General features: G+C 45.0%; 56 protein-coding genes and 1 tRNA gene. 8 read left to right on the forward strand and 49 right to left on the reverse strand.

Annotation, left to right across the window (positions count from 1 at the left end; translation table 11 throughout):
* A partial coding sequence (locus ACTNBR_RS08210; RefSeq protein ID WP_441042694.1) for a hypothetical protein occupies nucleotides 1-223 on the forward strand: 223 nt, incomplete at its 5' end.
* 6 nt (nucleotides 224-229) lie between these two features.
* Here the strand turns inward: ACTNBR_RS08210 and ACTNBR_RS08215 are convergent.
* The 9 genes from ACTNBR_RS08215 to ACTNBR_RS08255 form a co-directional block, all read right to left on the reverse strand.
* Nucleotides 230-1207, reverse strand: coding sequence for an ABC transporter ATP-binding protein (locus ACTNBR_RS08215; RefSeq protein ID WP_441017674.1), 978 nt, complete (start codon nucleotides 1205-1207; stop codon nucleotides 230-232).
* Entirely contained in the window at nucleotides 1208-2242 is a 1035-nt protein-coding gene (locus tag ACTNBR_RS08220; protein WP_441017672.1) for an ABC transporter ATP-binding protein, read from the reverse strand.
* A 12-nt stretch (nucleotides 2243-2254) separates the two neighbouring features.
* Nucleotides 2255-3202: an ABC transporter permease gene (locus ACTNBR_RS08225; protein WP_441017670.1), complete on the reverse strand. Its 948-nt coding sequence runs from the start codon at nucleotides 3200-3202 to the stop codon at nucleotides 2255-2257.
* Between the two features lie 13 nt (nucleotides 3203-3215).
* On the reverse strand, nucleotides 3216-4151 hold the full coding sequence (locus ACTNBR_RS08230; RefSeq protein WP_441017668.1) for an ABC transporter permease: 936 nt from the start codon (nucleotides 4149-4151) through the stop codon (nucleotides 3216-3218).
* 27 nt (nucleotides 4152-4178) lie between these two features.
* Nucleotides 4179-4853, reverse strand: coding sequence for a GntR family transcriptional regulator (locus ACTNBR_RS08235; RefSeq protein ID WP_441017678.1), 675 nt, complete (start codon nucleotides 4851-4853; stop codon nucleotides 4179-4181).
* 203 nt (nucleotides 4854-5056) lie between these two features.
* Nucleotides 5057-6691, reverse strand: a complete 1635-nt coding sequence (locus ACTNBR_RS08240) for a PucR family transcriptional regulator (protein WP_427807459.1) — start codon at nucleotides 6689-6691, stop codon at nucleotides 5057-5059.
* 130 nt (nucleotides 6692-6821) lie between these two features.
* Nucleotides 6822-8192 (reverse strand): amidohydrolase, encoded by a 1371-nt coding sequence (locus tag ACTNBR_RS08245; RefSeq protein ID WP_441017666.1) that lies wholly within the window; start codon nucleotides 8190-8192, stop codon nucleotides 6822-6824.
* Nucleotides 8193-8221: 29 nt separating this feature from the next.
* The gene (locus ACTNBR_RS08250) at nucleotides 8222-8917 is read right to left on the reverse strand and encodes a hypothetical protein (RefSeq protein WP_427807463.1); all 696 of its coding nucleotides are present in this window, start codon (nucleotides 8915-8917) and stop codon (nucleotides 8222-8224) included.
* A gap of 13 nt (nucleotides 8918-8930) precedes the next feature.
* Nucleotides 8931-9674: a DUF5058 family protein gene (locus ACTNBR_RS08255; RefSeq protein ID WP_441017664.1), complete on the reverse strand. Its 744-nt coding sequence runs from the start codon at nucleotides 9672-9674 to the stop codon at nucleotides 8931-8933.
* A gap of 305 nt (nucleotides 9675-9979) precedes the next feature.
* Between ACTNBR_RS08255 and ACTNBR_RS08260 the strand changes: the two genes are divergently transcribed.
* On the forward strand, nucleotides 9980-11143 hold the full coding sequence (locus ACTNBR_RS08260; RefSeq protein ID WP_427807467.1) for a M20 metallopeptidase family protein: 1164 nt from the start codon (nucleotides 9980-9982) through the stop codon (nucleotides 11141-11143).
* A gap of 81 nt (nucleotides 11144-11224) precedes the next feature.
* On the opposite strand, the gene ACTNBR_RS08265 is transcribed toward ACTNBR_RS08260, so the two are convergent.
* From ACTNBR_RS08265 to ACTNBR_RS08335, 15 genes are all read right to left on the reverse strand, one after another.
* The gene (locus tag ACTNBR_RS08265; protein WP_441017662.1) at nucleotides 11225-11794 is read right to left on the reverse strand and encodes a hypothetical protein; all 570 of its coding nucleotides are present in this window, start codon (nucleotides 11792-11794) and stop codon (nucleotides 11225-11227) included.
* 41 nt (nucleotides 11795-11835) lie between these two features.
* Nucleotides 11836-12657 carry a purine-nucleoside phosphorylase gene (locus tag ACTNBR_RS08270; protein ID WP_427807471.1) on the reverse strand — a complete coding sequence of 274 codons (822 nt, stop codon included), beginning with the start codon at nucleotides 12655-12657 and terminating at the stop codon, nucleotides 11836-11838.
* Nucleotides 12654-13397: a Crp/Fnr family transcriptional regulator gene (locus tag ACTNBR_RS08275; protein ID WP_427807473.1), complete on the reverse strand. Its 744-nt coding sequence runs from the start codon at nucleotides 13395-13397 to the stop codon at nucleotides 12654-12656. Before ACTNBR_RS08275 ends, ACTNBR_RS08270 begins: the two co-directional genes overlap by 4 nt.
* 33 nt (nucleotides 13398-13430) lie before the next feature.
* Nucleotides 13431-14621: a phosphopentomutase gene (locus tag ACTNBR_RS08280; RefSeq protein WP_427807475.1), complete on the reverse strand. Its 1191-nt coding sequence runs from the start codon at nucleotides 14619-14621 to the stop codon at nucleotides 13431-13433.
* Between the two features lie 27 nt (nucleotides 14622-14648).
* On the reverse strand, nucleotides 14649-15626 hold the full coding sequence (gene add / locus ACTNBR_RS08285; RefSeq protein WP_427807477.1) for an adenosine deaminase: 978 nt from the start codon (nucleotides 15624-15626) through the stop codon (nucleotides 14649-14651).
* Nucleotides 15627-15687: 61 nt separating this feature from the next.
* Nucleotides 15688-16107, reverse strand: a complete 420-nt coding sequence (locus ACTNBR_RS08290) for a cytidine deaminase (protein WP_427807479.1) — start codon at nucleotides 16105-16107, stop codon at nucleotides 15688-15690.
* 19 nt (nucleotides 16108-16126) lie between these two features.
* Complete coding sequence (gene deoC, locus ACTNBR_RS08295; RefSeq protein WP_427807481.1) at nucleotides 16127-16792, reverse strand: deoxyribose-phosphate aldolase; 666 nt, start codon at nucleotides 16790-16792, stop codon at nucleotides 16127-16129.
* A gap of 23 nt (nucleotides 16793-16815) precedes the next feature.
* Entirely contained in the window at nucleotides 16816-17601 is a 786-nt protein-coding gene (udp, locus tag ACTNBR_RS08300) for a uridine phosphorylase (RefSeq protein ID WP_441017660.1), read from the reverse strand.
* A gap of 19 nt (nucleotides 17602-17620) precedes the next feature.
* On the reverse strand, nucleotides 17621-18562 hold the full coding sequence (locus tag ACTNBR_RS08305) for an ABC transporter permease (protein ID WP_427807485.1): 942 nt from the start codon (nucleotides 18560-18562) through the stop codon (nucleotides 17621-17623).
* Complete coding sequence (locus tag ACTNBR_RS08310; protein ID WP_441017658.1) at nucleotides 18562-19701, reverse strand: ABC transporter permease; 1140 nt, start codon at nucleotides 19699-19701, stop codon at nucleotides 18562-18564. Before ACTNBR_RS08310 ends, ACTNBR_RS08305 begins: the two co-directional genes overlap by 1 nt.
* Nucleotides 19702-19704: 3 nt before the next feature.
* Nucleotides 19705-21234 carry an ABC transporter ATP-binding protein gene (locus tag ACTNBR_RS08315; RefSeq protein ID WP_427819546.1) on the reverse strand — a complete coding sequence of 510 codons (1530 nt, stop codon included), beginning with the start codon at nucleotides 21232-21234 and terminating at the stop codon, nucleotides 19705-19707.
* 89 nt (nucleotides 21235-21323) lie between these two features.
* Entirely contained in the window at nucleotides 21324-22520 is a 1197-nt protein-coding gene (locus ACTNBR_RS08320) for a BMP family lipoprotein (protein WP_427807490.1), read from the reverse strand.
* 357 nt (nucleotides 22521-22877) lie between these two features.
* The gene (gene spoVG, locus ACTNBR_RS08325) at nucleotides 22878-23153 is read right to left on the reverse strand and encodes a septation regulator SpoVG (RefSeq protein WP_427807492.1); all 276 of its coding nucleotides are present in this window, start codon (nucleotides 23151-23153) and stop codon (nucleotides 22878-22880) included.
* 48 nt (nucleotides 23154-23201) lie between these two features.
* Nucleotides 23202-24320, reverse strand: coding sequence for a glucose-1-phosphate adenylyltransferase subunit GlgD (gene glgD, locus ACTNBR_RS08330; protein WP_427807494.1), 1119 nt, complete (start codon nucleotides 24318-24320; stop codon nucleotides 23202-23204).
* Complete coding sequence (locus ACTNBR_RS08335; protein ID WP_441017656.1) at nucleotides 24317-25591, reverse strand: glucose-1-phosphate adenylyltransferase; 1275 nt, start codon at nucleotides 25589-25591, stop codon at nucleotides 24317-24319. Before ACTNBR_RS08335 ends, glgD begins: the two co-directional genes overlap by 4 nt.
* A 209-nt stretch (nucleotides 25592-25800) precedes the next feature.
* On the opposite strand from ACTNBR_RS08335, the gene murC reads away from it, so the two are divergent.
* From murC to ACTNBR_RS08355, 4 genes are all read left to right on the forward strand, one after another.
* On the forward strand, nucleotides 25801-27180 hold the full coding sequence (gene murC / locus ACTNBR_RS08340) for a UDP-N-acetylmuramate--L-alanine ligase (RefSeq protein ID WP_441017654.1): 1380 nt from the start codon (nucleotides 25801-25803) through the stop codon (nucleotides 27178-27180).
* 130 nt (nucleotides 27181-27310) lie between these two features.
* The gene (locus tag ACTNBR_RS08345) at nucleotides 27311-28351 is read left to right on the forward strand and encodes a DnaD domain protein (RefSeq protein WP_441017652.1); all 1041 of its coding nucleotides are present in this window, start codon (nucleotides 27311-27313) and stop codon (nucleotides 28349-28351) included.
* A 15-nt stretch (nucleotides 28352-28366) separates the two neighbouring features.
* Nucleotides 28367-29362 (forward strand): ATP-binding protein, encoded by a 996-nt coding sequence (locus tag ACTNBR_RS08350; protein WP_427807502.1) that lies wholly within the window; start codon nucleotides 28367-28369, stop codon nucleotides 29360-29362.
* Nucleotides 29363-30547 (forward strand): ribose-phosphate pyrophosphokinase, encoded by a 1185-nt coding sequence (locus ACTNBR_RS08355; protein WP_441017650.1) that lies wholly within the window; start codon nucleotides 29363-29365, stop codon nucleotides 30545-30547.
* Between the two features lie 94 nt (nucleotides 30548-30641).
* On the opposite strand, the gene ACTNBR_RS08360 is transcribed toward ACTNBR_RS08355, so the two are convergent.
* The 21 genes from ACTNBR_RS08360 to ACTNBR_RS08460 all read right to left on the reverse strand — a co-directional run bounded on the left by ACTNBR_RS08360 (nucleotide 30642) and on the right by ACTNBR_RS08460 (nucleotide 52335).
* A complete protein-coding gene (locus tag ACTNBR_RS08360; RefSeq protein ID WP_441017648.1) occupies nucleotides 30642-32192 on the reverse strand; it encodes an ATP-binding protein in 1551 nt (516 codons plus the stop codon).
* A 3-nt stretch (nucleotides 32193-32195) separates the two neighbouring features.
* Nucleotides 32196-33251: a metallophosphoesterase family protein gene (locus ACTNBR_RS08365; RefSeq protein WP_427807508.1), complete on the reverse strand. Its 1056-nt coding sequence runs from the start codon at nucleotides 33249-33251 to the stop codon at nucleotides 32196-32198.
* On the reverse strand, nucleotides 33187-34386 hold the full coding sequence (locus ACTNBR_RS08370) for a sensor histidine kinase (protein WP_427819537.1): 1200 nt from the start codon (nucleotides 34384-34386) through the stop codon (nucleotides 33187-33189). Before ACTNBR_RS08370 ends, ACTNBR_RS08365 begins: the two co-directional genes overlap by 65 nt.
* On the reverse strand, nucleotides 34376-35065 hold the full coding sequence (gene vanR, locus ACTNBR_RS08375) for a VanR-ABDEGLN family response regulator transcription factor (protein WP_427807512.1): 690 nt from the start codon (nucleotides 35063-35065) through the stop codon (nucleotides 34376-34378). The genes ACTNBR_RS08370 and vanR overlap by 11 nt, the downstream gene beginning before the upstream one ends.
* 122 nt (nucleotides 35066-35187) lie before the next feature.
* The gene (gene asnS / locus ACTNBR_RS08380; protein WP_441017646.1) at nucleotides 35188-36579 is read right to left on the reverse strand and encodes an asparagine--tRNA ligase; all 1392 of its coding nucleotides are present in this window, start codon (nucleotides 36577-36579) and stop codon (nucleotides 35188-35190) included.
* A gap of 79 nt (nucleotides 36580-36658) precedes the next feature.
* Complete coding sequence (locus ACTNBR_RS08385) at nucleotides 36659-36913, reverse strand: barstar family protein (RefSeq protein ID WP_427807516.1); 255 nt, start codon at nucleotides 36911-36913, stop codon at nucleotides 36659-36661.
* A gap of 96 nt (nucleotides 36914-37009) precedes the next feature.
* Nucleotides 37010-37912 carry a DNA/RNA non-specific endonuclease gene (locus ACTNBR_RS08390; RefSeq protein WP_441017644.1) on the reverse strand — a complete coding sequence of 301 codons (903 nt, stop codon included), beginning with the start codon at nucleotides 37910-37912 and terminating at the stop codon, nucleotides 37010-37012.
* Nucleotides 37905-38357, reverse strand: coding sequence for a ribonuclease Z (locus ACTNBR_RS08395; protein ID WP_441017642.1), 453 nt, complete (start codon nucleotides 38355-38357; stop codon nucleotides 37905-37907). Before ACTNBR_RS08395 ends, ACTNBR_RS08390 begins: the two co-directional genes overlap by 8 nt.
* 142 nt (nucleotides 38358-38499) lie before the next feature.
* On the reverse strand, nucleotides 38500-39105 hold the full coding sequence (locus ACTNBR_RS08400; protein WP_441017640.1) for a sortase: 606 nt from the start codon (nucleotides 39103-39105) through the stop codon (nucleotides 38500-38502).
* Complete coding sequence (locus ACTNBR_RS08405; RefSeq protein WP_441017638.1) at nucleotides 39095-40087, reverse strand: Cna B-type domain-containing protein; 993 nt, start codon at nucleotides 40085-40087, stop codon at nucleotides 39095-39097. The genes ACTNBR_RS08400 and ACTNBR_RS08405 overlap by 11 nt, the downstream gene beginning before the upstream one ends.
* Entirely contained in the window at nucleotides 40071-40931 is an 861-nt protein-coding gene (locus ACTNBR_RS08410) for a class C sortase (RefSeq protein ID WP_441017636.1), read from the reverse strand. Before ACTNBR_RS08410 ends, ACTNBR_RS08405 begins: the two co-directional genes overlap by 17 nt.
* A gap of 159 nt (nucleotides 40932-41090) precedes the next feature.
* Nucleotides 41091-42650, reverse strand: coding sequence for a SpaH/EbpB family LPXTG-anchored major pilin (locus ACTNBR_RS08415; protein WP_441017634.1), 1560 nt, complete (start codon nucleotides 42648-42650; stop codon nucleotides 41091-41093).
* Nucleotides 42651-42719: 69 nt separating this feature from the next.
* Complete coding sequence (locus ACTNBR_RS08420; protein ID WP_441017632.1) at nucleotides 42720-46475, reverse strand: DUF7601 domain-containing protein; 3756 nt, start codon at nucleotides 46473-46475, stop codon at nucleotides 42720-42722.
* A gap of 40 nt (nucleotides 46476-46515) precedes the next feature.
* Nucleotides 46516-46728: a helix-turn-helix domain-containing protein gene (locus tag ACTNBR_RS08425; protein WP_427807532.1), complete on the reverse strand. Its 213-nt coding sequence runs from the start codon at nucleotides 46726-46728 to the stop codon at nucleotides 46516-46518.
* A 55-nt stretch (nucleotides 46729-46783) separates the two neighbouring features.
* On the reverse strand, nucleotides 46784-47374 hold the full coding sequence (gene lepB, locus ACTNBR_RS08430; protein WP_427807534.1) for a signal peptidase I: 591 nt from the start codon (nucleotides 47372-47374) through the stop codon (nucleotides 46784-46786).
* A complete protein-coding gene (locus tag ACTNBR_RS08435; protein ID WP_427807536.1) occupies nucleotides 47371-47637 on the reverse strand; it encodes a DNA repair protein in 267 nt (88 codons plus the stop codon). Before ACTNBR_RS08435 ends, lepB begins: the two co-directional genes overlap by 4 nt.
* A gap of 487 nt (nucleotides 47638-48124) precedes the next feature.
* Nucleotides 48125-48964 carry a tyrosine-type recombinase/integrase gene (locus tag ACTNBR_RS08440; RefSeq protein ID WP_427807538.1) on the reverse strand — a complete coding sequence of 280 codons (840 nt, stop codon included), beginning with the start codon at nucleotides 48962-48964 and terminating at the stop codon, nucleotides 48125-48127.
* Between the two features lie 163 nt (nucleotides 48965-49127).
* Nucleotides 49128-49793, reverse strand: coding sequence for a peptidylprolyl isomerase (locus ACTNBR_RS08445; RefSeq protein ID WP_441017630.1), 666 nt, complete (start codon nucleotides 49791-49793; stop codon nucleotides 49128-49130).
* A 5-nt stretch (nucleotides 49794-49798) separates the two neighbouring features.
* Nucleotides 49799-50680, reverse strand: coding sequence for a hypothetical protein (locus ACTNBR_RS08450; protein ID WP_427807542.1), 882 nt, complete (start codon nucleotides 50678-50680; stop codon nucleotides 49799-49801).
* 96 nt (nucleotides 50681-50776) lie between these two features.
* Nucleotides 50777-50847, reverse strand: a tRNA-Gly gene (locus ACTNBR_RS08455).
* Nucleotides 50848-50988: 141 nt separating this feature from the next.
* Nucleotides 50989-52335, reverse strand: a complete 1347-nt coding sequence (locus tag ACTNBR_RS08460; RefSeq protein ID WP_441042695.1) for an MATE family efflux transporter — start codon at nucleotides 52333-52335, stop codon at nucleotides 50989-50991.
* Nucleotides 52336-52576: 241 nt separating this feature from the next.
* On the opposite strand from ACTNBR_RS08460, the gene pepI reads away from it, so the two are divergent.
* Nucleotides 52577-53458, forward strand: a complete 882-nt coding sequence (pepI, locus tag ACTNBR_RS08465) for a proline iminopeptidase (RefSeq protein ID WP_427807548.1) — start codon at nucleotides 52577-52579, stop codon at nucleotides 53456-53458.
* Nucleotides 53459-53479: 21 nt separating this feature from the next.
* Entirely contained in the window at nucleotides 53480-54349 is an 870-nt protein-coding gene (locus ACTNBR_RS08470; protein ID WP_441017626.1) for a DMT family transporter, read from the forward strand.
* 3 nt (nucleotides 54350-54352) lie between these two features.
* On the opposite strand, the gene ACTNBR_RS08475 is transcribed toward ACTNBR_RS08470, so the two are convergent.
* Genes ACTNBR_RS08475 through ACTNBR_RS08490 form a run of 4 tightly spaced genes read right to left on the reverse strand, consistent with a single transcriptional unit; the run spans nucleotide 54353 to nucleotide 57640 of the window.
* Nucleotides 54353-54928 carry an ATP-binding cassette domain-containing protein gene (locus ACTNBR_RS08475; RefSeq protein ID WP_441017625.1) on the reverse strand — a complete coding sequence of 192 codons (576 nt, stop codon included), beginning with the start codon at nucleotides 54926-54928 and terminating at the stop codon, nucleotides 54353-54355.
* Between the two features lie 12 nt (nucleotides 54929-54940).
* Nucleotides 54941-55729 carry an ABC transporter permease gene (locus ACTNBR_RS08480; RefSeq protein WP_441017623.1) on the reverse strand — a complete coding sequence of 263 codons (789 nt, stop codon included), beginning with the start codon at nucleotides 55727-55729 and terminating at the stop codon, nucleotides 54941-54943.
* The gene (locus ACTNBR_RS08485) at nucleotides 55704-56735 is read right to left on the reverse strand and encodes an ABC transporter substrate-binding protein (protein ID WP_441017621.1); all 1032 of its coding nucleotides are present in this window, start codon (nucleotides 56733-56735) and stop codon (nucleotides 55704-55706) included. The genes ACTNBR_RS08480 and ACTNBR_RS08485 overlap by 26 nt, the downstream gene beginning before the upstream one ends.
* Before the next feature lie 29 nt (nucleotides 56736-56764).
* Nucleotides 56765-57640 carry an aldose 1-epimerase family protein gene (locus tag ACTNBR_RS08490; RefSeq protein ID WP_441017619.1) on the reverse strand — a complete coding sequence of 292 codons (876 nt, stop codon included), beginning with the start codon at nucleotides 57638-57640 and terminating at the stop codon, nucleotides 56765-56767.
* Between the last annotated feature and the right edge of the window lie 31 nt (nucleotides 57641-57671).

The following is a 57671-nucleotide window of genomic DNA, read 5'->3' on the forward strand; positions in this document are numbered from 1 at the left end:
GCAGCGCCCTGAGCCCCCGGAGGGCCTTCCGTCTTATATATTTGCAATTTTCAAGGTTCGTTTGAGCCTGTTTTTTTCGGCCCAGTTTTTCATAGATTACTTGACACTACCCGGTATAGTTGACGGAGCAAAAGCTTCTTTTGCCCCCGGATACGGAAAATCCTCTCTTTTTTCTTCCCCGTATCTGAATATCTCATCAGCTTTCGCTGTGAAATCCCCCTAAAGCAGCTTATAGATTATTCAGCTCTTTTACTCTGTGACATGCCACAAAATGATCCGGTTTTACTTCCACTAGTTCCGGTGTTGCCTCGCGGCATGCATCTGTCGCGTAACGGCATCTTGCCGCAAACCGGCATCCAGGCTTTGGATTGATCGGGCTCGGGATCTCTCCCTCGATCGGAATCCTTTTCTTTTTCTTTTCTTCATCCGGATCCGGAATCGGAATCGCTGACATCAGTGCCTTCGTATACGGATGAAGCGGCTCAGAGTAGAGTTCATCACTTGACGCAAATTCCACCATATTTCCAAGATACATAACACCTACACGGTCAGAGATATGTTTTACCATGGAAAGATCGTGTGCGATAAATAAATAAGTAAGGTTCTTTTTCTTCTGAAGTTCGATCAGAAGGTTAACCACCTGTGCCTGAATGGAAACATCCAAAGCAGAAATCGGCTCATCACAGACAATGAATTCCGGTTCTACTGCAAGTGCTCTTGCAATTCCAATACGCTGTCTCTGTCCACCTGAAAACTCGTGTGGAAAACGAAGCGCATGTTCCTTGTTTAGTCCAACCAGTTCCAACAGTTCATGAATCTTCTGCTTACGTTCTTCCCCTTTATAAAGACCATGAATATCAATTCCTTCACCAATAATATCTTCAACCGTCATACGCGGATTCAAGGAAGAATATGGATCCTGGAAAATGATCTGTGCGCGCTTTGTAAATTCCTTTTTCTCTTTACGATTTAGGCTGTGGATATCAGTTCCATCAAAGATAACCTGTCCGCCTGTTGCTTCATAAAGCCCCATAACCGTCTTGCCGCAAGTTGTCTTACCACATCCGGACTCACCTACCAGTCCCAGCGTTTCCCCTTTATAAATCTTAAAATTGACGCCATCCACCGCCTTCAGTGTCGCATGCTTTCCAACCTGGAAATATTTCTTTAAGTCTTTTACTTCAATCAGTACTTCTTTTTCTGCCATCTATTTCACGCTCCTTCTGATCATACCTTCCGGAAGACCGGCAACATCAGCTTTCGGGTGATGCAGCCAGCAGGAACATTCCTGTGAATCACTGAATCGTGTAATATCCGGATATTTCTGACGACATACGTTCATTCCATATTCGCATCTCGGTGCAAAAGAACATCCCACCGGCGGATTGATCAAATCCGGCGGAGTTCCTTTCAGAGAATACAGAGTTGCTTTGTTATTTGTATGAATCTTTGGCACAGAATTCAAAAGAGCTCTTGTATACGGGTGTGTAGAATGGTAGAAAATCTCATCTACTGTTCCACGTTCTACAACCTTGCCGGCATACATAACCTGAATCCTGTCCGCAACACTTGCAACCACACCGAGGTCATGCGTAACAAGAATCACGGCCATATCGAGCTGCTTCTGCAGTTCACCGATCAGTTCCATGATCTGTGCCTGAATGGTAACGTCCAGAGCGGTAGTCGGCTCATCAGCAATCAAGACCTCCGGTTTGCAGGCCAGTGCAACCGCGATCATAGCTCTCTGTCTCATACCGCCCGAGAATTCAAACGGATACTGCTTCATTCTTTCTGCCGCATTCGGGATTTTAACCAATTCCAGCATCTGAAGCGCTTCTTTTCTCGCTTCTTCTTTGGATACTTTACGATGGATCAGAATACTTTCCATAATCTGATCACCAATTTTCATGGTCGGATTAAGGGATGTCATCGGATCCTGGAAAATCATGGAAATCTTGCTTCCTCTGATCTTCGTCATCTGCTTTTCACTATAGTTCAGAAGATTCTCGCCATGGAAATAAATAGCAGATTCTCCATCTTTTTTAATAATCGTATTTGACTCCGGAAGAAGTCCCATGATTGCTTTGGACGTAACCGTCTTTCCACATCCCGACTCTCCTACAATTGCAAGTGTCTCCCCCTTATTCAGATAGAAGTCCACACCTCTGACTGCGTGTGATGTTCCTGCATAAGTGTTGAAAGAAACATGCAAATCTTTCACTTCTAACAATTTTTCACTCATTTTCTTACTCTCCTACTGTCTAAGTTTCGGGTCCAATGCATCTGAAAGTCCATCGCCGATCAGATGGAAAGATAACATCGTAAGGACAATCAGCAAACACGGGAAGAAAAGCTGATACGGGTAGAACATCAAGTTCTGCTGTCCTGCACTTGCAAGAGCACCCCAGCTTGTCTCCGGCGGTCTGACTCCAAGTCCGATGTAACTAAGGAACGCCTCACTGAAGATGAATCCCGGTACAGACATTGTAATGTCGACCATGATGATTCCCAGTGTATTCGGAAGCAGATGCTTGATGATAATTCTGCCTGTATCTGCGCCCAACGCCCTGGATGCCTGCACATAATCCATTTCCTTAATCTGCAGGATCTGTCCACGTACCATTCGAGCCGTTCCTACCCATGCAGTAAGAGACATGGCAAATACCAGTGAAAATAAACTTCTTCCCATAACCATGGAAAGGATAACTACAATGATCAGATACGGAAGGTTTCCGATAAATTCACAGACACGCATAATCAAATCATCGACGATTCCGCCTTTCAATCCGGCAATCGCACCAACCAGAGCTCCGATCACAAACATAACGAGTGTACAGCAAAGACCGATATAAATCGAAATACGTCCGCCTACGCAAACTCGTGTAAATAAGTCTCTTCCCATATCATCCGTACCAAACCAGTGCTCTGCACTTGGAAGCTGATTCTTCTGAGAAGCATCAATAAACTGATAGTCCTGACCGGAAATAGTAGGACCGGCAAACAATAAAACAACAACCAGAACTAACAGTACAAGTCCAAGTAATGCCAGTTTGTTCGAGCGGAATCTTCTCCACACATCCGCCCAGTATGTAAGCGATTTTGCTCCGATATCTTCTCCCGATAACCCTTCGGTACCTACACGTTCGAATAAGTCTTCTGACAGAGACATATCTTCCATATTATTAACACAATTCTCGTTCATCTCTATACCTCACTTATTTCTCACCTTTCGTAACACGAATTCTCGGGTCAACGACACCGTACAGAATATCTACAACAATCAGTGCTCCTACATAGAGCATCGCAAAGAAGATGGTAAGTCCGATAACCATCGTGTAGTCATTATCAGACACGGCCTTCACATAATAGAAACCAAGTCCCGGAATAGAGAACATTTTCTCAAGAATAAAGGATCCTGCGAACACACCTGCCACTGCCGGTCCAATCATCGTAACGATTGGAATCATAGAATTACGGAGTACATGCTTTTTGATAACTCTTCCCTTTGTACATCCTTTTGCTTTGGCAGTAACAATGTAATCTTCACTGATTACAGACAATGTACTGCTTCGCATATATTTTGTATAAGAGGCAATACCTCCGATTGCATAGGCTGCTACCGGAAGAATGTAATGCTTCAATTCTCCCCACCCAAATACCGGTACCAGCTTCCATTTAAACGCCAGGAAGTACTGCAGCAGCGCTGCAAATACGAAACTCGGCACACATATGGCCAGTACCACCAGAAATCGTATGACATGGTCCACCGGCTTTCCTCTGTTCAAAGCAGCAATCAATCCCAGCGAAATTCCTATCGTTGCCTGAAGTAAAATCGCAATAAGACCGATCTTGGCCGAAACCAGCGTATTTGTTTTAATAACGTCATTTGCGGTCTTTCCGGTATAAATAATCGATTCCCCAAAATTTCCTGTCGTAATAAGATTCTTCATATACAGGAAATACCGTTCTACTACCGGTTTATCAAATCCGTACTTTGCATTAATGATTTCCTGGGCCTGTTCCGGCATCTGTCCTACTTTAGCAGCAATCGGATCCCCCGGTGCGCCTGCAACCAGGAAAAACGTAGCCGTCGCGATAAGAAACAATGTCAATATCGCATAAGCAAGCCTCTTTCCAATAAATTTCAACATTTCCCTTTTTCCTCCTTCGCACGATTTCTATGCGTTATCTTTTTGTTTTGTGGCATTATAAAGAGTCTCAGGAACAATCATATAATGATCACTGATCGCTTGTACAATCGTATCAACATCTTCCTGCCTTTCAAACTTTTCCAATATATACTGATGATTCAGTCCCAGCACATCATAAGGCATCATACCCTGTGTTTTCATTGTATGATACGTTGCTGTATTGGCCCCCTGGAGTGATTTCCACATTTGATATAATTTCTTGCATCCGGCTTCCTCTACAATCGCCTCGTGGAATTTTTCATCTGCAGTAATAATTCCATACAAATCCTTCTCTTCAGCCCTTTCTCTAAGTTCCCCAATAGACTGACGCAATTTTTCAAAACCGTTCTGACTCATCTTCCCGGAATAGATCTTCACCGCAAGCCCTTCCAACGTGGAACGAATCAGGTAAGATTCTGACATCTCTTCATGTGTCAGGACCTTCACCACACACCCTTTATGTGGAACATAGGTGACCAGCCCTTCCTCTTCAATCTGTCTAAGTGCCTCTCTGACCGGTCCCCGGCTGACTTCATATTTTTTTGAAATCTCTTCCTCAATGATACGTTCTCCCGGCTTGATATCTGCCCGGAGAATCTGCATTCTCAGAATCTCTGCAATCCTCTCACGCAACGTTCTTTTCGACAATACAGGTTGTTCCATATCTGCCACAAATTCAGCCTCCTTCCTTTGCTATTTTTTCAACAATCTTGATAACATTATAACTTTAATATTGTAAATTGTCAATTGTTAACAATTTAAAGGGTAGCTTATCATTGCTTTTTTCACAAACTGCACACAAAAACAGTGTGGATTTTGTGCATTTTATCTTATATACGCAAAATCCACACTGTTCTGTTTTTGTTTTATAGCGATAAAAACTGCAAAAGCATCTCTATCTTGAGTCTGGAAATCCGATCTTCCAATTCCACATCCAACAGTTCCTTGATCTTGGCAATTCTCTTGCGGATCGTATTGATGTGTACATACATTTTCTCTGCTGTAATGCTAAAGTTCATGTTATTTTCCAGATAAATCTTCAAAGTCTTCAAAAGTTCTCTGTTCTTCTCATCTTCCATAAGGATCCGGTACTGGCTCAGCATTTCCTCCAGTTCCTCTTCTTCAATATCGATCCATGCATATGGCCCCAGCATCTCATAATCCCAGATCTGTTTTTCTGCGAACAGCTTCCTGCCCATCGTCATCACTTTCTGGCATTTCTGCACACTCTTCTTCAGCGACAGCAGATCCACAGAATCACGGCATATCGCAAATTCCAGCTCCATATTGCTGCATTTTTCTCTGACCTTAAGCCGGAACTCTTCCAAGACATTCTCCAAATATTTCAGACTGCACATATCTTTTTCCTGTGTATCCCAGAGAATCATTCCATTGTTCTCATCCAAAAACGCAAATCTCCCAAATTTAGATACCGAGCTGTCCTGAAAAGCTCTCACAAAATTCTTACGTTCGTCTCTGGCATTAACAGCTGCATCTTTCGTCTGGGCAAACATCATACAGATATATTTCTTCGACATGGGAATGCCATGCTGGCTTGCCTGATAGATCAACCGGTCCTTGTCTTTCTCATCATAATTCAGAGCATACAAAATAAAGTTCTCAAATCCGATATTTCCGACACTTTGTGCAACCATGATCTGTTCGTACACCGATTGAAGTTCCAGGAACGCAATCCGAATCGAATACTCATCGCAATAATCTATAAATTCCTTTGACTCCATGACAACAAAGTAAGCCTGCACCACTTCATTCATGACAATGGGAATCAGAATCCAGCTGATCCTTGGACCATCCGGGCTTTGCGGATCGATCAAACGGTATCTCATCATATTAATATGTTCACAGAGAATATGTCTTGTGTGTTCCATGGAAGGATTCCAGTAATCCTCATCCTTCAAATGGGAATCATCCGATATTCTTCTGAAGTTTGCAGAACTGTAATACGCCTTTTCTTCGCTGATATCATAGAGAAAAGCCGGGAAATGCATCTCCAACTCTACAGCCTGAAGAATTTTTTTGATTTTCCTTTCTTTAAAATCCAGATTAGACAGCTGAAACACACTGTCATTCTGAATTCGGAATCTTCGAAATGCCTGGTTCATCACAGTCACATTAATCTGATTAATGACATCCATGAACGCAATTTCAAATGGCATGCTGATGAGCGGTACATCGTGTTTCTCAAACAATTCGATCACATGCTCCGGAATCTCATCCATGTATCGCGCCCTCTTAATCATAAGTCCGGCTGTACGCTGCATGATCCCGTTCTTAAATCCGTCATCCAAACAGTGAGGCTCCTTCGAAAGCGCATATCCCGACGTCATCGAAAGTTCTTTTCCCTTAGCCCATCGAAAGGCATCCGGAGAATCCATAACTGCGATTCCCTGCACTTCTTTAGACAATCCATTCTTTCCGGCCACCACATGAAAATCTTTAAAAAAATCCAAGGCCAACAGTTGATACAATGCTATTCCCATATTTCTTTCCACCTTTTGTAAAACAAGCCAATCCAATTGTATCCAAATTTAAAACAAGTGTAACATTCGCCTTGACTTGATGTCAAGAATACGATTGTTACACTTATTTATGATTCATGATTTCTCCGGACTAGCCTTCATACATCGGAGTATATTCATCCTTCTTTTCTTCAAACTCTTTCAAGATATCTTCCCGAACTTCCGGCTTATTATAGAGATCATATGCAATTCCGGCAATAACCTGCGCAGCACACAGCGCTCCTTTCTCTCCAAGGGAACTACCGGCTGCAGCTGCCGACTGCCAGGTATGCGGAGCCACACCCGCCGGCCAACAGGATGTCGATATCGCACACATCGGCATCATATGACTGACATCTCCGCTGTCGGAAGATGCAGTAAGCGGATTGATCTCATACAGATTGCGCGAATTCAATTTCCACACCATCGGCTTTCCTTCTGTCTCATACAACTTCTGCGCTTTCTCTTTGTCTGCGTCGGAAACGGATTCAAGGAGTCGATTGGCGAATGCCATTTCTTCTTCGTCAAATACAGGCAGTTCTGCCTCTTTCAGATTTTCATAAGCCAGATCTCCAAACGCATGATTTTCCTGCATTTCACAGCATCCATAATCCACTTTCATTTCCACCTGGGTTTCTGTCATAAGTGCTGCGCCTTCCGCCACTTTTCCAACTCTTGCAAGAATCTCTTTTACGTCGGAAATGTACGGTGCTCTCACGAAGTACCATGAACCCGCTCTCGGCGGAACGATATTCGGAGCAAATCCACCGCTGTCTGTGGTGTAATGAATTCGTGCTTTGGATGTCACATGCTCTCTTAAATAGTTCACACCTACATTCATAAGTTCCACTGCATCCAGCGCACTTCTTCCAAGCTCCGGTGCAAATGCCGCATGAGAACTTCTGCCTTTAAATTCAAAATGTGCAGATGCACTTGCCAGATATCCATTGTCATAGACCATGTTCGCACTCATCGGATGCCAGCTGATCGCAAAATCACATCCGTCAAACATATGATAATATGCCATTTTCACTTTTCCACAGAGAAGTTCTTCTTCCGGACATCCGTAAAAACGTACCGTTCCACTTATTCCTTCCGCTTCCAGATAACGTTTTACTGCGATCGCACCGACTGCTGCCGCGGAACCGAGCAGGTTATGCCCACATCCGTGTCCCGGTGCACCCGCTTTAACCGGTTCCTTTTTGTCCGTCACTTTCTGTGAAAGTCCGGGAAGCGCATCATATTCCCCTAAAATTGCAATCACCGGTTTCCCAGATCCGTATTCTGCATAAAATGCATGTTCCAGATGCTCTTCATTTGCAATATGAAATCCTTCTGAATCCAAAAGCCTGCGGAAATAATCTGCCGAAGCTTTTTCAGTCCCACCTACTTCCGGATTTTCCCAGATCGTTCTGCAGGAAGTCCGAAGAAGTGACTCCATTTTCTTCACCTCAAGATGAAGATCTTTCTTTTCCATTTTCATTTCACCCTCTCCAATACAATTCTAAAATCTTACGCTTTCTTCTTTGTATTATTTGACATGGTAGCAAATCCAACTGCAATACTGATAAATACACAGCCCAGAGTTCCAAGCCAGTTAGAAGCGCCCGGAAGCCAGTTGAAAAGACCGATACCAATTGCAAAGTAAAGTGCAAATGCGATGACAAGCATAATCAGGCTATGTTTCACCATCTTTATACCAAACTGAACCATAAGTGCACCAAAAAGTGCCGGAAGCAGATAATTAAGTGCCGTCTTAACAGTAGCAGGAAGCATAGACAATACGCTTGTTCCAAGAATGGCTCCGATTGTAAGAACAGATACATTAATAATAATAGAAACAGCCATACCTAAAGTTGCAATAATAGATCCCTGCTCGGTACCCGGTTCAACATCCGCTGCCACCTGTGCCATACTTGCACACGGTACACGCATGTTTGAAATATTACCGGAAAGGAATGCCATGTAGGTTCCTGCGGTTCCAAGTACCGGATAATAAGAAATCGGCTCTACAAACCACAGAACTCCAAATGCGCTGACACCGCTGATAAATGCGGTCAAGAGCGCTGCCGGTTTTGGAAGGATTCCGTAAACAACTGCAAGTGCGATTGCCGGTGAAAAAGCTAATATAACTCCCAGCACGCCGGTAAGCTTACCTATTTTATTTACCTTAGGCATATATTCGTCTTTATAGAAATTATTGCTCATCTTATCTTCCTCCTTAAACCAGTGCAGTGATGATCATTGCACCCAGAATCGTAATTGTCAGGGCCCATTCTTTCAGCCATCCGATATTTTTCTTATTGGCAACGGTATTCAGTACAAACATGATAACTGCTCCGAGAATGCATGCCAGCATGTTATGCCATGCGGAAGACATTGCCACTTCATCGGCTTTTAATACCATTGAATAGAACGGTTTTGAAATATGGCTTGCAACCATGGCTGCAAATACACCGATGATCGCACAGTTTGCGATGGTTGAAAGTGTACCGGAGTTACCTTTGGAAAGCTTATGCTCAATCTTATCCATCTTGTTTGCTGAGAAAGTTGAGAAAATTACCCAGCCGACAGAGCAGAGAACCATGGTCCATACTGCCATGGCAAGAGCTTCCTCAGTCATTGGATCTGTACCAAGCGTTACACCTACTGCTGAAGTACCAAGTCCTGCTGCGATAGATTCAAACATAACAGAACCAATCATAGAAAGGCGCATCCAGCCTACCGGTCCTCCTACCGTTACTAATAATGAAAGCATTCCGCTGAGTACCACGATGGATGGACCAATTGATGTGATGGCACTGCTCTTCATTGCCTTCTTCATCTTGTCCTCACCAAGTCCCATCTTCTTTCCTGCACCGTACGCCCCTCTCGCAAAAAGAACAGCCTGAATCACTACGAGTACTACCGGAATACCACAGGCTATCCACATTGGGATTCCATTTGCAATCTGCATTACATCCATTTTTGTCTCCTCCTTCTAATAACTTTTATCTATAAGTTCTATTGATAATCATAATGTTTTTATTTCCCGATAAAAATAAAGAAAATTTCACTTTTCTTTAACTTTCCTCTAACAGTGAACATTTTTTCACTTTTTCATTCAAGTACTGTGAAAAAGTGTACATTAAAAAATATTTATACCATTTTAGAAAATATATTTCTTACACTTTGATAAATAAAAAGGTATTCTATTATAAAGAACACGATAGCTGTTCAGACCCAGGCAGTATCTTCGAGGCTGGCTCTGAGCAGAAAAAGGAGGTCTATATGAAAAATCAGATTATGCTGGAAGCAGAAAAGATCAAAGACGAGATGATTGCATGGAGACGCGAACTTCATCAAATTCCGGAACTTGGTCTTACTCTTCCGAAAACGGTAAATTTTGTCACAAAGAAACTGGATGAAATGGGAATTGAATATACGGTCTATGAAGAAAGTTCCAATATTGTTGCCACGATTGGGCACGGAGACGTATGCTATATGATCCGCGGCGATATGGATGCCCTTCCCATAGAAGAAAAATCCTGCGAATCATTCGCTTCTACAAACGGATGCATGCACGCCTGCGGACATGATATGCACACGGCAATGATGCTTGGTGCCGCAAAACTGATCAAGGCACATGAATCTGAATTAAACGGTGTTGCAAAGCTTCTGTTCCAGTCAGCAGAAGAAATCTTTGCCGGAGCAAAGGCAGCCATTGCAGGCGGTGTCATGGAGAACCCACATGTTGATTCCGCGCTGGCTCTTCATGTATTTTCTCAGAAACCTCTGGGAACACTTGGCGGCCACAAGGTTCCTGCTGCCGGTGTTTACGGTTTCCGGATCAAACTGACCGGGCAGGGCGTACACGGCTCCTCACCGGAGCACGGTGTCGATCCGATCAATACGGCAATCCATATCCATCTGGGACTGCAGGAACTGATGTCCAGAGAAGTTTCCGGATTTGATGAGGTCGCTTTGACCATCGGCAAATTCCACGCAGGAAGTGCTGCCAATATTATCCCGGAAACAGCAGAACTGGAAGGCACACTCCGCGTATTCGATCCGGTACTTCGTGAGAGAATGATCCAGAGGATTCATACCATCACGCAGAATATCGCCGAGGCCTATCGCACCAAAGCGGAGATTGAAGTCCTCAGTGATGTACCGCCTCTTGTATGTGACGAACAGGAAAATGCATGGAGCCGGGACGTGATCCATGAAGTCGATGATTCTCTTATCGTAGATGAATTCCACGCAATGGGATCGGAAGATTTCGCTTGTATCTCCGAACTGGTACCGGCAACCTTCTATATGGTGGGAGCCGGTGTGGAAAATCCGGACGAAAGACTGCCTCAGCATAATCCGAAGATCCGCTTTAATGAAGATGTTCTTCCGATCGGAGCCGCTATCTATACAACAGCCGTATTAAAAAAATTAAGTAGATAAGTCATATTTGAATACACAACCAGAGTCCTGCAAAATGCCTCCCTTCTCAACGATCAGGCATTTCACAGGACTCCTCCTCTTTTATTTATTCTGTTTTTTTCTGGATACTTCTGCCGCACCTATAATTCCGGCACCACTTACAAACAACAGAATCATCCACGGCATAACTGCATTCGTGTCTCCTGTCTTTACAGAGCCATTGCCCTTTCCGTTTATCTTATCAGACGGTTTTGCATCACCCTGGTTACCAGTATTATTATTACCAGCATTATCTTTATTGTCGGAATTGTTTTTTTCCTCAACAATTTTAGCCAGCATTTCTGATACATCTGATTTTACAGAGCGTAATGTATCCATTTCTTCTTCTGACAGACTTCCTGACGCAATTAATGCATCAATTTCAGTTGCCAGACGTACGATAGCTTCCTTATCTGCAGAGGTTACAGTCTTTCCTTTATATTCTTTAACTGTTTCTTCAATCTGCTGAATCTTGTTTTCTATGGTCATTGAATGAATCGTAGTATCCAGTTCCATCTTAAGACCTATTGTATCACGGCGTTCACGAAGTACATCAATTGTACTAAGGTTATCTACCGGAGCATCATCCATTGATACGATCGGAGTCAAATTCTCAAATACAGATCCTTCCAATGTTGCGCAGTATTCATTAAAAACTATTTACACATCTTAAGTCAGATGTTGCTCACAATCGCAGTAATCAATGCTTTAAACTGCACAGCCACGCGGTCCGCCGTCTCCTGAACCTCTTTGTGATCAAGCTGTTTCGTTGACATACCTGCTGCTAAATTCGTGATACAAGAGATACCGCACACTTCCATTCCCATATGACGGGCAGCCATTGCCTCGCATGCCGTACTCATTCCCACGGCATCTGCTCCCCAGCTCCTGCACATCCGAATCTCTGCCGGCGTCTCATAGGCCGGCCCGGTGAGCTGTGCATAAACGCCTTCCCGAAGCGAAATTCCAAGTTTCTCCGCCTCTTCCCTGATGATTTCACGGATTCGCAGGCTGTATACCTCACTCATATCCGGGAATCGCGCTCCAAGTTCATCAATATTCGGTCCGATCAGCGGACTCGGAACCGCTGTCGTAATATGATCGGTGATCATCATGAAATCTCCCGGCTTATAGTCAAAGTTCACTCCACCTGCCGCATTGGTAAGAATCAACTTCTTCGCTCCCATCATCCCCATCAATCGGGTCGGAAGCACCACATCAGACATCGGATATCCTTCATAATAATGGACGCGTCCCTGCATGACAACGACCGGAACCTCACCCACATATCCGAACACAAATCTTCCTTTATGCCCCGCCACCGTTGATACCGGAAACCCTTCAATCTCTGTATAATCTACGGTTTGTTCTATCTGAATTCCATCTGCGTAATCGCCAAGCCCCGAGCCGAGGATCAGCGCCACCTCCGGCTGAAAATCCGTTTTTGTTCTTACACTTTTTAAGCACATTTCCAGTTTTTTGTAAATGTCATTCATCGCAAGCCTCCTTCTCCTAAATCAATTTTCTCTGAAACGATTTTCTTTAATCCTTCATACTGTTCTTTGCTGATCAGGATCTGATTACCCTCCTTCGTGATCAGCCCTTCTTCCTGAAATTTCTTCACACCCCTACTCACACTCTTTACGCAAAGTCCCGTCTCATCCGCCAGATTCTGCCGATTTCCCTTGACATGAAGAATTCCATTCTTACTGTATCTCTCATAGCGCTCAACAAAAAGCAGCGCCAGCCTGTCAGATCCCTGCATGAAAAGGAACAGACGGCTGTTCCGCCCCTCTTTGAGAAGATATTCTCCGACCAGTTTTGCCTCATGCTTCAGTGACTGAATATCCGAATACATCCATTTTTCAAATTTATTTCTCGGGAGCTTTACCACCACACAGTCAGTCACAGTACGCAGCGTGGTCATGTATTTGTCCAGATCCATCAGAAATTCCATTCCTCCGAACGCGTAGACCCGGTTAAACTGCATAAAATCGTATGGCGTCCCGTATACCCGATAATCAATTGCTTCGATAATGCCGCTTCCTATAAAAAATATCGTATCTGCCGGTTCCCCTTCTCTTACAAAAATGGTTCCTTTTTTCAGTTCTTCTATCTGAAAGTTCTCCATAAGCCACAACGGAGCACTTTTAAAATATTCTTTAAATTGTTCCTGCCGCTCTTTTTCTACATCCTTCAAGAACGGAAGTGCATCATACAAATAATTATGTTTCACGCATCTTCCTCCTTTCTTTTGACACGGCCATTTTTAGACCAGTTTTTTCAAAATGGAATGTCCGATTGTTCCTTCCGGCATGTTTACGCCGAAATTTTCTGCCACCGAAGCCCCAATAACCGCAAAGGTATCCTCGTTCTCCAGCGCACCGCCGCCTTCCATCTTTCTGGAATAGGCGATAAGCGGCACATATTCCCTGGTGTGATCCGTACCGGTGTAAGTCGGATCATTTCCGTGATCTGCCGTCAGCATCAGCAGGTCATCCTCTCTTAGTTCATCCAGAAGGATACCCAGATTCTTGTCGAATTTCTCGATCTCTTTTGCATATCCTTCTACATCTCTTCGGTGTCCCCAAAGTGCGTCAAAATCAACCAGGTTGACAAAACACAAGCCTCGGAAATCCTTTTTACACAGTTCGATCGTCTGCTCCATGCCATGCACGGAGCTGTTGGAATGATGGGTTTCCGTGATGCCCTCACCGCAGAAAATGTCGTGGATCTTACCCACTCCGATGACATCCAGGCCCGCATCCTTCAGAGCATTCAACGCAGTCGCACCAGTGGGCTTCAGCGCATAATCATGCCGGTTGCTGGTCCGTTTAAACTCACCTTTCTTTTTACCTACATACGGTCTTGCAATGACACGGCCCACACGCCATTCATCCTTCATCGTAATTTCTCTTGCGATCTCACAGCAACGGTATAGATTTTCCAGATCAAAGGTTTCCTCGTTTCCGCAGATCTGCAGCACAGAGTCCGCAGAAGTATAGACGATCATCGCTCCGGTGTTGATTTCTTCCTCACCAAGCTCTTCAATAATCTTTGTTCCGCTGGCGCTCTTATTGCCGATCACCCTCTTACCGCAGCGTTTTTCGAGTTCTTCGATCAGTTCCGGCGGAAATCCTGTATCCGTAAATGTCTTGAACGGTTTTTCGGTTTTAATCCCCATCATCTCCCAATGACCGGTCATGGTATCCTTTCCGTTACTTGCCTCCCCGAGACGCAGGTACCGCCCGGACGGGTCCGGAACAGGTTCCATCGCTCCGGCAGTATGGAGATTCAGCATGCCAAGCTTTCTCAGATTCGGAATGTCCAGTGTTTTCATTTTCTCCAGGATATGTCCGAATGTATCGACTCCCTCATCCCCAAACCTGGGAGAGTCCGGCATGGCACCAATTCCAAGCGAATCCAGAACGATCACAAAAATTCTCTTATATTCATTCATTTCACGCTCACCTCAATCTATGTTTCCTTACCTTCTGTCCAATTTTTCAAGCAGTCGTTTCTTCATTTCTTCATCCACAAACGCTGTCTTTGCCGCATTTTTCATCATATGTAAGATCTCTTCATCTGTAATTCCATAGGTTCTTTGAATAAAATCCAGTTCCTTCGTCAGAGACGTTCTGCTCACGGTCCGGTTATCCGTATTGATTGTGACCATTAATCCTGCATCCAGAAATTCTCTCAGCGGATACGCCTCGGTACCCGGAACCGCTTTTGTCTGCAAATTACTGATCGGGCACATTTCAATTCCCACACCGGCCTTACGTACCAGCTTCTGGATGTCCGGTTTTCCGCGCATGGCGATTCCGTGGCCGATTCTTCCGGCTCCCGCAAGCACAGAGTCTTCTATATTCTGCGCGTTTCCGCATTCACCGGCATGCAGCGTGAACGGCATTCCCAGCTCTTTAACCCGTTTAAACAGATTCATAAAGTCACTCATCGGGTAAACAGCTTCCGCGCCGGCCAGATCTGCAGCACAGACACCCTTGCCCAGAAATTCCCGGGCCGTCCGAATCATCTGATAATTTTCCTCTTCACTGTGATGCCTCATGGCACAGGTAATCACATTATACTCTACTCCAAAATCTTTTTTGCCTTTTTCCAGACCTTTCAGCAATGCAGAAATCACCTGACCGGTTCCCATTTCTTCTGTTACAGATAAAAGCGGGGCAAAACGTATCTCTGCATAGCAGACATTCTCCCGGCTCATCGTGCGAAGCACATCGTATCCCGCTCCTTCGAGGCCATCTTCATCTTTCAGGCAGGAACAGGGCAGGTCGAACTTCTCCAGGTATTCTGCCAGGCTGCGGCAGTCTTCCTCCACACTGAGTTCCCGTACGGAAACCGCTCTGCCAAGCCGCGTTCCGATAAATTCCCGACTCAGCGATCCGTCCAGATGGCAATGAAGCTCTATTTTAGGCAGTTTCTTTAATTCATCGATTGTCATCTTTTACACTCCTAATCTTTCTCGATCCAATTGCTCTGCGGTACGTTTTATCCATCCTGTCTTACGCCAGATTCGTCGGGCCAAATCCCTGCGGGAGCAGTTCTTTCAGTGTAAATATTTCATACTGCTCTTTACCGGTCGCCAGAATGATCTGAAAGGTTTCCGGGTCACAGAATTCCATCATGACCTGACGGCAGACGCCGCAGGGAGCCGCGTATTCTGTCAGGACTCCATCTTTTCCTCCCACAATACAGATTGCCCGAAACTCCCGCTCGCCTTCACTTACCGCCTTAAAAAATGCTGTCCGCTCTGCACAGTTTGTCGGAGTGAAAGCTGCATTTTCGATATTGCATCCTGTATAAAACTTTCCATCCTTCGTAAGCAGCGCCGCTCCGACTTTGAAGCCGGAATACGGTGTATAAGAATATTGAAGCTGACCGATTGCCAGTTCAATCATCTCTTCTGCCAGTTTTTTGTCCATCTGCGAACACCTCCATCTCTTAATATCCGGATGCCTCCTCGTTCTTCACGATCTTAACGATCCGGCTTGTTCCAAGCCGGTCTGCTCCCAGCGCCAGAAACTTCTGTGCATCATCCAGAGAGGAAATTCCCCCTGCTGCCTTCATCTTCACATTCGGACCGATATGTTCTGAGAAAAGCTGAATATCTTCAAAGGTTGCTCCTGCCTTCGAAAATCCGGTGGATGTCTTAATATAGTCTGCCCCGGCTTTTGTCACGATCTCGCACATTTTTATTTTTTCTTCATCCGTCAGAAGGCAGGTCTCGATAATGACCTTCAGAATCTTCTCACCGCAGGCTGCTTTCAGCGTACGGATTTCTTCTTCGATAAGATCGTACTTCTGATCCTTCAGCCACCCGATGTTGATCACCATATCAATCTCCGATGCGCCGTTCGCAATCGCGTCCTTTGTCTCGAATTCCTTCGTCTTCGTCGTCATATATCCATTCGGGAATCCGATGACGGTGCAGACCGCCATCTTCCCTTTAACATATTCACTCGCCTGCTTAACATAGCTTGGTGGGATACATACCGATGCTGTTCCATATTTTACAGCATCGTCGCAGATCTGCCTGATCTCCTCCCATGTAGCCTGCTGAAGCAGCAGAGTATGATCTACATGTTTTAAAATTTCCTTTACATCCATATCCTGTTTCTCCTGTTATTCTGTTATTCTGTTATTCTTCCATCTTCCCGGATCAGGCTGCGGATTGCCTCCACTGCCACCCGAATCGCCATATCGGTATCGTGCACGACCGGATTATCCAATCCAAGCTTTTCCCGTTCCTGATTTGCCACTACAAGGAAGCAGGAGCCTGCCCGAACATGCAGGCTGCTCGCCACGACAAACATCGCAGCCGATTCCATCTCGGATGCCAGACATCCCAGACGTTTCCATGCTTCCCATTTGTTCAGGAGTTCATAGCTGACCGGCTTCACCTCCGGCTCATGCTGTCCGTAAAAAGCATCCTTGCACTGTACCACACCTACATGGAACGGAAAACCTTTTTTCTTTGCCGCCTCCACGAGCGCGTTGGTCACATGCAGATCCGGTACTGCCGGAAATTCGATAGGCGCATATTCTTTGCTGGTGCCTTCCATGCGTATCGCCCCGGTTGCAACCACGATATCCCCGCTTTTCACGTCGGTCTGCATACCGCCGCAGGTTCCGATCCGGATAAAGGTATCTGCTCCGCAGCGGTACAGTTCCTCCATGGCAATGGATGCAGACGGCCCGCCGATTCCAGTCGAAGTCACACTCACTTTCACGCCGTCCAATGTACCGGTATAGGTCACAAATTCCCGGTTATCGGCGATCAAAACCGGATTCTCAAAATACTGTGCGATCTTCACGCACCGTTTCGGATCTCCCGGCATGATCACATATCGGCCGACTTCTCCCTGCGCCACCTGTATATGATATTGTCTGCTCGCATCTTCTGAATAATTCTTCATGTAAATCAAGCTCTCCTTTCTAACGTGCACCTTTGTCGTACGGGATTCCTTCCGCTTTCGGTGCCCTGGATTTCTTCGAAACAAATACCAGCACAACCAGAGATATAATATATGGAAGCATGTTATACACCGTGCTCGGCAGCTTCAGCGCTACCAGAAGATCAAATCCTGTATAAACATTGGAAAGCGCACGGAACAATCCGAACAAGAGCGCTGCAAGTCCGATATTGACCGGTTTCCACTGTCCGAAGATCATAACTGCCAGAGCCAGGAATCCGAAGCCCGCAACACCATTTTCAAATTTCCATTCACTGACACCTGCGGTGATGTACACCAGACCGCCAAGTCCGCCAAGAGCACCGGAGATCAGAACGCCCGCATACCGCATTTTATATACATTGATTCCCACCGAATCCGCTGCCTGTGGATGTTCGCCACATGCGCAGAGTCTAAGACCGAATTTTGTCTTATAGAGAACCACATATGCCGCGATCAGCACCAGCAGTGCGATCAGCATAAACCAGTTAAATTCAAATTTCCCGATATTTACAATAAACGCTTTCTTCGCATGTCCATAGGCAACCGTTGAAGATACATTATCTGCATTTTCCGCCGTATTGATTGCTCTTACAAGTACAACCGCAACCGCCGGTCCCAGAAGGTTCAGCGCAGTTCCAACCAGCGTCTGGTCTGCCTTAAACCGGATCGCCGCAACGCCAAGAAGCAGAGAGAAAATCATTCCGATCACCACACTGGCCAGGATTACAAGCAGAATCACAGCCGGAGCTGCTGTCCCTGACGGAAGGAATTTCATCATGAGTGCCCCGCCAAGTGCTCCCATAACCATGATGCCTTCCAGACCGATATTGATAACACCACTATGTTCGGAGAAACAACCTCCAAGTGCCACCAGCACCAGAACAGAAGCAAATATTAATGTATACTGAATCAATAACAACATTATGCTTCGCCTCCTTCCTGTTCTTTTGCGGCGCGCTTTTCATCCCGCTTGTCCAGATATCTGTTAAGCCAGATTTTGAAGAAAAGCACAAAGCCGCACATGTAAATGATGAATGCCGAAATCAGATCCGAAATCTGCGAACAGTACATCGTCTTATCCACATAGGTTCCACCGCTGGTAATATGCTGGATAAAATAAGATGAGAATATCGTTCCGATCGGATTCAGTCCGCCGAGGAACGCAGCCGCTATTCCGTTAAATCCCATAGCCGGAACACTGGTCTGCTGTACCATCCACTGCTCGATCCCACTCAGATAGAAGATCCCCGCTCCGAGCCCCGCAAGTCCTCCTGCGATCATCATCGTCAGGATCGTATTGCTCTTCTCATGCATACCGCAGTATTTCGCAGCCTGCTTGTTCAGACCGGTAGCTTTAAGCTCATATCCGAATTTCGTCTTCTCCATAACGATCCACACTACGATTGCGATGAGCACCGAAAATACGATTCCGATCGTCACGAACTGATTGTTGGAAAACAATTTATCCAGTCCCATCGTCGGAAGCAGCGCATCCTTATTCACACTGGAAAGCGGCCGCGTATACGGCGTGGACTGCTCTTTTACACCAGTCAAAAGCATATTCACACAGTAAAGCGAGATCCAGTTCAGCATGATACAGGAAATAACTTCATTTACATTAAAATATGCTTTCAACGCACCGGAAATCCCCCCGACAATTGCCGCCGCAAGCATGGCCGCAAGCAGGCATATATACCATGGCATATCGAATTTCAATCCGAAATAGAGACAGGCACCGGCACCAACTACATACTGACCGGCCGCACCGATATTAAATAATCCCACTTTATATGCAAAAAGTACCGATAATGCACACATTAAAAGTGCTGAAGCCTTTACCAGTGTCGTTCCCAGATATTTTTTTGCCGCCACCTCACTCGGATAATATAAAAAGTTCTTCAAAATAGCAACAATTGCTTTTCCTGCCCCTTTCGGGTTGATGATCAGAAGTACAATATAGCCGATCAGGAGACCAATGATAATACAGAGCAATGACGCCAGAATTGTCTGAAAACCGTTGTTCCTTAAAATACTTTGCTTCTTTTTCGGTTTCTTATCCATTGATTATGCCTCCTTTCTCTTAGAACCGGCCATATAGAGTCCCAGTTCTTCCACCGTAACATGCTTCGGATCGAATTCCCCTACGATTTCCCCTTCGTACATAACCAGAATTCTGTCCGAAACATTCATAACCTCATCCAGTTCCAGGCTTATGAGCAGAACGCCTTTCCCGGCATCTCTTTGTGCCACCAGTTCTTTATGCACATTCTCAATCGCTCCTACATCCAGTCCGCGGGTTGGTTGTACCGCTACCAGAAGTTCCGGATTCTTATCGATCTCCCGGGCTATGATCGCCTTCTGCTGATTGCCGCCGGACATGGATCTGGCTTTCGTGACTGGTCCCTGACCGGAACGGATGTCGTACTGTTCGATCAGATGCTCTGCATACTCTCTTATTTCTTTCCGTTTCAAAAATCCAAATTTGCTCGTGAACTGTGGTTCGAAATATCTCTGAAGAATCAGGTTGTACTCCAGAGAATAATCCAGAACCAGCCCATGTTTATGACGGTCTTCCGGGATATGGCTCATACCGGAAGTCAGACGTTTCCGAATCGGCATATGAGTGATATCCACCCCGTTCAGGGTGATCGTACCGCCGGTCACCGGTTCGAGTCCGGTAAGCCCATAGACAAATTCAGTCTGACCGTTTCCATCGATTCCTGCAATGCAGACGATCTCCCCTCTTCGAACCTGCAAAGATACCTGATTGACTGCATTATTCTTATGCCGCTTTGATGCCACCGTCATTCCCTGAATATCAAGTAATACTTCCTTCGGTTCAGCCGGCTTCTTTTCTACTACAAAATTAACATCCCGGCCTACCATCATCGCAGAAAGCTTCTCCGGTGTCGTGTCTTTGATATCTACCGTACCAATATATTTTCCTTTTCTCAGTACACTGCAGCGGTCTGCCACCTGCATAATCTCGGCAAGCTTATGAGTAATGAAAAGAATACTCTTTCCTTCTGCAGCCAGATTTTTCATGATCGTCATCAGCTCCTGGATCTCCTGCGGTGTCAGCACAGCAGTCGGCTCGTCGAAGATCAGGATCTCATTGTCACGATACAGCATTTTCAGAATCTCTGTTCGCTGCTGCATACCAACGGTAATATCCTCGACCAGTGCATCCGGATCCACTGAAAGTCCATACCGCTCCGACAGTTCCATAACCTTCTTTCTTGCCTCGGCTTTCTGAAGAAAACCTCCCTTGGTGGTCTCCACCCCCAGAATGATATTATCCAGAACGCTGAAACACTCAACCAGTTTAAAATGCTGATGCACCATTCCGATTCCCAGATCATTAGCATCATTCGGATCGTTAATGGTAACTTTCTTCCCGTCTTTGTGAATCTCGCCCTCCTCCGGCTGATAAAGACCAAAGAGTACGCTCATTAATGTGGACTTTCCTGCACCATTTTCTCCCAACAAAGCATGAATCTCACCTTTTTTCAACTGTAAAGTAATATTATCGTTTGCAATGATTCCCGGAAAACGCTTCGTAATATTCAGCATCTCAATTGCATACTCTCCCATCCTTTACACACCTCCTGTCATCGATTATCCTTTCCCTATTTTAAAAGGGAGCGGACCACCGCCCACTCCCCTTGCAGTTTCAGTTACATTTATTTAATGCTGCCGTAGTCATTAACTTTGATTGTCGTTGCCGGCATTGCCGTAATATCATTGGATACGGTAATTTCTCCAGAGTACATTGACTTCACGAGTGTGCGATAATCATCCTCCGTAAATCCGTCGCCCCACTGTGTGCTTTCAAGCGGAAGCTGAACATAGTTTTCTTCCGGATTTTCGGAAACCAGACCAAGATTATCGATCTTGCCTGCGTAGTCACTCCATTTGCCACCCTTAATATCTGTAAGAACCGTATTAACCGTTGCAGCAAGTCCCTTCATAGCAGAAGTAACTGTGATTCCTTCGCCGTATGCATCAATCGTAGGAGCCTGATCAGAGTCAACACCAATCACTTTACCTCCGGTCTTCACTGCTGCTTCGACTGCGGATGTCCAGATACCGCCGCCGCAGGCAAATACGATTTCCACATTCTTTGATCCATACCAGGTATCCATGTAAGCTGTGATATCAGCATCGCCATAGAACTGTCCACCGCATACATACTCGATTTCAATCTGATCTGCGATTCCAAGTTCTTCTGCCGCAGCGTTAGCTCCCTGCACATATCCGTATCCGAAACGTGTAACCGCCGGCACTGCCATACCGCCGAGGAATCCAAGGTGCTTATAACCTAATTTAACAGCTGCGTATCCTGCCATATATCCGGAAAGTTCCTCCTGATAGGTACAGCAGTAAACATTATCTGTGTTATAGTAATCTGCTACGTTGTAGTCGTCCGGATTGTAAGTGTATCCTTCTCCAACGCCCTTCTCACAGATATCTCCTGCTCCAACATCCAATGCAACAAATTTTACATCCGGATAGTTTTCAGACTGAGCAACTACCGTTCCTGCGAACATATATCCCGGCATAACAACGACATTTGCGCCATCAGCCACTGCCTGATCTACACTTGCGTTTCGCGCTTCATCCGAATCGCTCTCCGGCTTGTAGTAATTGAATTCCACATCGTTCTTTTCGCTCCAGGCTTTACAGCTCTCATATGTTGTCTGATTAAAGCTCTGATCTGTAATATCTCCGGAGTCGGTGATCATGGCAATCTGCATGTTTTCACCGGAAGTATCCTCTTTCTTTCCTCCGTCTGTACTACTGTCTGATGAGCCGCCGCATGCTGCCAGTGAAAATGCCATCATACCTGCAAGTAACACTGCAATAAGTCTCTTTTTCATAAAAACAGTTCCTCCTTCTTATTCATTGTTATTTTTGCCCTTTTGTCTTTCTTTATTCCGGTATCAGAAACACCCGGAACTGACAATCTTGTAGTAATTATGACATATGTCTCGATAATATCATAGGACTTGAGTCTCTTTTTTTGAAAATATTTTGCATTTTGTCGCAAATAGACATTTTTCCGCTTTGTTATTTATGCATTTTTTACAGTTCGTTTTTTAACCAAAAAGGATTTTGTCCCTTTTTGGAACTATCAACGCTTCTAACTTAAAGGGGCCGCCGAATCTCTTTGGAATATGCATGGCAAAAAGCGGACAGCTTACGCTGTCCACTTTCCCCTTAATGACAAATTTGCTCTATTCTTCTGCATCGTCTGCCTGTAATACTTCTTCGTATTTTTCAAGAATCAGTTTCTGAATACGCTCTCTCGTCCCGGAATTAATCGGATGTGCGATATCACGATATTCTCCATCCATCGCTTTCTTACTTGGCATTGCGATGAAAAGTCCTTTTTCGCCTTCAATTACTTTGATGTCATGAACAACAAACTCTTCATCCATTGTAATTGACACAACTGCTTTTAACTTTCCTTCCTTCGCTACCTTCCTCACGCGTACATCTGTGATTTGCATTTTTCTAGCCCCTTTCTCCAGTAATGCATACGACTAACCCTCTGGTCCTTATAATGCATACCTCTCGTTCTTTTCTACTACTACCTTCACACCATTTTCTCCAACGTGGCGCGTATTTGCCCGAATTGTGTCGCGACTTTCTACGATACAGTTTTCTATGTATGTATTATCCCCCAGATAAACATCATTCAGAATGATCGAATTCTTAATCACACAATTATTTCCGACAAATGCTTTCTTAAACAGAATGGAATTTTCCACTGTACCGTTGATGATACATCCGCTGGAAATCAGACTGTTCTTCACAACGGATCCCGGGTTATACTTTGCCGGCGGCAAATCTGTAACTTTTGAATAAATATCTGGGTGTTGTTTAAAGAAATAATTTCTTACTTCCGGTTTCAGGAAATCCATATTCGTCTTATAATAAGCATCTACTGTTGAAATATTGCTCCAGTAGCTATTTATTTTATAACCGTATATCTTCTTCAGATTCTTGTATCTGATCAGGATATCCGTTACAAAATCATGTCTCTCTTCTTCGGCGCTCCGTTCAATCAGTTCAATGAGCTGCCTTCTGCGGATCACATAAATTCCGGTCGAGATCGTCGTCGCATTCGTGATCATCGGCTTTTCTTCAAACTCCTGGATCCGCATAGTCTCGTCCATTTTGACCGTACCGAAACGTGTCGGATCCTCTCCCGGATCCAGATCCTTGCAAACCACTGTAATATCAGCCTTCTTAGCGATGTGATATTCCAGCACTTTATTATAATCCAGTTTATAAACGGCATCACCGGACGTAATGATCACATACGGCTCATGACACCTTTTCAGGAAATCGAGATTCTGGTAAATAGCATCCGCCGTTCCACGATACCAATATCCGTTATCCGCCGTTATGGTCGGCGTAAATACATAGAGTCCTCCCTGTTTTCTTCCGAAATCCCACCATTTGGAGGAATTCAGATGTTCGTTCAGTGAACGGGCATTATACTGTGTCAATACTGCTACCTTCTGTATATGAGAATTCGACATACTGCTGAGTGCAAAGTCAATACACCGGTAGCTGCCTGCGATCGGCATCGCTGCCACCGCACGTTTCTGGGTAAGTTCACGCATCTTGTTGCTGTTTCCGCCCGCTAAAATAAGTCCTACCGCTTTCATGATCTGTCACCCGCCTTTACTAATGCTCCGCCGCTTTCAAGAACGCCGTTTTCATAATCTTCCTTCATCGTAACTCCACTGATTGCAGTGTTTTTACCAATCTGGACACCGGACGGAATGACCGAGTTTTCTCCGATCGTCACAAGTCCGGAATTGTAAATATCGGGTCTGAGGCAGTTCGGTGCCTCACTTCCGATTCCCATTGTAACATTATCACCAACCGTGACATTCTCCGCAATAATGGCCTTGTCCACCACGCAGTGTTCACCGATCGTTACATCTTTCATAATGATCGAGTCACGCACCACCGTGCCCTTTCCGATCGTGACACCGGAACTGATCACACAATTGCGCACTTCTCCGTAAATCTCCGCACCGTCACCGATGATGCTCCGTTCAATGACAGACTGATCTGAAATGTATTGTGGCGGAATAATATCACTGTTTGTATAAATCTTCCAGAATTCTTCGTATAAATTAAATTCGGGAATGATATCGATCAGCTCCATATTGGCTTCCCAGTAGGAACTGAGTGTACCGACATCCTTCCAATATCCATTATACTCATATGCGAACAGTCTCTTATCATTCTGATGGCAATACGGAATGATATGCTTGCCGAAGTCACATCCCGGTTGATCGGAGAGTTTCAAAAGCGCATCCCTCAATACCGGCCAACTGAAAATATAGATACCCATGGATGCAAGATTACTCCGTGGATGTTCCGGTTTCTCCTCAAATTCCGTGATTCTGTTATCACCATCTGTAATAACGATTCCGAAACGGCTTGCCTCCTCAAGCGGAACCGGCATTGCCGCGATCGTCACATCCGCATGGTTCTCTTTATGGAAATCCAGCATCACCTCATAGTCCATCTTATAAATGTGGTCACCGGATAAGATCAGCACATAATCAGGATTAAAGGTCTCCATATAATCCAGATTCTGGTATATCGCATTAGCCGTTCCCGTATACCATTCACTGTTGCTGCTCTTTTCATACGGTGGTAGAATCGATACCCCTCCAATATTACGATCCAAGTCCCAAGGAATTCCGATTCCTATATGTGTGTTGAGTCGTAAGGGCTGATATTGAGTCAATACTCCTACGGTGTCAATTCCCGAGTTGATGCAGTTGCTAAGCGGAAAATCGATAATACGGTATTTTCCTCCGAAAGCCACAGCCGGCTTGGCTACCTTGGCAGTCAGTACTCCGAGTCTGCTTCCCTGACCTCCCGCGAGTAACATCGCTATCATCTCTTTCTTAATCATGTCGTCACCCCTTCTCAGTAATTCTAGTTCTTACATTATAACATATCGCCTTCGTATAGTGAACAATTTTTACAAAAAAAAATCGTTCGTCCCGTTCTTTTTATGAAAATATCACAAAAAGAAATCTCCTGTTTTTTCATATGTAGATTATGATATAATAATTTTACAAAAACCTTTAATATTATTATATGAGAATAGGAAGTGTATTTATGTATAAAATTGATTTTAATCATCCATGCCATGTTCACTTTATCGGAATCGGAGGCATCAGCATGAGCGGACTTGCGGAAATCCTCATGAAAGAGGGATTTACGGTATCCGGTTCTGACAACAAAGAGTCCTCGCTCACGGATCACCTCACCGATAAAGGTGCCGTTATTTTTTACGGCCAGAAGGCTTCCAATATAATCGACGGCATTAATGTCGTTGTTTACACCGCAGCCATTCACGAGGATAATGAAGAATTCATGGAAGCAAAGCGGCAGGGACTTCCGATGCTTTCCCGCGCTGAACTGCTCGGACAGCTTATGACCAATTACGATACGCCCATCGCCGTTTCCGGAACACATGGGAAGACCACGACAACGTCCATGCTGTCACACATTTTTCTCGCCGGAGACATGGACCCCACGATTTCCGTGGGCGGAATCCTCAAGGCGATTCACGGCAACATCCGTGTGGGAAGCTCCGGACTTTTCGTCACAGAAGCCTGCGAGTATACGAACAGCTTCCTGCATTTCTTCCCAAAGATCAGCGTGATCCTGAATATCGATGCCGATCATCTGGATTTCTTCAAGGATCTGGATGACATCCGCCACTCGTTCCGCCTTTTCGCAGAACTCCTGCCGGAAGACGGAACCCTGGTGATCAACGGCGACATCGAAAACCTCTCTTATATTACAGACGGACTTGCCTGTCGCGTTATGACATTCGGTCGGGAAGCTTCTCTTGATTACAGTGCTTCCGATATTCAATACGATGAACAGGGAAATGCATCCTTTGATCTCATCCGGCACGGGATACCGTCCGGGCATGTGACATTATCTGTAGGCGGAGAACACAATGTTTATAATGCGCTTTCCGCCATTGCTGTTGCGGATCTCCTGGGCGTATCAGCAGAAACGATACAGGAAGGCCTCCTTTCCTTCCACGGAACAGACCGCCGTTTTGAATACAAGGGAGAATTTAACGGTATTACCGTGATCGATGATTACGCACATCATCCCACGGAGATCGAAGCGACCCTGAAAAGTGCTGCCCACTACCCGCACAGAGAACTGTGGTGCATCTTCCAGCCCCACACCTACACCAGAACGAAAGCACTGTTCGATGAATTTGCACAGGCACTTTCACACACAGACCATCTGATCCTGGCAGATATTTATGCAGCGCGAGAGACTGATACCCTGGGCATCTCCTCAGAACAGCTTGCCCGTGCAGCCGCCTCTTACGGCTGTGACGCCATCTATCTGCCAAGCTTTGATGAGATAGAAAAATACGTCAGGGATCACTGTCAATCAGGGGACTTGTTGATAACTATGGGCGCGGGAGACGTTGTAAATATTGGGGAAGATCTCTTAAAAGCCTAGTTATCCCCATTATCCCCACAGTTTTATCAACAAAAAACATCAAATTCTCGTAAAATAATTCTTTTTCCTGCCGCAACTTCATGCTATGATTAAATGGCATCAAATTTACGAACATTAAAGGAGCAGGAACATGAGTGCATTGGTTTTGCGTAATCGTTTCCAGGGCAATACGACTCTGGTCGAGAATGAATTTATAGACAATTACATGGCGGCAGCGAACGGCGAATTTGTCAAGATCTATCTCCTCCTGCTTCGTCATATCAATAATCCGGACGTGTCCCTCAGCATTTCCAGGATTGCCGATTATCTTGAGAACACAGAGGGAGATGTTCTGCGCGCATTGAAGTACTGGGAGAAGCAGGGACTTCTGAGGTTGGAATATGATACGGATCAGAATATCATTGGTCTGGATCTGGTATCTCCTTCCGCACCAAATGCCGCACCCCCGGTCAGACCGGAACCGGTGCCCCATGAAGCACAAAGTACACCCGCACAGGCGGCGCCCGTTTCCAATCCGAAGTCTGTTGTGAACCGCAAGGAATTAAAGCAGATTCTTTTTGTCGCCGAGCAGTATCTTGGCAAGACTTTAAGCCGAACCGATGTGGACACAATTACCTATTTTTATGACACACTCGGCTTTTCTGCTGATCTGATTGAATATTTAATCGAATATTGTGTCGAAAATGGTCATCGGAGTATGCACTATATCCAGAAAGTTGCTCTGTCCTGGGCGGACGAGCACATCACCAGCGTGGAACAGGCGAAGAATACATCCGCGCTTTATAACAAAACATGCTACTCCATTCTGAATGCATTTGGAATCAAGGGCCGCGGACCTGCCGCTTCCGAATTAGAATACATACGCAAATGGACCGCAACCGACGGGATCGATCTGGAACTGATCCTCGAGGCCTGCAACCGTACCATGGCAGCGATTCATCAGCCCAGTTTTGAATACACGGACAAGATCCTTCAGAACTGGCGCAGCAGAAATGTACATACTCTCACCGATGTCCGTGTTCTTGACTCTGCTTACGAACAGGAAAAAAACGCCCAGAAGAAGAATCCGCGCCGCACACCGGTGCAGTCTGCGCCATCCAAATTCCGCAGTTTCGAAGAACGCTCCTATGATATGGACGAATTGACGAAAGAATTACTGCGAAGCAACTAAGAAAGGGAGAATACCGTGCCGTTAACCAATTCGCAATATAATACGCTGATGCGTATCTATGAAGAGAAACAGGTACGCAGCCGAGACCGCCTGAATCTTCATTTTGAACGGGTATATGAGGCCGTTCCGGAAATAAAATCCCTGGATGATTCTATTTCCTATTACAGCGTACAACAGGCACGCAAGCTGCTTTCCGGAGATGAAAGTGCTTTGCCTGCGCTGAAGAAACAACTTCATGAGCTTTCCCAGAGAAGGACACAGCTTCTTGTGGAGAATGGTTTTCCGGCAGATTATCTGGAAGCCACTTACGAATGCCCCGACTGCAAAGATACCGGTTATATCGGTAACCAGAAATGCCATTGCTTTTTAAAATCAATCATTGATTTGTTTTATACTCAGTCGAATCTGAAGGGAATTCTTGAGCATGAGAATTTTGACACTTTTTCATTCGACTATTATTCCAAAAATTATATAGATCGTTTGTCCGGACAGACTTCGCGGGCTCTTGCCGAAAAAGCCTACTTTGAGTGTATGAATTTCATCCGCAATTTCGATACCGCCCATGAAAATCTGCTTCTGTTTGGCACTACCGGAATCGGAAAGACGTTTCTCTCCCACTGTATTGCCAGAGAAATCATGCAGTCCGTACATTCCGTTCTTTATCTGACTGCCAGCGAACTTTTCGATTCGCTGCTTGACAAAACCCTGAATAAAACTGACGACAGTCAGTTATTATATGAACAGATTCAAACTTGCGATCTGCTGATTATTGATGACCTGGGAACGGAACGCAATACAGATTTCGTCGTTTCCCAGCTGTTCGTGTGTCTGAATGACCGTATTCTGAATAACCGCTCCACGATCATTTCCACGAACCTCACCCTTGAAAAGATTAAGTCCAACTATACGGAACGGACTTTTTCCCGTATCAGCAATCATTACAAAATTCTTCGCCTTGCCGGCGATGACATTCGTATTCAAAAAAAACTAATGAACAGGGAGGAACTCTAAATGTTACACCGCAAAGAACGTATTCTTGACAATATTCCGGTAGGGTCACTCGGCATTATCGCCGTTGACGGCTGTCAGGAAATGGGCACCCGCGTAAATGACTACCTGGTAAGATGGCGCAAAGAGGACGAAAGTGCCAACAAAGATCATATTGTTTTCAACGGATATGAGAAGGATACTTATCTCATTGATGCAAAGGTTCCACGTTTTGGTTCCGGAGAAGCAAAAGGAATCATTGAAGAGTCCGTAAGGGGAATGGATCTCTATCTGATGGTTGATGTCTGCAATTATAGTCTCACCTACTCCTTGACCGGTAATATCAATCATATGTCTCCGGACGATCATTTCCAGAATCTAAAGCGTATTATCGCTGCTGTAGGTGGAAAAGCCCGCAGATTGAATGTTATTATGCCTTTCCTCTATGAGAGCCGCCAGCATAAGAGAAGCGGACGCGAATCACTGGACTGTGCTCTTGCGCTGCAGGAACTGGTCCGCATGGGCGTTGACAATATCATCACATTTGATGCACACGATCCCCGTGTACAAAACGCAATTCCACTCAGTGGTTTCGAGACGATACGTCCGACTTATCAGTTTGTGAAGGGTCTATTAGATAACGTAAAGGATCTTCAGATCGACAGTGAACATATGATGGCGATCAGCCCAGATGAAGGCGCCACCGAACGTGCAATCTACCTTGCGAACGTACTTGGTCTTGATATGGGTATGTTCTACAAGAGACGTGATTATACCCGCGTTGTGGATGGCCGCAATCCGATTGTCGCACATGAATTCCTTGGCTCTTCTGTGGAGGGAAAAGACGTCATTATTCTGGATGATATGATTTCTTCCGGCGACAGCATCCTCGATGTAGCCGGACAGCTCAAGGCAAGAAAAGCAAAACGAATCTATGCGGCTGCTACCTTCGGTCTCTTTACAAACGGTATGGGTAAATTTGACAAAGCATACGAAGACGGTCTGCTCGATGGTGTTCTGACAACTAACCTGATCTACCAGTCACCGGAGCTTTTAAGCCGTCCATATTACATCAACTGTGATATGAGCAAATACATCGCTCTTGTAATTGACACCCTGAATCACGACGGATCTATCAGCAGTATTCTTGATCCAAGCGAACGTATTCAGAACATTGTTCAGAAATACAAGAATGGGGAAGATTTCTAAATTTTAATATAGGTATTCCTTATCACAAAAGGCTGTGTGAAAAACTATTGTCCTCGTTTTCACACAGCCTTTTTTCAATACCAATATACAGCCCTTATAAACATATCTTATGATACGAAATCCCGTTTCTTTTCAAAGCTTCTTCTTCTCTACTCTGGCATGTAAAGATCAGTACCTGCTTCCGATTCCTTTCCAGCCAACGCAGTACCGCGCTCAGGCGCCGGTCATCATAACAGACAAACGCATCATCAAAGACCACAGGGAATTCTTCTTCATGGAGAATCTCCGCTGCAGCCATACGAAGAGCAAAATAAATCTGTTCCAGCGTTCCCTTACTAACCTGATCCATTGTGATGATTCTGCCTTCCACCAGAAGCTGTACACGCATTGCATCGTCCACCCAGACCTTTTCATATACGCCTTCCGTCACCTCACACAGGATCTCGGAAACACGACAGTTCAGTCTCTGTCCAAACCTGCCCTGCATTTCTTTCGACAGCTGATTCATTCGTTCCGCCGCAATCTCATAGGCCCGGCGATGTTTTTCCAATTCTTTGATGTCGTCACCGACTTCATCCATCTCATCCAGTTGTTCTGACAGATTCTCATACTGTACCTTCTTCTCACGGCACTCCTCCCTAAGCCGCTCCACCTGCCACCTGAGCTTTTCGGTATCTGCTTCCATTTTCTTCTGCTCCTGCGTCTTTTCCTCATCTTCCGCTTTCTTTTTGCGTCCGTCTTTCATACGGTTCCACAAATGCATCCCCTCTGCAAGCGCAATCACAATTGTAATCAGGAAATTCCATGGACGTTTAAAGAGTATAAAGGATAAGATCACCGCCAAAAGCATTGCCAAAAGCACAGCCGGATGAACACGCCAGTTGGAAAAAACACCCTTCCCTGCTTCTTCCTCCGCCGCCTTCCGCAGCTCTTCTCTTCTTTTCCCACAGCTTTCCATTCTGTCGTTCCAGGCATCTTCTGCCTGCTGCAGATCCTTCTCCAGCCGGTGCAGATCCCGCCAAACATAAGAAATCTCCAGCTCAATCTTCTCCCGTTTTTCCTGTTTCTGCCGTCCGTGTTCACGAATTGCTTTTTCCGTCTCTTTTTTTCTCTCGCCTAAAAGTTCCAGTGCCGCCGATAGATTCATTTCACCATTGCCGGTCGCATAATAATTCGCGGCATAATCTTTAAGCCTTGCCGAAAGCGCCGCTGTTGTAGCGGCACGCATCTGCCCCACCGCCACGGTATTTTCAAAATCCGCCTCAGTCATTCCGTCAAGTAGTACATCCAGATCCCCATGCTCCAAAGAAAGCTGTTCCCCGTCATCCTCACAGAAGAGCAGTGCACTCTTCGCGTACTTGTCAAAATGTCGCTCCAGACGGAAATTTCGTCTGCCACAGGTAAACCGAATCACCCCCGCATAATAATTCGGGTTCTCCCATGGTTCATATCTGCTGAAGGTGTCGTTGGCCGCCGCTCTTCCCCGTCCGCGTTCCATCCCAAAAAGCATCCCTTTTAAAAATGTATGAACCGTCGTCTTTCCGACACCATTTTCCCCATAGATCAGATTCATTCCATCCGAAAACCTGATATTTTTATTTGAGAACTTTCCAAAGTTCTCCAGCACCAGCTCTTTAATCTCCATTTTCTATCCCCTTTTCGTCTCCAGAAGCGCTTTCACGCCCTCAAAAAGCGCCAGAGCTTCCTCACTTCCTTCCGGACTTTGTTTCAGACTTTCGATGTATACTCCCAACAAATTATCTTTGTTCTGCTCCGCCAACATTTCAAAGTCATACGCAGGTTTTGTCTCGTCCACAAATTCAAGTACATTTCCATATGCATCCATTCCAGAGACATCATACACCTGATCCGGACTGCGATATCCGTCAAGTATAATCTTGTACAGATTCTGTGTTCCTCCGGAGACGATCATCTGTGCAATCTTCTCCCTTAATTCTCTTCCTGTCATCTGCTCTGTAGTTTCCACTTTCATATGAACATACTCCCGGGACGCAAACGGAACGAATTCTGTCTTGACGGATTTTCCTCGAATCTCTCCGATTATATATCCATGTTTTCCGACATCATTCTTGTCTGTCGGTTCCAAAGACCCCGAATAATAGATATGGTTTTTCTCAATCTCCATCGGCCGATGTATATGCCCGAGTGCTACATAATCATACCCCAAGTTCATAATATTGTTTCTTTGAATCGGGATATGCTTCTCATCCCCGCCATGGGCTATCAGGATCTCAACCGGCTGTTTCTTCTGTGGAAACGCATCGGTATACAGTGCTTCACGGATTTCTTTCTGCCCGTAACTGAAACCATAGACGCTGGTTCCCAACTCCTCAAATTCCACAAATCCCATAGTCTGCTCCAGCAACGGATAGACCTGGCTTTTCCACTGATATGTAAGATAATAAGAAGATGGTTTTAGATAATCGTGATTCCCAGCGATGAACACGATCTTTGTGTGCGTTAGCTGTGAAAAAAGATAATCCACTTCCTTCAGTTCCCTAAGAAGAGGCTGTCTGTGAAACAGATCTCCCGCAATCAGAAGAAGATCCACCTGTTCTTCCTCACACACCTTAACCAGACGTTCCAGACTGTTCCACAATTCTTCCGCCCGTCTCTGGCTATACGCGCTTCCTGCGTCTGGCGATGCTCCAAGATGGATGTCTGCTGTGTGTATAAACCTCATCAATCTCCCCCTCCTTTTCCATCGGCAAATCCACGATCATCCGGGTTCTTCCGTCTTCACTTTCGGCGCGCATCGAGCCACCATGCAGTTCTACGATTTCTTTCGCGATAGCAAGCCCCAGCCCGGCACCACCCGTTGTACTGGAGCGCGCCGCATCTGCCCTGTAAAATTTATTAAAAATCTTTTCCAGCTTATCTGCCGGAATGGTATCTCCTTCATTTTCAAAAACGATCTCAACAATCTGCTCCTTTTGCCGGGCCAGTATTCGAAGTTCTGTATCGCTTCGGCAGTAGGCAATCGCATTTCTCAGAATATTGTCAAATACTCTGGCCAGTTTATCCGGATCTCCCTTGATCAACAGATTCCCCTCCGTCTGAACTGTGCAGATGAGATTCTTTTCCTGCAGGACCGCATACAATTCATCCGCGATCTGCTCCAGCATCATATCCAGATCCAATTCCACCGGCTCCAGTGTAATATCCTGAAGATTCAGACGCGTGATCTCAAAGAATTCATTGATCAGATCGCCGAGACGGATCGCCTTCTCCAAAGAAATGTGCGTATACCTGGCCCGTTCTGCCTCCGACATTTCCGGATTCGTATCCAGCATCGTCAGATACGCCACCACCGAAGTCAGCGGTGTCTTCAGATCATGCGCCAGGAACAATACCAGATCATTTTTCTTCTCTTCGATCTCCTGCGCTTCTTTTTCCTGTTTTTTCAGTGTCTGCTTGATTTCATTCAGACGATCCTCCAGCGGTTTCAATTCCGTGATAAGCCGGATGGGCTGATCCGAATCAGAGAGAATGTTCTCGATTCCATCACCGATCTGATCCATGTATCTGGTCATTTTCGATAGCGCAATATAGAAGAATAGCGAAAAAAGAGCCAGAAATCCCAGAATCATAAAAAATACTTTGTTATCCCCGATCAGCAGCCAGTACAGATGAATGGCCGTTCCCTCTTCCACATGCAGGGTTTCCATCAGCTTCAGAAACAGATTTGCAAAGCTGTCGTTATACACGCCGTCGATCACATACTCCAGAATCACACCGCCTACCAATACCGTGAGTGCTGTCACAAAAACCGTCTGAAGCAAAATACTGAGTTTTAATTTACGGTAATTATTCTTCAACCTTATACCCAACTCCCCACACCGTCTTGATAAAGTCCGATTTTCCGGTAGGACCGCTCATTTTCTCGCGCAGATGCCGAATATGAACCATGACGGTATTATTGCTGTTTTTATAGTAGTTTTCATGCCAGACCGATTCAAATAACTCCTCCGAACTGATCACCTTCCCACGGTTCTCGCAGAGCAGCCACAAAATATCAAATTCAATCGGAGTCAGCGTCAACGACCGCTCATTGTATGTACATTCATGTGACTGCTTGTTCAGAACCAGCCCGCCGAAATCAATCACATCCCCCTCGCTCCTGCTCTTATCATTGTACTGCGTATAGCGGCGCATCTGCGCTTTCACTCTGGCGACAAGCTCCAACGGATTAAACGGTTTCGGGATGTAATCATCTGCTCCCATTGTAAGTCCGGTAATCTTGTCCAGATATTCCGTTTTTGCCGTCAGCATAATGACCGGAAATGTGTATTTCTCCCGGATTTTCTTCAGAATAGTGAAGCCGTCGATATCGGGAAGCATCACATCCAGAATGGCCAGATCAATTCTCGTGCTCTCAATACAGTCCAACGCATCCTGCCCCGTATAAAACTTCAGGACATGGTATTCATTCTGCAGATACAGCTCCACGACATCTGCAATCTCTTTTTCATCATCCACAATTAATATTGTATTCATACTCCTTCCTCCTTCTCTTATGCCACCTCAAGCCTTCTTCTCATCTTTCCACTGATGTACAGAGTAAAACATCGCCGCAGCTGGCGCCTCTTAAGCCTCCATCTGCGGCGTTTTCTCACTTTCTAAAGTTCACAGTTATTAACCGTTCTCGGGAACGGAATCACATCGCGAATATTGGACATACCGGTGAGATACATGATGCATCTCTCAAATCCCAGACCAAATCCTGCATGTCTTGTGGAACCATATTTTCTCAAATCCAGATAGAACTGATAATCTTCCGTTTTCAGGTTCAGTTCCTTCATACGGGCAAGAAGCTTGTTGTAGTCATCCTCCCTCTGACTTCCTCCGATGATCTCACCGATTCCCGGAACCAGACAGTCCACAGCCGCAACCGTCTTGTTATCATCGTTCATCTTCATATAGAACGCTTTGATCTCCTTCGGATAATCTGTCACAAATACCGGGCGCTTGAATACCTGTTCTGTCAGATACCGCTCATGCTCGGTCTGAAGATCTGTTCCCCAGGATACCTTATATTCAAAATTCTCATTATTCTTTTCCAGAATCTCAATTGCTTCGGTGTAAGTCACACGGGCAAACTCAGAATTAACCACATTATTCAGCCGCTCCAGAAGCCCCTTGTCCACAAATGAATTGAAGAAATTCATCTCTTCCGGTGCATTTTCCATCACGTAACGAATAATATATTTCAGCATGCTCTCTGCAAGTATCATGTCATCATCCAGATCCGCAAATGCGATCTCCGGTTCGATCATCCAGAACTCAGCCGCATGGCGGGTTGTATTGGAATTCTCTGCACGGAACGTAGGCCCGAAGGTATAAATATTCCGGAACGCCTGTGCAAATGTCTCTCCGTTCAGCTGTCCGCTTACCGTCAGATTGGTTTCCTTATTAAAGAAATCCTTTGTGTAATCTACAGTTCCGTCCGGATTCTTCGGCAGATTCTCCAGATCCAGTGTGGTAACGCGGAACATCTCTCCCGCTCCCTCACAGTCACTTCCGGTGATCAGCGGTGTATGCACATACACAAATCCTCTTTCCTGGAAGAATTTGTGGATCGCATACGCGGTCAGGGAACGAACACGGAATACAGCCTGGAATGTATTCGTTCTCGGGCGCAAATGTGAAATTGTTCTCAAATATTCGAAACTATGGCGTTTCTTCTGAAGCGGATAATCCGGAGCAGATGCTCCTTCAATCTCAATCTCTTCCGCCTGAATCTCAAAAGGCTGCTTTGCTTCCGGAGTTGCCACCAGTGTTCCCCTTACAATAATGGCTGCCCCTACATTCAACTTGGAAATCTCTGCAAAGTTCGGCATTGCATCGTGATAAACCACCTGCAGCGTTTCAAAGAATGATCCATCATTTACAACGATAAATCCGAAAGATTTGGATCCGCGCACACTGCGAACCCAGCCACCAATCGTGACTTCCTTGTCCAAGTATTCTTCCCGGGATTTGTATAGTTCTTTAATCGTTATTAAATTCATTGGTAAAACCCTCCGTCCATATCATTACATTATTTTTAAGTATAACATTATTCTCGATATTTTGAAAGGGTTATTTCGTCTACTCCAAAGTTATGATGATATCATCATTCTCCCGTCCGGCATCCCGGAACACCTGCATGATCTCCTGAAAATATTCGCTGCGTCCCGTGCTGTGAAATACTTCTATATGCGTATTCTGCATATCATTCAGGCAGTCCTGCAGCGTATCCAGGTTATTCTCATACCGGTCCGGAAGATCCAGTTTCTCCTTGATGTACTGATGTGCTTTCTCCGGCTCCTCCATATATAACCCATTCAAAATGACTGACTTCATCTGCAAATCCTCCTTTTCCAGTTTTCTAGATTCTGGTTTCCCTATTCCGGAATCAATTCTAGGATTTGCAGTTTTATCGGAAATATACACGTTTCTCTACGGCTTGCATCTTCCACAAGGCTCATATCCCTGCGCAATCAGCTCCGTACGGGTTCCGGTATACTCCTCTTTATTTTCTTTCTTGATCTCTTCTGCTCCCCCGCAAGAAGAAAAGTGAAATTTTTTCGTGTTTGTGTTAAGAATATAATTATTTTTCCGATCAGAATTTACTGTTTCTTTCGTATCCTCAGCTTCCCGACTGTCGCCTGTGGCATAATCCACTTCAATTCCCGGCTGAACGTTGTACACATATACGTTATAACAGATCTCTTCTCCGTCATCTTCCACAGACTTGGCTTCCATCTGCACACCGGACGCAACCAGATTATCCCCCTCGAAAACCGGTGTCACACGATACATCACATGGTTCCCTGTCTCACGGATATAATCCGCCACCATATTCTCAAACGGAAGCATCCCTTCCACATTCATATAGCGTGTTCCTGTAATCAGATTTTCTTCATTTGCGTTCTCCGCCGTAAGCTGATATCCAATCAAATGACAGCGGTTGTACAAATATTTTCCATCCACATTATCGTATTTCACCGTCTGCCAGCCGGACGGTTTCACCTGGCCGATATTTCCCCTTTTCTCCGTGGGCATCAGTTCTTCGCCGATCACAGCCTCTGCCACCCCGCATCTTCCCAATCCGTCCAGCTCACTGTAAGATTCATATGCCTCCGGCTGCAGCTCATCCTCTGTAAAATCCGGCTCATCATCGTTGATGACCACATAAGGTTCTCCGTCATATTCCTGAACCTGCGCGACCGAGCTTGCACCGGAATTCTCCCACATCTGCGCATTTTCTTCCGCAAAAATTCCCGCCTCCTCACATCCCGCCAGCGGAAATGCAAGAAGAGTGCAAAGTGCAATAGTAATGATTCTATTTCTTTTAATCATTCTGTTTTTCTCCCCTTATGTAAATCTCTTTCGTGATCTTTTCATGTGAATTGCCCCTCATATCCACACTTTCTACTTTTTCCCACTCCTCAAGACATAAGTCCAGATACTGATCCGCCGGATATCTCCGATTCCAATGATATACGATCAGTTTTTCAATTCTGGAAACGTATGGCTTCAGTTCTGCATTTTCTACAAAACAGTATTCTCCCTCCTGTGCCATCTCCAGAAACTGTTCTGAGCTTATGATCTGCATATCACCGGCTTCCTCTCTGTCTCTCAGTTCTCCTGCCGATGCAAATAATTTTTCCGAAAATGGATGAATCCAAAGTTTTCCGTCTCCGCAGATCTTACGGATGTCTCCCGTTACCACTTTATCGCGGCTCTGTCTGCGCTTGTTGAACATCATGCCTTCGGCATCGTCAATACATAGAATTACTATCATAAACCTTATATTCTCCCCTTTTCTGCTGGTTACCTATGATATACTGAAAAAGTGTCTTGTTGGAAGTCTAACATATCCTGTAACGGATTTCAACACCCGTATTATTGTCCTGCCCTAATCCTTCTTATAATTAGCAGGCATTCTATATATTCATCCTCAAGCACCGTATCGTCGTCCTGCTCTGCCCACTTAATGTACAGGTAAAGAGTGTCAGATCCCAGTCTCCACTCCTCATCTCATCCACGGCCACCCCCTGAAGTACTTCCATCTCCGCCACTTCATATGAAAATTCATTTCCATCCACATCTTTGAAAATAACAGGGTCTCCAACCTGCAGTTTACTCAGATTTCCAAAGAAAGAAACGTAATTGTGTGCGGCAATAATCAGATCATCCTTATACGCAGAGCCTTCATAACGGCAAGGTGCAATCTTCAGACTCGGGGGGCTTAGGCTGCTGACGACCGGAAGTTCCAGATTCAAAGACGGAATCTGAAGAACCCCGATATACTCCACGCCATCAATCCGCTGCACCGGCATCTCCATATCCGGATTCAAAATATAATCCGGTATTTCCGGTTCATCTTCCTGTTCCTCCTCATCCTGCTCCTCTATCCGGATTTCATCCAATGCCTGACGGGCAGAACACTTTGCCCGATATTCATCATAAATATTATATCCTGTAAGCAAAAAGGCTGCCGCAATCAGCAGCAGCCCTGACAGGATCCACGTTTTCCCTTTATTTCTCATGTGTATTTCCTCTCCGACGTAACAGTCCGATCACGATAAGGAGCAAGCCTCCGGCCACAAGTACCGGAACCGGCCACCAGAGCTGTCCAGTCTGCGGGAGCGTAGGATTTCCGGGTTGATCCGGATTTTCAGGTTGTTCCGGATTTTCAGGGGTACCCTCATCATACGTATTTGTCACCACAAATGTGGTGCCTTCCCGGGTCACCAAAACCGTATAGTCCTCCAGTTCCTTTTCCGCTACAGTCCACTTAAAGCTCTCATCCAGCTCATCCCATGTATACCGCCAGTCATTTGAAGTACTCAGCGTGACGGTGTCAAATACTTCTCCGTCCTTCAGAAGCTGCACCTCAATCTCCTTCGGACGCTCCTTCTCATGCCCTTCATCCTTCCATACCTTCAATACTTTACGGGTTATCGTCTTCGGCTCTTCCGGAACCGGCTCCGAATCATGTTTGGCGTTGGCTGTTACATCATAGATCCAGGTGTTATTTTCCTTATCCAGACTCGGCAGCATCACCATAAACGGGGACGCGTCATAATAGTATCCGTCCTGTGTATGGCGCCGGCTGATCACCAGATATAAGCCCGGTGTCAGTTTTTCCTGTGTGTTCGGAAATGTAACCAGTCCATTTTCATCCGTCTTCCCACTGTCAGTCGGCGGAATCTGATCCCGGAGAACATATCCTTCCAGCGTCGCTGCCAGTTCCCTCCAGGCCTCATCGTTCTTTCCGCGGATGTCTACATTAAACTGCTGATACGTCTCTGTAGTCGTCAGTTCTCCGTACTCATCTACCGTAGCCACCAGATAAATGTCAAACTCCGCACCGGCCAACGGCGTATCGCCATCCCGATAGGAAATGGTCAGACTCACATCCTTATTCAGTTCAATGCTTCCCGCCGCCAGTACGCTCATCGGCAGGATCATACACGCCGCCAGCAAACTAAGCAGAACGGCCGTCAGACGTTTAGAAATCTTCATCATCGTCACCTCCATGATTTTTCTTGCGCTGCCTCGGGAGCAGCAGGATCACTAAAAGCAAAAGCAACATCGGGGTTGCTATAGCAGGTGCCACGATCAGCGGCTCAATCTGTACTGCGTCTGCCGCCACACGGGCTTTATTTGCTTCTTTTACATTTTCAATTCGATGCCCCCGCACCAACAGGCGGTGGCTGTTGATTCCGTATGGAGTACAGGTAACAAGTGTGCAGTAGTCCTTTCCTTCCACAATACGAAGCGCCTCAACCTGCTGTGGTTCTACGATCAGAATCTGATCGACCTCATATGTCAGGACCTCGTCCATCACCCGAAGCATAAAAATGTCTCCTTCATTCAGCTTATCCAGGTTGGTAAATATCTTCGCGCTCGGCAGTCCTCTGTGTCCGGACAGCACACAATGGGTACTTTCCCCGCCTACCGGAAGACTCGTCCATTCCAGATGACCGATCGCAGTCTGAAGTACAGATGCATTCGTTCCGTGATAAATCGGAAGGGAACAATTGATCTTCGGAATCTCTATGTAACCCATAATTCCATTCGAATCTATATTCAGCATACTCTCGTATTCTGCCTTTTCTTCTTCGGAAAGCGTATAGTCTTTGTTCTGCCCCTTCATACGTTGATTATACCTTTGGGCATCTTCCCACATTTTTTTACGGGTTTCCTTGTCCAGATTCTTCACCTTCTCAGAATACTGTGAAATTGCCTGACTCTGGTGAAACGAATTCCAGTAATCGCTTACCGAAGGATACAGCAGTAAGGACAAGCCTGCAAGAAGCATCAGAATTAGTATAACGGTTATAAAATAATTGCTTTTTTTCTTCTTCATGCAGGCTTCTCCTTGCCACTGTGAGCCGGGGGAATCACCCCCGGCCTTCACAATGTTATGTTTTTTTATTTTCCAGTACACCTCGGCGTACTTGCTGCGAGGTGAGCGTCTTATCTTCTTTCAAGATAATTTCTGAATTTCTTTCTTAGGTCTTCTTCCCTATCTGTCACTCATGCGTTTTCTCACGATCAGGAGCACAACGGCTGCAAGAACAAGAACGGAACCGATAATGTAGAAAATTGTGGTACCCATTCCACCGGTGGACGGGAGTTCGGCTCCGGTATTGTTGATGATATGTACACCGCTGTTGCCATTTACCCAGGTATCGCCAGTCATGTTTGTGGTCAGATTGCTGTCCTCAATTTTGACTTCTACACGCCCTGAAAGCTTGTTGTATCCGGCCGGAGCTTCGGTTTCTTCAAGCCAGTATGTCGTGTTGGCATCCAGACCCTTGACTGTTACTTTGCCCGCTTCGATGACATCAGGTGTAAATCCTTCTTTTTTCTTCTCAGCATCGGTAGCAACGTGGTAATCGCCATTATCTTCCTTTACCAGAGCAATCTTATTGCCTCCGGTCGGAGCGTCATACAGCTCGAACTTGGCACCGTTCAGAACCTTCCCGTTGCTGTCGGTTTTGATGATGTCAAACATGAACGTATATGTATCTGTACGTTTCCAATCTGTTTCATACTTAGATTCCTCACCATAATTCAGTTTGGTCTCATTCGTATTAGCATTAGTTGAAATAACAGCATTCTCATTTAATATAGCCTTATATGTAACTGTAATTACTGTATCTTCCTGTATTGTATCTAAATAATCTTGAGTGAAAACAATCTCAAAGTCGCAACCATCTTTTGTTTCATCTCGATTTTCCTTCGCATTAGGATTTTCAACCCTAACGGAATAATCTTTTCCTTCCGTTAAAGTAATAGGCCGTTCTGTTTCAGTAGCACTTACTCTTTTAGCTTCTACACTAATCGAATCGTGAATCAGAGTCAAACCCTGAGACATTTTATCATGCAGCACATAGTTCTGAGCACCCTTTTTCGCTGTAATAGTTGTTTTAAAATTAACAGTATCTCCAATCTGAGCGGTATTACTGTCACCCCAATGTTTATCAGAATCCTCTTGTACTTTCTTCTCCGGAACAGGCACTTCATTCTTTTCATACATTTCCACATTAGGATTGGTTGTATCCAAAGAACACAATGTTCCTAATGATGTGTCAACAAGATAATATCCAAGTTTCAAATCACTAAATGTAACGGTCGAATGAGTTTTTCCTTCTGCCGCTGCAGGTGCTGTAGCTTTAGCATCAGGAGTAATAGTGCTACCAGTTTTAGTCGCTTCAGCCTGTGCCAATTTTGCAAATTCTGCTACTCTTTCTTCGGTTTTTTCTCCAACCCAAGTCACATAGCCCTGGTCATCAACCGTGACATAAGATGTCTGCGTCTTCAGCCATTCCTTCCAAGCACTGTTGGCCTTGTAGGCATAAGCACCAGTTGCGGTAATATTGCCTTGTTCATCTTTAGTATGTGAATAGCTCTCCAGATACAGAATCTGATAAGCATTATAAGTCTGTCCCGGGACAGCATCATTAATCGTAATAGAACCGCCGTCAAGTGAACCTTGTTGTGCGGCAAAAGTAGTTCCAGCCATGGCAAGAACCATGACCAGGGTCAACAATAAGCTGACAAATTTCTTGATGTGTTTCATGGCTTGTTTTCCTTTCTTTTCTTTCTTTTCTTGTGTTTTATTTAGATACTTCAAATAGTGTTTTGCGTATTAAGAAGACGCGATGCTCTCCTTTCTACGCTTGATATGTATATACAACAGGAAGCCTGATGCTGATATCAGCAACATTCCTCCCGCAGCATATGGTATTGTACCGGTTCCTCCGGTATTAGGGAGTTCATAGCAAGGCTTGTTAACAAACGCCGCCTGCGCTTTCTTCTCATTTTCAATCGTTCCGGCAACTATATACCCTTCTTTTCCATTAACAGTCGTTACATACCCTGCTGTAGTCAACTCTGTCACTTTATAGTAGGTACCCGCCGGAATGCTGCCGATGACAACTTTCTTGTTCTGGTGCAGTTTAATAGTTCCTCCACTTTTCACAGTTCCATAAGTAACACTACCATTGTCATCAATGCTTCCAAGAGTATAGCTAAAAGTCTGATTTAGAGGAGCACCGCCTTGCTTCGTCAAAAGCTCTACTTTGAACTCATACTCTTCACCGCTATAATCCATATTCTCCGTTTCCTGCAAAGTCTTGGTAATACACAAATCTCCAACCTCACGGGAAGTCACAGAACTAGAGACTAACGGTAAATTAAAACTCATATAGCAAGTAGAACCTGATGCACCACGCTCTGTATAGAAGAAAGACAATGTATGCTGTCCCGAAGAGCCTTCCGGTAAGTAATCTCTCAAATTCACATACTCACCAATCGAACTATGTACGCCGCCTATATCGCATACAAGCTGTTTATCCAGGAATACCCACAGATCATCGTCTCCAAAGAAATAATAATCAAGTGGCCCCACATAATCTTGATCCAAATTGAAACTCAGAGCAAAATTCATTCCAAAGAACCAGTTATGAGCATTTCCATCATCTCCGGGCGGGAAACTGCCCTCAGGTGGATTATCATTTTCAGCAATTCCTGCAAATTTTCCAGTATTACCATATTTCCCCCACAATGCATCGGTTCTACCTGCTGCCTGATCCAGCGGCCAGAAATTATTGGTAAAAATATTACTCTGCCAACCTGAACTATTATTCTTGCCATCCCAAATACAATTTTGATGTGGTGACGGATGGAAAAAGTATTGCAAATCGTGAATTGTATTTGATTTTCCATTTGAATTTGCAAGCGTAGCCGAACTTAATGTATAAGTATCTCCCACTCTTTCAAAGGCCAGTGAACTATTCTGATAGGTTTGCTTATATTCCGCATCACCATCATTAAAAAGTTTTGGTGCCACAATCCACTCATTGTAACGGATAGTGCCATCATCATTGAGACCACTGGCAATACCAAATGTAGCTTTTCCATAGTTACTATTCCTGTCATTTGCTTTATTTAATGCTCCACCATCAAACAAATAACCAGACATTCCTGTACCACAGTTTTGATTTCCAAACGCGAGTATATCCGCACCAGAATTCCAATTTCTTTTTCCATTCGAACTAGTACCATAGTTTTCCTTGCTATTAATACCTGTTTTTCCGGTTCTCCATCTACCATCGGTATTTTTTCCACTGGAAATGTTATAATCATAAAAAGTGGTACTATTGTGATATTCACCCTGATTTGGATCATAGACCAGTCTAATCACAGTGCCTTCATCGATTAAAATAGTGTTTTCACCAGCCTGTCCTGCTTCGTTTGTAAAGGAAGTTGTTCCTGAGGTATATGTATAAATCTCCCAATCTTCGCGATTCTTACTGTCTGCGTTTCTTCCTTCCTTGAGAACCCAAATCTCTTTCAATTCGAAATCTTCATTATCCTTAAGCTTATTGAAATATTGCAGATCCGGTTCCGTTCTGTACTGACATGTTTTTTCAGTATACATCCTCGTCAGTTCCCTAACCGTGGATACTTTATACATGTCCGTTGCCACTCCGGCATTCTGTTCTGTTTTCCGCCCTATTCCCTCGAGATACAAATTACGGGTTGCCATCGTACCTGCATTGGTAGGCAGTTTCTTTCCGCTCGTATCAATTACTTGTAAAGGATTATTTCCGGAAGTTGCATACCGCTGTATATTGGCATAGTATTGAACTTTAAAAGACGGATTGGTATTGTTAGCCGTAATCTCTATCGGCTGAGTAATGTTATTAATTGTAAAAGTGGTATACCCATCAGCTTGCGTAGATTGCACCTCTACCGGCTCCCCATTCACACCTCGACACGACCAGATAATCTCATCGCTGTTCTGAACCGTCACAGTTGCTTCTCCACCTGTAGAAACAACCTGCGTCATTTTGTCAAGTTGCTCAGCAGGATAAACCGCATACGCATCATCCCGGACACTGACGGACCAGAAATTATTTTTCCTGCCAATTTTACTTTCTGCAGTATTTGTATAGACACTTTCACTTTCACCCGGGAGATAATAACATACAATATCCCCATTACTTTCCGGTGTCAGGCCAATGTTGTAAGTATTATCATCGTTTTTTACAATAACAGCATCATTGGAAATACGATATTTCTGCTCCATATACCAATACCGGGCACCACCAGTAGAATTCCATAACTGGAGTTTTCCTCCTTTTTTTATGTCATTACCACTTAGATCGATAACCTGATCCTCCGGTGCAATCGCAGACCAGAAAGTCGTTCTGCCATCCGCTCCGGTATCTACCTTCCATTGGGAGTTTGCATTTGTTGCGTCCGAAAGTTTTAACTGAGTTCCCGATGCATCTCCACTTGCATATCCATAAGCATTTACATAAAGTGCGCTATTACCAATCGGTGTAATAAAGGAGTATCCGCTCTCTGCTGCCCGTACCCGGAATATCTGAGCATCCGTATCATTGCTCGTCCACAGCTGAACAACTTGTCCTTCCTGCAGAACACCACTACTAATGTCCATGCAATACGCTGTTCGGTCACTGCCATTTGCATAGTACATCGTATAAATATCGTTATAACTGTAACCAAAATTAGCTGCCGCCGACTGATCTGGTACATATCCGTACGGATCAAAGAACTGTTTAGCCATATCAGAAGTAATGTACGCGCGTCCACTGCCATTCATTTCACCAGAATAATAATACAATGAAGCTCCTACTGTCTTCCACTCCCCATCGACCATTACCTTGAACGTAACACTATGATTCACCTTCGTCTTATCAGGTTCAGGCGCTGGCTCCTCCAAAGGCATCACCTCGTTCTGGGTATCTGGTTCAATTACCACATCTCCCACTACGGAGAATCCTGTCTGAGTATGCGTAAAAGCAGTAGTACCGTCTGTTTGCAGCTTAGCAGCCGCATCCAGGACTTCCACATCACCTTCAACGAAATGCACAGCCTTGCATATGGTTTCCTCGCCGGTCTCTATCGTTTGCTGGTAAGAAATCGTTACCTCCATTGGACTTTTCGGTTCGATTTTTTCATTCTCCCGCAATAATTGAACATCGAAAAAACGGGCCAATTTGATATTTTCCATGTTTTCCGATGCATTCATCGCCTCTACAGCCTGGCTTAAGTACTTCTGATATTCTTCAGAATCTTTTGGAATTTCCGAAGCTTTTAGCATTGATCCTTCCGGAATTCCAGCATCCTTCCCATACTGAACCGCCACCGTGTAATCCGATCCTGTATAGTTTAACTGCATCAGGCTTTCTTCTCCCGCCTGTTCCTCCCCGGCAGGCGCATCTTTCTCTAACGTAACTGCCGGAAGTATCAGTGCATATGTAGTACAGAACACCACGATTGCCGCCAGACTTATTACAACCTTATGCCACCACTTCTTACGCCGTCTCTCCTTCATATACTTATCTGCATCTTGAAGGACGTCTTGTTTCATTCGTCACCACCATCCTCTCTATTTCAACATTCGTACCTTATCAATTTCCAATCCCGAGACTCTTTTTCCCAGCTAATTCATCCAGACTGATCTGATACAAGTCGGACATTGTAATTAAGATTTTCAATGATGGTTCCCTCACCCCTCTTTCATAATTTGAAAGCGACTGACGGCTGATACCTACACTCTCCGCAGCCTCTGCTATTGTAAAACCTCTTTGTTTTCTCAACCTTCTAAGTAATTCACCATTCATACCTTTTCTCCTCTCCTGGCAATAATCAAAATTATCTCTTTTTCAAAAATCTTCACTAATTTAGGACTCCAAATTCCGTTAACGGCCAGATGCGGAATACAATTCTTCCGACAATCTGTTCGTTTGCCACACAGCCCACACTGGTACTTCGTGAATCTACAGATGTAGATCTGTGATCTCCAATACAAAACCATCGGTTATCCGGTACTTGATACGGCAGATCAATATCACAATCCCCATAAGCTTTTTCTTTCAAATACGGTTCATCCAGAAGTTCACCATCTACATAAACGTTTCCTTCTTCATCTATATCCACCCACTGACCGGGTCCTGCAATACAGCGTTTTACCAGAATCTTATTTCCCAAATAAAAAGCAATCAGATCTCCCGCTTCAAAATCTGACCCTTTTACGGAAACAACGATATTCCCTTCTGTCAATGTCGGCGTCATAGATGATCCGTAAATCTGAAGAACCGGCATCCAGATTGTCGCGACCAGAACAGCCACTGCTGCCACAACGATCAAGGAATAAATGGTACTTCGAAGTACTCGTTTCAATCTTTTCTTATACCGTTCTCTTCCGAGTTCCGCTTTTAACTGTTCCACCGAAGGGAGTCCGGAATATGAATCCATTCGTTCTTTCATTCTTTACGGCTTCCTTTCTCCGCCATACGCTGAACATTTCGCAAATACTGTTTCGCAGCTCTGTCAGCCGCTTCAAAGACTCCGTTGATCTGTAATGCTGCCTCTGCAAGAGAACCGGCATTTTCTATCGTAATCGCCCGGTTTCTAAGCTCTGTTTTCGCTTTTTTCAGTTCAGCTTCCAGCTCCTCATTTCGTTCAATCTGCTGAATCAACATTTCCAGAAGCTCTGCACGGCTCAGTTTTCGCAATTCTTTATCCGTCATCTGACTCCTCCAACTTTTGTCCTTATGACATTCAGGCAATAAATATGGGAAGCAGTAATTCCTATACAGCTCCCCGGGATGCATGTTATACAGCACTTAACTAATTACTACTCTCTTTTCATGCTGAGTTTCAACTTCATCCATGCTGTATCCGACTACTACATAATTTCCATTATGTAGTAGATTTGATTTTATGATATTAATTATTGTTATAAAAACCTGGGTAAAGTTATTGAAAAAACGACTATTATTCAGAAATTAAATGGATTTCTATAAATTCATGTAGCTTTTATGCAACTGTTTTATGCATTTATATATGGATTGTATTTTTTATGTTTCTATTTCGAAATTTTACACCAATTTGACTTGATTTTTTGTATCCTCATGATATACTATTTGGTAACATAATGTTTACAAAGTTAAATATGTATCAATTATCAGATAATTAATCTACTACATAATGGAAATTATGTAGTATTTTTTATCTCTACACTACAAGCCCAAGCCGTTCAATCTTCTTCCGATGCTCTCCACTGGTAGTCATAATATAAATCCGGGTAGTATCAATGCTGCTATGCCCCAAAATATCCGCCAATTTTGCAATATCTTTCTCAATATTATAAAAAGTCCGTGCAAACAGCTTCCGCAGATTATGTGGAAATACTTTGCTTGCCACTACACCAGCCGCTTCACAGAGCGATTTCATCTGTGCCCAGATATTACTCCGATTCAGCGGATTCCCATTTCGAGTGATAAAGATTGCCCCCGAGATGATTTTCTTTTTCTTTGCGTAATCCATCAGCTTCCTGCGCAGTTTTCCGGGAAGCAAAATGGTCCGGTTCTTATTTTTACAGCTCACATTCACAACTCCATTGCGGGCCGCCTCTACAGTAAAAAACCGCAGTTCTGATATTCGTATCCCTGTACTGCAAATCGTTTCCAATATAAGATGAAGCTGTGGGCGGTTGTCTGCCGCATGCAAAAGACGCAGATACTCCCCCTTTGTCAGCTCTTTTTCTTCCGTACAATATGTGATACGCTGCTGTTTGATATGTTTTACTTTACATTCTGACCATCCCAGAAAGTCCAGCATACTATTCAAGCTCGCCAACATCGAGTTGATCGAACAGATTGCATATTTCCTGTCCACCAGCTCCTTTTTATAATTCATCATTCCTTCTTTCGTCACATTCAAATTTCCCATGAATACAGAAAAAGCCCGGACATCCCGGATATATTTCTCCACAGTAGCCGCACTCTTTTCTTCCAATATTAAATACTCTCGAAATCGTTCTATCTTCTCCTGCGTTAATACATGCTCGTCCATTTTTGTACTCCTCCAAAAATATATTTTAAATTCCATACTTCTATTGTATCCACTTTTGCATCCAGAATGCAAAATGCCTACATTTTGAAACTACCTATTTAGTATAGAAAAAAACAGAGAGCCTTGCTTCTGCAGAACTCCCTGTCTCTTCTATACCAATATTCTAATCAATTACTTTCACGCTTTCAATCACCGGCTGATCCTCTGCAGCCACGGTACCGTTGCTATCCTGCACCGGTGTGTCCTTACAAATCTGATCCACGATCTCCATTCCTTCTGTCACTGTTCCGAACCCGGCATATTCGCCATCCAGATACTGGCTGTCTGACTGCACAATGAAGAACTGGGAACTGGCACTGTCATTCGCACTGGATCGCGCCATGGAAATGGTTCCCCTCACATGGGAAATATCGTTCTTCACTCCATTGCCTTCGAATTCTCCTTTGATTTTCGTATCGGAGCCTCCGGTCCCGTTTCCGTTTGGATCACCGCCCTGAATCATAAATCCATCAATAATTCTGTGGAATGTCAGTCCGTCGTAAAATCCGTCTTCGGCGAGTGTCATGAAATTCTCCACTGTAATCGGAGCCGTATCTGCATCCAGTTCCACCTTGATTGTTCCATAATCTTTTACATTAATCTCTACATGATGTTTTCCGGAAATCGCAGTTTTGTCTTCTGCTGCATCAGATTCCGTTTTTGCGGTTTCGGATTTTTCAGTTCCTGTTTTCTCTTCGCCCGAGGCATCTTTCTTGGCACCGCATCCTACTGTCAGGATACCCGCCACAAGAGCCACACTCAATAAGCGAATCCATTTTCTTTTCTTCATCCATTTCATTCTGACTTTTGCTCCTTTTTCGTTTCTTCTTTTTTCACCTGTTCCTTATCTAATTCGCTTTCTTCCACAATTTTAAGGAAATCACGCTCTTTCTTTTTCAAGGTTGGTATAAAACGTGCTGCCACTTTTCCTTGCCCTTTCTTCTTCATATAAAAATATCCGATAATAGCAAAAATGACTGCACCAATAAAATTCACAAACAAGTCTTCCATAGTATCATGAAGCCCGATATCCAGATAACCGCCAAGCCCCAGACTCTGACCATTCACTGCAACATCTGTGATTCCCTTTATGGTCGTCGGTACATTTCCGCCATTTGGATCGAGCATTACGGAGCTAATCGTGTGAATAATCGTATCTTTCTGCATATCGAATCCGAAAAAGGAATCCATTGTATATTCAAAGAATTCCCACAAGACTCCGACCGTCATCGAAAAACTAAAAGCCACAACTGACATAAAAGCCGGGGAGAGCTCAAACTTTAATTTTTCTTCCCGGTTCAGGATATCCACCAGAGAGAATCCGATCGCTGCCATCAAAAAACCATTCAGCGTATGTAAGATCATATCCCAATTTGCAATTTTGATGTAATATTCCTGAATTTCTCCCAAAATCTCCGCCGCAAAGATAAACAGCAGAATGATGATCTCCAACGTTGTGGGCAGCTCGATCTTAAGCTGAAGCTGGATCAGGCTCGGCACCACCAGCAAAAACAGCGTCAGTATGCACAGAAACACATTTTCATAATTCCGATTTAAGATCTGCAAAACCATACAGATGATTACAAGTGCACGTAACACCATATAAACAATAAAAGAACTTCTGTGTTCCCGAAGCTCCATTTCCAGTGCCTTTTTAATCCGTTCTGATTTTTTCATTCGCATTTCCCTTCCGAGGATGCCCCCAACTTTCTCCATCAGCAAACAGCGTATTTCTATTGTTTCCTCTTGTTTCCCAAAAAAGGGTATCAAAAAAGCGGGTGATGGGAATCGAACCCACGTATCCAGCTTGGAAGGCTGGTGTTCTACCATTGAACTACACCCGCATGACTCTTATTATTATAGTGAACAGCTATCATTTTGTCAAGTACTTTTTTATCGTTCTTTATTTCTTGACCAGTTGCTGTTCCTAATTGCTTGTATATAATACCAAACAGCAACTGGTTTTGTCAAGCTTTTATTTCAATTTATTCATCAATTTCTTCCCTCGGTATCCATTTCGCCTTCCAGGCATAAAGAGCCATCAGCGAAGCCCCGATGATCCATGAGATTGGATACGCCATAAAGATCCATTTCATTTCACCGAATCTTGGAACCGTAATATTCAGCCAGATGATCCGGTAAACGCAAAGCGAGAAAATGATAATAAACATCGGTGGCAGTGTTTTTCCTGTTCCGCGGATGGATCCTGCCAGAATCTGCATAATCGCAAGTATAAAATAGAATGGGCAGAAAAACCGCAGAATATATACACCCAGTTCCACCACATGCGGATCGTCCACAAAAATATGCAGGATGTTCCCTCCGAAGTGAAACAACAGAGTTCCCGAACACAGCGAGTAAATGACTCCCATGCTTACGGATACCAGAACGCCTTTCTTCACCCGGTCATAGCGTTTAGCCCCTACATTCTGTCCGGCAAATGTTGTCGCCGCCATTCCGAAGCTTAGCACCGGAAGGATATTGAATCCGTCAATCTTAATGTACGCCGCAAATGCCGCCATCAGATCCGCCCCAAAGCGGTTCACATTTGCCTGAATCACAACATTGGAAAATGAAATCACCATGTTCTGTATTCCCGCCGGGATTCCGATCCGAATGATTCTCGCAGCCATAATCTTATCCAACCGGATGTTCCTCAGTTTTAAACGATACAGATCCTTACTTTTCATCAAGTACTGCAGAATACATACACAGGAAATAAACTGCGCAATATCTGTAGCAAGTGCTACCCCTTCTACACCCATATGAAATACAACTACAAAAATCCAGTCCAGAACAATGTTGGATCCGGCAGCAATCATCAGATACTGCAATGCTTTTGCCGAATTTCCCACCGCATTCAGAATTCCTGCGGCATAATTATAAACGACGGAAAACAGCATTCCACCAAAAAAAATCCGCATATAAAGCACCGCCTGCGGCAGCACTTCCTTTGGTGTTCCCATCCAGTTCAGAAATATCGGAGCTGCCGATATGCCAATCGCCATCATGATAAGTCCGAAAATAATTGCGATTGCAACAGTTGTGTGAACAGCTTTCTCTACTCCTCTCTCATCTTTGGCACCATATTGCTGCGCGATCACAACTCCCGCACCCACAGATGCCCCAATACAAAATGCCAGCAACAGATCGATCAATGCACCACAGGCCCCGACTGCCGCGAGTGCATGCTTTCCTATATAATTTCCTACGATAATAGAATCGACCGTGTTATAAAGCTGCTGAAATAGATTTCCCAGAATCAACGGTACTGCAAATCGGATCAATTGGCGCCAGATACTTCCTTCTGTCATTGATGTCGACTTTTCCACCTTTCTTCCCCCTCTCCATACAATTCTCCTCTAAGACTTCCTCTCCCAGTATAACGAATCCTTCCGCATCACGCAACCTTCTTCTCTCTTCTTCTGTCTTTCCCTGTAGCCATCTTCTGTATTCTTTTTGATTCATTCATTGTATTGCATTTTTCCAAATGCTATAATAACAATGCCGGAGCAAATTTGCTCCAAATGTCTGAAAAGAATGAAAATGAAAAACTTCAGGAGGTACAAAAGAATGAAAATTACAGAAGGCTATATGCCTTTCATGGGATATCAGACCTATTACCGCATAGCCGGCGAATGTACCGGAAACAAAAAGCCTCTGCTTTTACTCCACGGCGGTCCCGGCTCTACACACAATTATTTCGAATTATTGGATGAGCTTGCGGAAGACGGCCGCGCCATCATTTCCTACGATCAGCTCGGATGCGGAAATTCTTATCTGGACGGTCATCCGGAATTGTGGTGTTCCGAGACATGGGACAACGAATTAATGGCACTTAGAAAGCATCTGGGACTGACCGAACTTCACCTGCTCGGTCAGTCATGGGGCGGTATGCTTGCCATCGAATATCTCTGCGATTACAAACCGGATGGGATCAAATCCGTCATCCTCTCCAGCACGCTTCCTTCTTCTCAATTATGGGCACATGAACAGCACCGATTGATCAGCTTCATGTCCAGGGAAGATCAGGATGCAATCGCACGTGCCGAAGAAAGCGGCAATTTCGATGATCCGGATTATCTTGCAGCCAACGACCGGTTCATGCTGCTGCACTGCGCCGGTGCGGTGACAGAAGATGCACCGGAATGTCTGCGACGTCCGAAAAAATCCGGAAAAGAGGCCTATCTGTACGGCTGGGGTCCGAATGAATTTACACCGTCAGGAAGCCTTGCAAATTGGGAATATCGTGAAAAGATCGGAAATATCCAGGAACCGGCACTGATCATCAATGGCACCAACGATCTCTGCACCCCGCTTGTTGCCAAGACCATGTATGATGCCATTCCGAATTCCCGTTGGGAACTCTTCGATGGATGCCGCCATATGTGCTTTGCAGAAGACACAAAAAAATACTGTGCGCTCCTTCGTGAGTGGATGGCGCAGCATGATTAACCTTTAGGAGTGACTTTGCATATGACTAAAAAGCAAAAAGGGATCCTGTTTATCATTACTTCTGCGTTTTGTTTTTCCCTAATGAATATGTTTGTAAAGTTATCAGGAGACTTACCTTCCGTACAGAAAAGTTTCTTTCGAAACCTTGTAGCAGTTGTTGTCGCCGCAATTCTTCTTAAACGGAGCGGAGCGGCTTTCCGTTGGAAGAAGGGTAATCTGGGCCTTCTCATTGCCCGTTCCGCTTTCGGCACTTTGGGAATTCTGTGCAATTATTATGCGATCAGCCACATGAATCTGGCAGATGCATCGATGCTGAATAAGCTGTCACCGTTTTTCGTCATCCTGTTTTCTTATTTCTTTTTGAAAGAAAAGGTGACCCCGACACAGGCATTCTGTGTGATCGCGGCTTTCCTTGGCAGTCTGTTCATCATCAAACCGGGCTTCGCCTTCGGCGACACCCTTCCGGCGCTGCTCGGATTTTTGGGTGGATTTGGTGCAGGTGCCGCCTATACAGCCGTTCGCGGACTGGGACTGAAAGGAGAAAACGGTTCCTTTATCGTATTCTTCTTTTCTGTCTTCTCATGCGCCGCGATCCTGCCGGTCCTGATCTTCATCTATGAACCGATGAGCCCGCTTCAGCTTCTGTATCTGCTTCTTGCCGGTATCTGTGCTTCCGGCGGACAGTTTGCAATCACCGCTGCTTATGCAAATGCACCGGCAAGTGAGATTTCGATTTACGACTATTCCATCGTGATCTTTGCCAGCATCTGGAGCTTTCTTTTCTGGCATGACATCCCGGATGCGCTTAGTGTGATCGGGTATCTCATCATTTTCGGTTCATCACTGCTTATGTTTTTGTACAACTCCAAACGTGCAAAACAGAGAAATTGAAATTTAGTTAAGATTCAAGATGTCGGCTCCCAGTAGGCCGGCATCTTTTGCATCATGCGTCACAACAATCAACGTCCTTCCCTCAAGACATCTTCGTACGTACTCCGCAGTCAATTTTCTCGTTTCTTCGTCCAGCCCTTTGAATGGTTCATCCATCACCACACAGTCTGCATCTGCAAGAAGAGCCCGGACAATAGCCACTCTTCGTTTCATTCCTCCGCTCAGCTCACGCACCGGTTTCTGATACACTTCTTTCAGATTCACTCCCCGGAACGCCTCCTGAATTTCCGATTCATCCAGTTTTCTTCTCGCAGTCAGGCGGACGTTCGCCGCCGCACTTAGATTCTCGCAGAGCCGGTTTTCCTGAAACACCGCAGCCATTTTCCCATGCGGAACCCCTGCAATTTCTCCCGCATCCGGTTTTTCCAAACCAAGCAGCAGATGGATCAACGTCGTCTTCCCGATTCCGGATTCTCCCATGACGCAGGTTGTTTTCCCTTCCGGAAAACAACAGGAAAATCGGTTAAATACATGCAATTCTCCGTAGGATTTACTGAGTTCCTTTATCCTGATATCCATACCGCTCCTCCTCTAATGTTTCTCAATCCGGCCGACGACTGCGCGAAGTCCGGCCAGAAAACATTTCTCAAATAGAAAGCTGATTACAATGATCACGATCGTCCAGGCAAACAGATCCGGTGTATTCAGATAAACTTTCGCATGATACAGTTTTTCTCCGATCGAGCCGGAGGGCACACCGATCACCTCCGCCGCAACTCCCGCCTTCCAGCAGAGCCCGAGTCCCAATGTACAGGCTGTTAGAAGATAGGGCAGAATCTGGGAAATGTAGATATAGCAGATCCGTTTGCCCATTCCGACGCCAAATATATCCGCCATTTCCAAAAGCTTCCTGTCTGTCTGGCGGATTCCCTGCAGAATATTCGTGTACACCACCGGAAGCACCATCAGAAAGGAGATAAATACCGACAGATTTCTGGATGGTATCCAGATCAGACACAAAATAATAAAGGATGCCACCGGAGTTGACTTGATCACCGTAATCAGCGGACCAAAGAGAACCGCTGCAAAAGAAAACCGATACGCGACCACAGCCAGGATACAGCCTGTCACCAGCGCGAGCAGAAACCCGAGTACGATTCTTCCGAAGCTGAACCCGACAGACTTCCAGAAATCGTAAGTCACGATCAGCTCTCCCAGTTTCTTTATAACAGAAACAGGAGATGCCAAAAGGATCTCCTGTCCAAGCCACATGCTGGCCAGCTGCCAGACCGCGATCCAGAACGCAGCCGCCAGCACCTGTATTCCGTATTTTTTTATCCATGAATCTTTACGTTTATCGCTTGTAATAGAACGCATCATCCGGTACACTTCCTCCAATGATCTGCGGATTCTGTTCCAGCAGTGTATTCAGATAACCGGACAGCATCGTCTTCAATTCATCACCCTCAATAAATACGATACTACATTCCGGGATTGCTTTTACTGCAACTTCCTTCGTAACAATTTCATGTGCCCCGATAATCTCTGCCGCAGCCTCCACATCACTGTTTACAAAATCGACGGATTTTTCATAGGCATCCATGAAGATCTTCACGTCGTCTTCATGTTCCTTCAGATATTCATTCCGCACGATTACAACGCCGGTAATCAGACGGCTTCCATCGTCGATACTGCTTTCCCAGAGTTCGTTGAGATCCAGGGCCACGCGCAGATTCTCATTTTTCATGAGTGCCGTAGTCACGAACGGCTGCGGAAGAAGTCCGACTGCTGCCGTATCTGCTGCCAGTGCCGCGACGACCTCTGCATGCTCGGATTTGTATTCAACCGTCACATCCTTCTCCGGATCCAGGCCATTTGCCTTCAATACCGAATTCAATGCATATTCCGGCGTTGCTCCTTTGCCGCTGGAATAGATTGTTTTCCCTTTCAGATCCGCCGCCGAATGGATTGTATTGCCATTTTCCACCAGATACAATACGCCCAGCGTATTCGCAGCCAGTACACTAATCTGCTTCTCCGTCTTCTGATAAAGAGTCGCTGCAAGGTTTGCAGGAATCGCTGCAATATCTACCTGTCCCTGTACAACCATCGGAACCATTTCATCCGGAGATGCCACAATAGAAACATTATAGTTTTCATCGTCAAGCAACTGTGCCATTCCCATCGCAGTAGGGCCTTTCATTGCACCAATGTTGATCACCGCTGACGGTTTTGCCTCCTCCGGCTCTTTATTCTCTTCTTCTGTCTCCTGCTGCTCCTCTTCTTTCACATCTTCCTTCGCATCTTCCCGGGAACCGCATCCGGATAATGCAGCCACACCCATGCAAAGGACAAGAAGCAGTGCTGTCAATTTTTTCTTCTTCATATCCTTCTCCTTTTTTACCCTTTTCGGCTTTATACGCAAATCTGATATACCGCAGTGAAGATTTCTCCGGCTTTCAGAACATTGCCCCATTCTCTTTCTTCCAGTTTCTGTCCGAAATCCGCCCGGTCACTTCTTCCGTACCAGGGTTCAATGCAGACAAACGGCGCATGCTTCCCTGCCGGTGACCAGATTCCGAATAGAGGTGCTTCAAACTTAACTTCCAGATATTTTTTACCTTCCGGCGTATACAAAGCAACTTTATGGGCCTGATCATGTTCCACGATCAGCGCATCCTCATCAAACAGCGAATCTGTAATCTGCAGCATTCCGTCCGTGAGTTCCAGCACCTTCGTCCTCTCGGACACCGTGCCGTTCTCATCCAGCACACTGGCCGTAAGCGGCTCACAAGTATCGAACCCGATCCGGTAATCCGTCTGTTTCTCTCCCTCTCTCAGCGGACAATTGAACGCCGGATGACCGCCGATGGAGAAATACATCTCCCGATCATTTTTGTTCGTGACTTTCCAGAGCACTTCCACCGCCCGTCCCTGCAGCCGATATCCCAATTCCAGTCGGAAACCAAACGGATATTTTTCCAGAGTCTCAGGGGAATCTTCCAACGCAAACCAGATTTCATCACCTTTTTCGGATACCAGTTCAAAATCCATATCCCGGGCAAATCCATGCTGGGAAAGTGAATACCATTTTCCATCGAAACAGCTTTGTTTCTCTCTGTAATTTCCCACAAGAGGGAAAAGCACCGGCGAAGTACGTCCCCAGTATGCCGCATCTCCACACCACAAATATTCCTGCCCGCTGCAGTTATCTATTAGTGACTTCATCTCTGCCCCATGAGCATCGATCTCCAGCGTCAGACTTTCGTTCCTGATTTGAAACCTTTCCATTATGATTCCCTCTCTTTCTCCTTTTATTCCG

Origin of the sequence: Bariatricus sp. HCP28S3_F11 (assembly GCF_052065395.1) — a bacterium.
Lineage (GTDB): Bacteria > Bacillota > Clostridia > Lachnospirales > Lachnospiraceae > Allocoprococcus.

Excerpts from the sequence above, each read along its gene's own strand:
- ACTNBR_RS08215 (WP_441017674.1), bottom strand. The coding sequence starts at position 1,207 with ATGGCAGAAAAAGAAGTACTGATTGAAGTAAAAGACTTAAAGAAATAT.
- ACTNBR_RS08220 (WP_441017672.1), bottom strand. The coding sequence starts at position 2,242 with ATGAGTGAAAAATTGTTAGAAGTGAAAGATTTGCATGTTTCTTTCAAC.
- ACTNBR_RS08225 (WP_441017670.1), bottom strand. The coding sequence starts at position 3,202 with ATGAACGAGAATTGTGTTAATAATATGGAAGATATGTCTCTGTCAGAA.
- ACTNBR_RS08230 (WP_441017668.1), bottom strand. The coding sequence starts at position 4,151 with ATGTTGAAATTTATTGGAAAGAGGCTTGCTTATGCGATATTGACATTG.
- ACTNBR_RS08235 (WP_441017678.1), bottom strand. The coding sequence starts at position 4,853 with ATGGAACAACCTGTATTGTCGAAAAGAACGTTGCGTGAGAGGATTGCA.
- ACTNBR_RS08240 (WP_427807459.1), bottom strand. The coding sequence starts at position 6,691 with ATGGGAATAGCATTGTATCAACTGTTGGCCTTGGATTTTTTTAAAGAT.
- ACTNBR_RS08245 (WP_441017666.1), bottom strand. The coding sequence starts at position 8,192 with ATGAAAATGGAAAAGAAAGATCTTCATCTTGAGGTGAAGAAAATGGAG.
- ACTNBR_RS08250 (WP_427807463.1), bottom strand. The coding sequence starts at position 8,917 with ATGAGCAATAATTTCTATAAAGACGAATATATGCCTAAGGTAAATAAA.
- ACTNBR_RS08255 (WP_441017664.1), bottom strand. The coding sequence starts at position 9,674 with ATGGATGTAATGCAGATTGCAAATGGAATCCCAATGTGGATAGCCTGT.
- ACTNBR_RS08260 (WP_427807467.1), top strand. The coding sequence starts at position 9,980 with ATGAAAAATCAGATTATGCTGGAAGCAGAAAAGATCAAAGACGAGATG.
- ACTNBR_RS08270 (WP_427807471.1), bottom strand. The coding sequence starts at position 12,657 with ATGAATGACATTTACAAAAAACTGGAAATGTGCTTAAAAAGTGTAAGA.
- ACTNBR_RS08280 (WP_427807475.1), bottom strand. The coding sequence starts at position 14,621 with ATGAATGAATATAAGAGAATTTTTGTGATCGTTCTGGATTCGCTTGGA.
- add (WP_427807477.1), bottom strand. The coding sequence starts at position 15,626 with ATGACAATCGATGAATTAAAGAAACTGCCTAAAATAGAGCTTCATTGC.
- ACTNBR_RS08290 (WP_427807479.1), bottom strand. The coding sequence starts at position 16,107 with ATGGACAAAAAACTGGCAGAAGAGATGATTGAACTGGCAATCGGTCAG.
- deoC (WP_427807481.1), bottom strand. The coding sequence starts at position 16,792 with ATGGATGTAAAGGAAATTTTAAAACATGTAGATCATACTCTGCTGCTT.
- udp (WP_441017660.1), bottom strand. The coding sequence starts at position 17,601 with ATGAAGAATTATTCAGAAGATGCGAGCAGACAATATCATATACAGGTG.
- ACTNBR_RS08305 (WP_427807485.1), bottom strand. The coding sequence starts at position 18,562 with ATGTTGTTATTGATTCAGTATACATTAATATTTGCTTCTGTTCTGGTG.
- ACTNBR_RS08310 (WP_441017658.1), bottom strand. The coding sequence starts at position 19,701 with ATGGATAAGAAACCGAAAAAGAAGCAAAGTATTTTAAGGAACAACGGT.
- ACTNBR_RS08315 (WP_427819546.1), bottom strand. The coding sequence starts at position 21,234 with ATGGGAGAGTATGCAATTGAGATGCTGAATATTACGAAGCGTTTTCCG.
- ACTNBR_RS08320 (WP_427807490.1), bottom strand. The coding sequence starts at position 22,520 with ATGAAAAAGAGACTTATTGCAGTGTTACTTGCAGGTATGATGGCATTT.
- spoVG (WP_427807492.1), bottom strand. The coding sequence starts at position 23,153 with ATGCAAATCACAGATGTACGCGTGAGGAAGGTAGCGAAGGAAGGAAAG.
- glgD (WP_427807494.1), bottom strand. The coding sequence starts at position 24,320 with ATGAAAGCGGTAGGACTTATTTTAGCGGGCGGAAACAGCAACAAGATG.
- ACTNBR_RS08335 (WP_441017656.1), bottom strand. The coding sequence starts at position 25,591 with ATGATTAAGAAAGAGATGATAGCGATGTTACTCGCGGGAGGTCAGGGA.
- murC (WP_441017654.1), top strand. The coding sequence starts at position 25,801 with ATGTATAAAATTGATTTTAATCATCCATGCCATGTTCACTTTATCGGA.
- ACTNBR_RS08345 (WP_441017652.1), top strand. The coding sequence starts at position 27,311 with ATGAGTGCATTGGTTTTGCGTAATCGTTTCCAGGGCAATACGACTCTG.
- ACTNBR_RS08355 (WP_441017650.1), top strand. The coding sequence starts at position 29,363 with ATGTTACACCGCAAAGAACGTATTCTTGACAATATTCCGGTAGGGTCA.
- ACTNBR_RS08360 (WP_441017648.1), bottom strand. The coding sequence starts at position 32,192 with ATGGAGATTAAAGAGCTGGTGCTGGAGAACTTTGGAAAGTTCTCAAAT.
- ACTNBR_RS08365 (WP_427807508.1), bottom strand. The coding sequence starts at position 33,251 with ATGAGGTTTATACACACAGCAGACATCCATCTTGGAGCATCGCCAGAC.
- vanR (WP_427807512.1), bottom strand. The coding sequence starts at position 35,065 with ATGAATACAATATTAATTGTGGATGATGAAAAAGAGATTGCAGATGTC.
- asnS (WP_441017646.1), bottom strand. The coding sequence starts at position 36,579 with ATGAATTTAATAACGATTAAAGAACTATACAAATCCCGGGAAGAATAC.
- ACTNBR_RS08385 (WP_427807516.1), bottom strand. The coding sequence starts at position 36,913 with ATGAAGTCAGTCATTTTGAATGGGTTATATATGGAGGAGCCGGAGAAA.
- ACTNBR_RS08390 (WP_441017644.1), bottom strand. The coding sequence starts at position 37,912 with ATGATTAAAAGAAATAGAATCATTACTATTGCACTTTGCACTCTTCTT.
- ACTNBR_RS08395 (WP_441017642.1), bottom strand. The coding sequence starts at position 38,357 with ATGATAGTAATTCTATGTATTGACGATGCCGAAGGCATGATGTTCAAC.
- ACTNBR_RS08400 (WP_441017640.1), bottom strand. The coding sequence starts at position 39,105 with ATGAGAAATAAAGGGAAAACGTGGATCCTGTCAGGGCTGCTGCTGATT.
- ACTNBR_RS08405 (WP_441017638.1), bottom strand. The coding sequence starts at position 40,087 with ATGATGAAGATTTCTAAACGTCTGACGGCCGTTCTGCTTAGTTTGCTG.
- ACTNBR_RS08410 (WP_441017636.1), bottom strand. The coding sequence starts at position 40,931 with ATGAAGAAGAAAAAAAGCAATTATTTTATAACCGTTATACTAATTCTG.
- ACTNBR_RS08415 (WP_441017634.1), bottom strand. The coding sequence starts at position 42,650 with ATGAAACACATCAAGAAATTTGTCAGCTTATTGTTGACCCTGGTCATG.
- ACTNBR_RS08420 (WP_441017632.1), bottom strand. The coding sequence starts at position 46,475 with ATGAAACAAGACGTCCTTCAAGATGCAGATAAGTATATGAAGGAGAGA.
- ACTNBR_RS08425 (WP_427807532.1), bottom strand. The coding sequence starts at position 46,728 with ATGAATGGTGAATTACTTAGAAGGTTGAGAAAACAAAGAGGTTTTACA.
- lepB (WP_427807534.1), bottom strand. The coding sequence starts at position 47,374 with ATGAAAGAACGAATGGATTCATATTCCGGACTCCCTTCGGTGGAACAG.
- ACTNBR_RS08435 (WP_427807536.1), bottom strand. The coding sequence starts at position 47,637 with ATGACGGATAAAGAATTGCGAAAACTGAGCCGTGCAGAGCTTCTGGAA.
- ACTNBR_RS08440 (WP_427807538.1), bottom strand. The coding sequence starts at position 48,964 with ATGGACGAGCATGTATTAACGCAGGAGAAGATAGAACGATTTCGAGAG.
- ACTNBR_RS08445 (WP_441017630.1), bottom strand. The coding sequence starts at position 49,793 with ATGAAGAAAAGAAAATGGATTCGCTTATTGAGTGTGGCTCTTGTGGCG.
- ACTNBR_RS08450 (WP_427807542.1), bottom strand. The coding sequence starts at position 50,680 with ATGAAAAAATCAGAACGGATTAAAAAGGCACTGGAAATGGAGCTTCGG.
- pepI (WP_427807548.1), top strand. The coding sequence starts at position 52,577 with ATGAAAATTACAGAAGGCTATATGCCTTTCATGGGATATCAGACCTAT.
- ACTNBR_RS08470 (WP_441017626.1), top strand. The coding sequence starts at position 53,480 with ATGACTAAAAAGCAAAAAGGGATCCTGTTTATCATTACTTCTGCGTTT.
- ACTNBR_RS08475 (WP_441017625.1), bottom strand. The coding sequence starts at position 54,928 with ATGGATATCAGGATAAAGGAACTCAGTAAATCCTACGGAGAATTGCAT.
- ACTNBR_RS08480 (WP_441017623.1), bottom strand. The coding sequence starts at position 55,729 with ATGATGCGTTCTATTACAAGCGATAAACGTAAAGATTCATGGATAAAA.
- ACTNBR_RS08485 (WP_441017621.1), bottom strand. The coding sequence starts at position 56,735 with ATGAAGAAGAAAAAATTGACAGCACTGCTTCTTGTCCTTTGCATGGGT.
- ACTNBR_RS08490 (WP_441017619.1), bottom strand. The coding sequence starts at position 57,640 with ATGGAAAGGTTTCAAATCAGGAACGAAAGTCTGACGCTGGAGATCGAT.